A 46,421-nucleotide genomic window follows, 5' to 3' on the forward strand; every position below is an offset into this window, starting at 1 on the left:
GCCGGCCTTGAGTAGAGCCGCGGACTGCTTCTCCCACGAGTGCCCGTCCAGGGGGTAGCCGTGGATGAGTACCACCGGCTGTCCCTGACCGTGGTCCTCGTATTACACGTCGATGTTGGTGCTGTTCTCGATTCCCACAGTGATGTACGGCATAACAGCCTCCCAAGTTAGAGAACGTTCGTTCTCGCTTGTATCGGGTAGTACGTTAGAGAACGAACGTTCCCCTGCGTCAGCTGGGGCAGCATGACCGTCACCACACTTGACCCGGGACAAGAGGAAGCCATGCCCCCCGCCACCCGAAACCGGACCACACCCCAGACCGAGCAAATCCGCGAACACATCCTGATCACCGCCGACCGGCTCTACTACAGCCGCGGCATAAACGCCGTGGGCATGGACGCCCTACGCAACGAGGCCGGCGTCTCTCTGAAACGCCTCTACCAGCTCTTCCCCTCCAAGGAGAACCTTGTCGAAGCCGTCCTGAACCGCCGCCACGGCATCTGGAACAGCCTTGTCGAAACCGCCATCGCCACCGGCAGTGACACACCCCGAGATCAACTAATCGCCATCTACGACATGCTGGCCCACTGGTTTGACGAGGACGACTTCCGCGGCTGCGTCTTCATCAACACCTTCGGCGAGCTCGGCGGCACCGCACCCCACATCGCCACGCTCATCCGCGAACACAAGGCGAGCTTCCAGGCACGCCTGGCCGAACTGGTCACGAAAACCGGCGCCCCCGCCACACTCGCCCACCAACTCGCCATCCTCGCCGAAGGAGCCCAGACCACCGCCGCCATCGCCGGCACCAACGACGCCGCCCACCACGCCCGCGCCGCCGCCACCACACTCATCGACACCGCCCTGGCCACCAACCAGCCACAAGCCACCACAACGGGGTGAAACCTCCCGGGCGCCGCCGGGCTCAGAGGAGGTTCACCCCGAGCAGCAGGGTGCCGGCGCTGAGGCTGGCGCCGCCGGCGACGGTGAGCCAGATGAGTTTGTTGGGCTTCGTGTCCCGGGGCCGGACCACCGAGAGGAAGAAACCGAGCGGCATCAGAATCGGGGCGGCGACGATGAGCAGCCGAATCAGCGTACGGGTGCCGTCCGCCACGTCGGCCTGTTCGATGTAGGGCAGGGCCACGAGGGCGAAGAGGACCAGCACCCCGGCGTGCGCGTGCCCGGCGGTCCAGAGGCCCCGGCGGACCGGGTTGTCCAGGTAGCCGGCTGTGCGCCCGGCGAGGTGCCGGAGCAGGGCCAGTCCACCGAACCCGATCGTCACGACGGTGATCAGCAGGATTCCGGCGGTGTTCAGGGTTGACGGGGACATGCGGACACCTCCAACTAGTCAATGTAAAGATGCACCTCCGCCCGAATCTTGTCAATAGCTAGATTTCCCTGGCTGGCAGTCAGCACAGCGCCGAGGACCTGCTCCAGACCGCGCTGGTCAAGGCGTACGCCCGCTGGCCACGGATCCGGGGAGACGCCGAGCCGTACGTACGCCAGATCCTCTACCGGGACCAGGTGTCCGGCTGGCGGCGCCGTTCCCGCCGGCCGGAGTTCCTGGTCGCCGTGCCGCCCGCTGACCACCACGTGGGATGCACTGGAAGACCAGACCGTTGGCGCGATGGGCGGCGGGACGCCCGTTCGTCTGGCTCGATGACGAGACCACCGAGGCCGACCTGCGGTGAGGTCGCTACCCATCATCCACCAGCCGGCACTACTGCACCGCGTCGATCCGCACCTTGGACTGACCGGCATCGACCTCAAGACAGTGCGTCAACGGCTTGACCAACGAGGCGAAGTCGGTTGATCAACTGCACCCGTCTGCCACTGATCGGACATCAAGGAGAGTCGCAATAGATTGATCAAGTCGACGTCGATCCGTGGCCGCCTCTGTGTCCGCAATGGCGGATGAGGCGCTCACTTCGGATCGAAGACGCCGGCGTGCAGGGCTGCGGTGGTCGCAGCGGCAGCACGTCGGGCGAACTCCTCGTCGATGGGTTCGTTGACGACGAGCAGCCGTAGGAAGAAGGGCGCGCCAATGATCTCGATCGCGGCCCCGGCATCGGTGCCCTGAGGCAGTTCGCCGCGGGCGATGGCGTGGTCGACGACGGCCTCGGCAAGGCGGAACCGTTCGGCGAAGAAGCCGCGGACGATCTGCGCGGCGCGCCGGTTGCGGGGCGCGGACGTGGCCAGGGCTGTGATCAGCTCGCCAGGTTCGCCGGTCATGCCGACCCGGACCAGCAACGCCAGTTCTTCGAGGTCCGTGCCGAGGTCGCCGGTGTCCGGGATCGGGACGACCTCACTGGCGTACTCGCTCAGCAGGTCACCGAGGACGCCTTCCAGGTCGGTCCATCGACGGTAGACCGATGTCTTGTTGACGCCGGCTGCCTGGGCGATCCGTTCGACGGTCAACTCGGCGTACCCGTCGGCGAGGAGGCCGCGGGCGGCCGTGAGGACTGCAGCCCGGACGCGGGTGCTGCGCCCACCCGGTCGCTGGCTGACAGGCATCGGACACCTCCTTTAAAGCAACGGCTGTTGCGTTGCTACTCGCCATCATGGCAGACTTAAAAAGCAACACGAGTTGCGATTGGAGGAAAATCCATGAAGACCACCGTTTGTGTCGTCGGCGGCGGGCCCGCAGGACTCGTCCTGGGGCTGCTCCTCTGCCGGCAGGGAGTGGCGGTCACCGTGCTGGAGAAGCACGCCGACTTCCTCCGGGACTTCCGGGGCGACACCGTGCACCCCTCCACACTCAACATGCTCGACGAGATCGGGCTTGGCGAACGGATGGCGGCGTTGCCCGGACGCAAGGCCGACGCGGTGCGCGCCACCTTCGACGACGGCACCTACACCATCGTGGATTTCACCCGCCTGCCGACGCCCCACAACTACCTGTACTTCGTCCCCCAGTGGGACTTCCTGGAAATGCTCGCGACCGAGGCGGCGAGATTCCCGACCTTCACGCTGCTCCGCTCCACCACCGTGACGGGCCTGCTCCACGACGCGTCCGGCGCCGTCGCCGGCGTCCGGGCCGTGGGTCCGCAGGGCGAACTGGAGATCCAGGCATCGCTCACCGTCGCCTGCGACGGCCGCCATTCAACGGTACGCCGGGAACTCGGCCTGAAGCCCGTCGAGTACGGCGCACCCATGGACGTACTGTGGTTCCGGATCTCGCGCCACGCAGACGACGGCGACGGCCTGGCGATGCGGATCGGCGCCGGAGGGCTGATACTCGCCGTCGACCGCGGCGACTACTACCAGTGCGCTTACGTCATCGCAAAGGGCGGCTACGACAAGATCCGCGCAGCCGGGCTGGAGGCGCTGCGGGAGCAGGTGACCCGGCGATACCCGACCCTCGCCGACCGGGTCGGCGAGCTCGCCAGCTGGGACGACGTCAAACTGCTGACGGTGGAGGTCAACCGGCTGGAGCGGTGGCACGCACCCGGCGCGCTGCTCATCGGCGACGCCGCGCACGCCATGTCCCCGATCGGCGGCGTCGGCATCAACCTGGCGGTACAGGACGCCGCGGCCACCGCCCGGATGCTGGGTCCGAAACTCGCCACCGGGCAGCCAGTGACCGAGGCGGGCCTCGCCGCGGTGCAGAAGCGCCGGCACTTGCCGGCGGTGGTGACGCAAAACATCCAACGTGCCGCGCAGCGGCGCGTCGTCGACCCCCTGCTGCACACCACCGACCGGATCGAGGCCCCGGCGCCGATCCGCCTGCTGCAGCGGATCCCGGCGCTGCAAGCCCTACCCGCCTGGCTCGTCGGCATCGGCATCCGCCCCGAGCACCTACGCCGACCCACCCACCGCAGCCGGATGAAGCCGTGATCCGCTACGACGGGCACGGATTCCGACTCTGTCGGTAGCACCGGCCACCTCACGCCGAGCGCTACCGGCATCGTCCGTTGACGCCCGCCGAGGCGGCGCAGGGCCGCCGATTCCCTACTCGACGATTCCCTGCTCGCGGGACCAGCGCAGCAGCTCGGCCTCGGCCTCGTCCCGCCCCAGCGGGCCCCGCTCCAGCCGTACCTCCTTGAGGTGTTTCCAGGCCTGCCCGACGACCGGACCCGGCGGTACGCCGAGCAGCTCCATGATCGCGTTGCCGTCCAGGTCGGGACGGACCCGGGCCAGATCTTCCTCGGCCGCGAGCCGGGCGATCCGCTCCTCCAGCGCGTCGTAGTCGGCGGCGAGCTGGGCGGCCTTGCGCCGGTTGCGGGTGGTGCAGTCGGAGCGGGTCAGCTTGTGTAGCCGTGCCAGCAGGTCACCGGCGTCGGTGACGTACCGGCGCACCGCCGAGTCGGTCCACTCGCCCCGGCCGTACCCGTAGAAACGCAGGTGCAGCGCGACCAGTGCGGTGACCTTGGTGGTGGTCTCCCGGGGGAAGCGCAACGCCTTCATCCGGGCCTTGGTCATCCGGGCGCCGACGACCTCGTGGTGGTGGAAACTGACCCGACCGTCCGACCCGACCGCCTTCGTCGCCGGCTTGCCGACGTCGTGCATGAGCGCGGCCATCCGGAGGATGAAGTCACAGCCGTCCTCCTCGTACGAGACGGCGTTGCGCACCACGGTCAGCGTGTGCTCGTACACGTCCTTGTGCTGGGCGTGCTCGTCGATCTCCAGCTTGAGCCCGGTCAGCTCGGGCAGGAAGCGCTCGGCCAGCCCGGTGTCGACCAGCAGCCGCAGGCCGGCTACCGGGTCGGCGCCGCAGAGCAGCTTGGTGAACTCGCCCCGGATCCGCTCCGCCGTGATCCGGTCCAGGTCGGCGGCCATCCGTACCATCGCCGCCCGGACGTCCGGGTGTACGGCGAACCGCAGCTGCGCGGCGAACCGGGCCGCCCGCAGCATCCGCAGCGGGTCGTCGCGGAACGACTCCTCCGGCGCCGCCGGGGTACGGACCACTTTGGCCGCGAGATCCGCCAACCCGCCGTGCGGGTCGGTGAAGCGATGCTCGGGAAGGCTGACCGCCATCGCGTTGACGGTGAAGTCCCGCCGCTTCAGGTCCTCGGCGAGGCTCGTGCCGTACTGCACCACCGGGTTGCGGCTGACCTGGTCGTACACCTCCGCCCGGAAGGTCGTGATCTCCAGCCGCAGACCGTCGCGCTGCACTCCGATGGTGCCGAACTCCCGCCCGGTCTCCCAGATCGCCTCGGCCCAACCGCGCACGATCCGCAGCGTCTCGTCCGGCTGCGCGTCGGTGCAGAAGTCCAGGTCGTCGCCGAGGCGGCCGAGCAGTGCGTCGCGGACCGATCCGCCGACCAGGTGTAGTTCGTGACCGGCGCTCGCGAAGCGGCGGCCTAACTCGTCGGCGACCGGGGAGACCCGGAGCAATTCGGCTACGGCGGTGCGCTGCGCGGCGGTGAGTTCGCGGCGGTCGGCGGCGTGCGGTGCGGAGTCGGACATGGGAGGGCCAGCCTATCGGTCCGGCCAAGCCCGGCGTCCGCCGGGCGCGGATGACGCCGAGCCGACGACTAGTCTGTGTCGAGGCCCTCGCCCGCGGACCTATGGTCGGTGCCGGGCACCGACCAGACCCTGGAGGCGACAACGATGAGCGGCCGGCTCTACCGCAGCGCCAACGCGCTGGGCGACGGTGGCCGACCGACGGGTGACGACGCGATCTTCATCTCGGCTGAGCCGCTGAACCAGCCGGCCGCCGAGGCGGTGGCGCCCCCGGATGAGGCGGTGGCCGAGGGGAGCGCCGCGGCGAACAGCCTGGTGATGGCCGCGGGCAGCCTGGTCAGTCGGGGTACGGGTTTCATCCGGAACCTGATGATCGGCGCGGCCCTGGGCAACCTGGTCGGTAACGCGTACACCACGGCGATCTTCCTCCCGAACCAGGTATACGAGTTCCTGCTCGGCGGAGTGCTCACCAGCGTGCTGGTGCCGGTGCTGGTCCGGCGGCGCAAGGCCGACCCGGACCGGGGCGAGGCGTACGCCCAGCGGCTGCTCACCCTGGCGGTGGTGGCGCTCGCCGCCGCCGCCCTGATCGCGGTGGTCCTGGCTCCGGTGCTGACCGGCATCTACGCCGGCGGCAAGGACGAGGACTACCGGGGCCTGGTCACCAACCTGTCGTACCTGATGCTGCCGATGCTGTTCTTCACCGGCATCAGTGCGCTGATCGCCGCCGTGTTGAACACGCGCGGGCACTTCGCCGCCCCGATGTGGGCGCCGATCCTGAACAACCTGGTGGCCATCGGCACCTTCGGCCTCTACATCTGGGTCTACGGCGCGCAGGCGCTCCAGCCGGGCCAGGTCGGGCCGGACCGGATCTTGTTGGTCGGCGGCGGCACCCTGCTCGGGGTGGCGGTGCAGGCCGCGGGTCTGCTGCCCGCCCTGCGCAAGGTCGGCTTCCGGTGGAGGCTGCGCTTCGACTTCCGTGCGTTGGGGCTGCGGGAGTTGGCCCGGCTCGGTGCCTGGATGTTCTGCTACGTCGCGGTCAACCAGCTCGGGCTCTTCGTGGTGGTCAACCTGCTCACCCGGGTCGCCGGCGAGGACGACGCCGGCCTGCTGATCTACAACAACGTCTTCCTGCTGCTGATGATGGCGCACGGCGTCATCGCGGTCTCGATCATCACCGCGCTGATGCCCCGGATGAGCGCCGCCGCGGCGGACGGTCGCTTCACCGACCTCACGGCCGACCTGTCCCGGGGCACCCGGATGGTCACGGCCGTGCTCGCCCCGGTGGCGGTCTGCTACGCCGTGCTGGCCGCACCGATCTCCGTGGTGGTGTTCCGGTACGGCGCGTTCACCGGGGAGAACGCGGTCGCCACCGCCACTGTGCTGCTGGTCGCTGCGATCGGCCTGGTGCCCTTCGCGGTCAGCCAGCTGCTCACGTTCGCGTTCTACGCGCTGCCGGACACCCGCACGCCCGCGCTGGCCAACATCCCGGTGGTGGCACTGCGGGTGCTGCTGCAGGTCGGGCTCTACGTCGTCCTTCCCGCCACCTTCGCCGCGGCCGGCATGATGCTCGGCAACGCGATCTCCTACCTGGCCGCGGTGGTGCTGTCCGCGCTGCTGCTGCGGCCCCGGGTCGGCCGGATCGGGCTCGGCGGGATCATGCGTACCGTGGGCAAGGTGCTGGTCGCCGCGCTCGGAGCCGCGCTGGTCGGCCTCCTGGTGGTCCGCCTGCTGCCGGGCCGGCCGGAGGAGCTCGGGTGGTTCGCGGCGGCTGTCCAGCTGCTGATCGGTGGGGCGGCGATCGGTCTCAGCTACCTCGGGCTCGCGATGCTGCTCCGGATCGCGGAGGTTACCGAGGTGGTGACCATGGTCCGCCGCCGGCTCGGTCACTGAGCGTCCCGTTCTGACTATTTCTCGGGATCAGGACGATCGAAGCTGCCCACCAAGGAGTGCACTCTGCGTGAACGAGGATCACCAGGCTGGGGATGCGGCTGTGGATAACTTTGGCCCGGCCGCTCAGTCGCCGGGTCATCCTGTGGATAACTTGCCGGTCTGGGAGGCATGTCCGGTGCGGACCCGGGAATCTGGCCCGGGTGCCCCGCCACCTGACCCCAGCCCCTGCGGCAACTACTAGCGGTCAACCTCTAGATTGGCTAGTACATGCGCCAGCAACACCGCCGATAACGGCTATAACCGGACAAGCAACCCGAGCCCGGCAGCCGCTACCGGTGCGGCGGGAAGATGACATGCTGGGGAAGGCGGGGAACCCAGGTAAGGTCGCTCTCGACGGGTGTGGCGGGCGTCGGCGCGGGCGCCGACAACGGCCGGCCGGTTCGTGGAAGGCAGAGCGGAAGCCACAATGCCCAGCAACACGGGTCCATCGATCGACACGATCACCGAGGGAGGACTGGTGACCCAGGTCGGCGAGGGTCAGGAGGCGGATGAGAACGCTCCGCCGATCATGACCTTCGGTGCTCCGATCGCCGGTGATGTGCTCGCCGAGCGGTACGAACTCGTTGAGCACATCAACAACGACAGCGCTGGCCGGCTGCTCTGGCGCGGGGTCGATGTCGTGTTGCGCCGCCCCGTCGCAGTGGTGCTGCGCTACCCGGGCGGCGACTCCGCCACCGAGATGCTCCAGGCCGCCGTTGCGGCCAGTCGGGTCATCCACCCCAACCTGGTCGGTGTCTACGACGCGATCGACGAGGGCGAGCGGGCATACGTGGTCCGCGAGTGGGTCGACGGGCAGTCGCTGCGGGAACTCGTGGCCGCGGGGGCGCTGGACCCGGCTCGGTCGACCGCCGTCGGTAACGCCGTCGCGAGCGCCCTGGCCGCCGTGCACGCCACCGGAATGGTGCACGGCAACGTCCACCCCGGCACGATCATGATCAGTGACGACGGCCGGGTGGTGTTGGCGGACGCGCGCACCGACGGGGCCGACAGCCAGGCCAGCGACATCCGGGCGGTCGGCGGTGTCCTCTACTTCGCGCTGACCGGCCACTGGCCCCACGCCGAGGTCCCGTTACACGGCGCCACCGCCGGACACGGGCGGGCGGCGACCCCAGACGCGGTCCGGGGCCCGGAGGGCACGCTCGCCGCGCCGCGCCAGGTGCGGGCCGGGGTTCCGGCATACCTGGACGACCTCACCATGGATCTGCTGGACGGCTCGCTTCCACCCCCACCGTCGGATGTCCTCGCCGCGGAGTTGGCCCGGCTGGACGTCCCGTCCGACGAGCAGTTCCTGGAAAGCAGCGGCCCACTGCGCTTCACCGCCGAGACCGGGGCCGAGCCGTCACCGCTGGCCGCCGCCGGGGGGCGCAAGTTCGCTGTCGGGATCGCCAGCCTCCTGGCCGTCGCGCTCGTCGGCCTTCTGATCGGCATCAGCATGCTCAGCGGAGGCGGGGACGGCGACCGGAACCCGACGACGGCTGCCAGCCCCGCTCCCACCACGGCCGGCGAAGACCCACCCGACTCCGCAGCGACCGAACCGCCGAAGATCACCGCTGCGAAGATCATTGACCCAGAGGGGGATCGCGCCGAGGTCCGCGGCGCCGAGAAGGTCTTCGACGGCAGTCTGGATGAGGGCTGGGAGACCCAGACCTACAAGGGGCACCCGGATTTCGGCCGGATCAAGCAGGGCATGGGCATCTGGCTCGACCTCGGTGAGCCCCGCACCCTCACGTCCCTGCAGGTCCAGCTCTCGGCACGGGGTGCGTCAGCCCGGTTGTACACGGGCACCAACGAGCACCCCTCCTCGAGCGCGGGTGACAATGCGCTCTTCGCGGAGTATGAGCAGAACCCGATCGGGCCGGCCAAGGAAGACGCCGGCACAACGATGACCTTCGACGCGTTCGATGCGGACACGGAATACCAGTACCTGCTCGTCTGGCTGACCGAGCTGCCGCCGAGCGACGGCGGTTACAAGGTCGGCATCCAGGAGATCAAGATCTCGTGATCCGCTCACCGCGTCCCCGGCGCCGTCTCCGCCGGACGTGGTGATGGCGCCGAACGGGTCGACCGAGCGGCCGGTGGGTAGCGACAGCCCACCGGCCTCCGATCTCGACCTGCTACGCGCGCATGTTGCTGGCGAGCGGGACGCCTTCGCCGAGCTGCTTCGCCGGCACCGGGACCGGCTCTGGGCGGTGGCGCTGCGCACTCTCGGCGACCGGGAGGAGGCGGCCGACGCGCTGCAAGACGCGCTGCTCTCCGCTCATCGGGCCGCCGGGCGGTTCCGGGGTGACTCGGCGGTGACCACCTGGCTGCACCGGATCGTGGTCAACGCCTGCCTGGACCGGATCCGACGCCGCCAGGCGCATCCGACGGTGCCACTGCCCGACGGCGTACGCGACGTGACGGGTGCCACCGGTGGCACGGAGCCGGCCGCTCCCGTGCCCGACCACGACACCGCTCTGGTGGTCCGGGAGGCGCTGGCCGCGCTACCGGTCGAGCAGCGTGCCGCGCTGGTCCTGGTTGATGTGCAGGGCTACCCAATAGCCGAGGTTGCCCGCATCCTTGAGGTAGCTGAGGGGACGGTGAAGAGCCGGTGTGCCCGGGGCCGGGCCCGTCTGGCGGCGGCGCTCGGCTATCTCCGGACGGCACCGGAGCAGCCACTCTCGGATGGAGGTATGCCAACCGTCACGGGACGGAACCAGCAGCCGCGCGGTGGCGTCCGATCGGTGTCGGGGCGACCCCGGCGCGAAGCCAACCAGGAGGAGCTGTGACGACCGGGGGGTTCCGGGAGGTTGACCACGAGTTACTCGCCGACTACGTCGGCGGGGCGCTGGCGGGCACTCCCGACGAGGTGACCGTCGCCCGCCTGGTCGAGCGAGAGGAGGCCTGGGCGGACGCGTACGCCCGGCTCGCGCCAGCGGTCGCGGAGGTCCACGCCACCCTGGTCGCCTACGGGACGGCGGAGGAGATGCCCGCGGCCGTGGCGGATCAGATTCGCACCGCGCTGGCCGCGACCGACGATGCACCGACGACCGAGAGAGCACCGGCCGAGGGCGTGCCGGCTGGCAGGGCAGCGCACCCTATGGCCGGTAGGGCAGCGCGCCCTTCGGTCGTGCCGGCTCAGTCGCACGCTGGTTCGCGGCGCCCCGGTGGCGTTCCGCAGGTGGCCACCAGCGGCCCCGGTCGGCGACGGCGGCGGTGGCAGCGGGTCGGTGCTCCCGTCGCGCTCGCCGTGGTAGCGGTAACCGCTGTCGGGCTGCTCGGCCTGGACCAACTCGGCCGGGGGACGGACGGTCCGGGGTCGAACACCGGCGCCCCGGAGCAGGCCGTCGCCGGCCCGGTGGGCACCACCGCGCCGCCGATGCAGACCGGTCGGGACTACCAGCGGGAGGAGTTGGCGGCTCCGGCCTCGTCGCCGCTGCAGTACTCCGGCGAGAGCACCACCGAGTCGAAGCCATCCGTGGCTATCCAGGGCGACCGGACGGCTGGGGCGATCGGGCTCGATCGGCTGGCGGATTCGGCCGCGCTCGAAACCTGCCTGGCCGAGATCGGCGTCGAGCACGACGCTGGCCGGTTGGCGGTCGAGCTGGTGGACTACGCCCGCTTCGAGGGCCAGCCGGCGCTGGTCGTCCGGTTCACCGATGCGACTGGTGCCCGCTGGGCCTGGGTCAGCGGTCCCGAGTGCGGGGTATCCGGGTCGGGCGCGGACACCCGGTACCGTACGCGGGTAGGGTAGAACCCCACGACGGTCGCGGGGTGTTGTGCCGTGACGTGAGCTGACCCACCGGATGACCGGCTCGGGAATTCCCGGTTCGTACGATGGCGTTCTCTACATCAGCTGCCGATGCCTGCTTCAGGGGTGTCGGCACCGACTCGCCGTCGGTGTGCGCCGTCGGCGAACATACAGACGAATCGGGAGACGGCAGTGGACGACGTCCGCAACCTGATCATCATCGGCTCCGGGCCAGCCGGATACACGGCGGCGGTCTACGCCGCGCGCGCGAACCTCGCACCGCTGGTCATCGAGGGGGCGCAGTCCGGTGGCGCGTTGATGACGACGACCGAGGTGGAGAACTTCCCGGGGTTCGCCGACGGCATTCTCGGTCCCGAGCTGATGGACAGCATGCGCAAGCAGGCCGAGCGCTTCGGCGCCGAGTTCCTGACCGACGACGTCACCCGGGTTGAGCTCAAGAACACCGGCGAGGTCGGCTCAGACGCGGTCAGCACCGTCTGGGTGGGGGAGACCAGCTATCGGGCGAAGGCCGTCATCCTCGCCACCGGCTCCGCCTGGCGCCCGCTGGGTGTGCCGGGTGAGCAGGAGTACCTCGGCCACGGCGTGTCGTCCTGCGCCACCTGCGACGGCTTCTTCTTCCGCAACCAGCACATCATCGTGGTCGGTGGTGGTGACTCGGCGATGGAGGAGGCCAACTTCCTGACCCGCTTCGCCGAGTCGGTCACGATCGTCCACCGTCGGGACTCGTTCCGGGCCAGCAAGATCATGGCTGAGCGCGCGCTGGGTAACGACAAGATCAAGGTCGAGTGGAACGCCGTGGTGGAGGAGATCCTCGGCGCCGACGGCAAGGTTTCCGGCGTCCGACTCCGCCACGTGCACACCGGCGACTCCCGGGTGCTCGACGTGACCGGCGTCTTCGTGGCGATCGGCCACGATCCCCGCAGCGAGCTCTTCCGTGGCCAGGTGGACCTGGACGACGAGGGGTATGTGAAGGTGGACGCGCCCAGCACCAAGACCAGCATCCCGGGGGTGTTCGCCGCCGGTGACCTGGTGGACCACACCTACCGGCAGGCCATCACCGCCGCCGGTACGGGCTGCGCCGCCGCCCTGGACGCCGAGCGCTTCATCGCCACGATCCAGAGCTGAAATTCCGAACACATCCCCCGAGGAGGGAACGTAGTGGGAGCAACCAAGTCGGTCACCGACGCCAGCTTCACCACCGAGGTACTGCAGTCCGACAAGCCGGTTCTGGTGGACTTCTGGGCGGAGTGGTGCGGTCCGTGCCGGAAGGTGTCGCCACTGCTCGAAGAGATCGCCGGTGAGATGGGCGATCAGGTCAGCATCGTCAAGCTCAACATCGACGACAACCCGGAGACCGCCCGTAACTACCGGGTCATGTCCGTGCCGACGCTCACCGTGTTCAAGAACGGCAAGCCAGTGCAGTCGATCGCCGGCGCCAAGCCCAAGGGGGAGCTGGTCAAGCTCATCCAGTCCGCGCTCTGACCAGCACCCGACCAGACCTGCCCCCCGCATCCGCTCCACCGGGTGCGGGGGGCAGGTCTTTTTCCGGCCGCCACACCTCGGGCCCGGCGAGCGCCTAACCTCAATCCCAGAAGACAACACCGCCCGTCGTCGGCGGGGCTACCGGAACACGGCCAACGGCGTCCTCGCCGGGCCGCCCGGCCGGCCAGCTTCCGTGCAAAAGGGGGTCGAGCGTGCGTCCGATCCGACCCGGCGACCGTGGACCGGCGGTCACCGAGATCCGTAAGGTGCTGGCCGGCCTCGACCTACTCGTACCGGCAGCACCAGACAGCGACGAGTTCGACCCCCGCACCGAACGTGCCGTCCGAGCCTTCCAGCAGTCCCGCGGGCTCAGCGTGGACGGCCGAGTCGGCACCGAGACGTGGCAGGCACTAGACGCGGCCCGCTGGCGGCTGGGTGCCCGTACCCTCTACCACTCCGTACCGGAGCCACTTATCGGTGAGGACATCCGGTCGCTCCAGGAACGGCTCCTCGAGATGGGCTACGACGTCGGCCGAGCGGATGCCATCTACGGGGTCCGAACAGCCCGGGCGCTCGCCCAGTTCCAACGCGAGGTGGGGCTCGTCCCGGACGGCACCTGCGGCCCCCACACCGTGAACTCGCTCCGACGCCTCGGCCGCAAGGTGGTCGGCGGGCGCCCACAGTGGCTCCGTGAGTCCGACGCCATCCGACAGTCCGGTCCCACCCTGGTCGGGCGGACGGTGGTCATCGACCCGGGGCACGGCGGCAGCGACCCGGGGGTGACCGTACCCGAGGGGCAGCTGTACTGGACCGAGGCCGACCTGGTGCACGACCTCGCCAGTCGGCTCGAGGGGCGACTCGCCGCGGCCGGGGTACGGGTGCAGCTGACTCGCGGTCCGGCGCAGCGGGACCACCTGCCCGACGTCGACCGGGCCGCCCTGGCCAACTCGCTCGGCGCGGACGTGTTCATCTCCCTGCACCTCGACCGGCACGTCAACCCGGCCGCCGACGGCGTGGCCACCTACCACTACGGCACGGACAACGGCGTCACCTCCACCACCGGCGAGCGCCTCGCCGGCCTCGTACAGCGGGAGATCGTGGCGCGAACCGGGCTGCGCGACTGTCGGTCCCACGCAAAGGCGTGGGACCTCCTCCGGCTGACCCGAATGCCGGCCGTCCGGGTCGAGGTTGGCTACCTGACCTCGCCAGCAGACCGATCGCGGCTGGTCGACCCGCGGTTCCGGGACCGAGTGGTGGAGGCGATCGTCGCCGCAATCCAGCGGATGTACTACCCGATCGAACAGGACGTACCCACCGGGTCGATCGACGTGAGCAAGCTGCGGGCGATGGTGGCGGCCGAGAGCGTGGCCGCCGGGACCGTGGTCGACTGAGCGAAGCGGTGATCAGCCCGCGCCGGACCGGGGTCGCCGGGGTCAGCCGGCGCCGGACCGACCGGCGAGAGGCCGCTGCGTTCGAGCTGGTTGCCGGGGTCAGCCGGCGCTGGACCGGGTCGCCGGAGTGGGACGGACCGGCCGGAGCAGGCTCTCCGGGCTCATCGAGCCGAGCAGCTTCTCCAACGCGTACTCGACGTCGGACTTCCAGCTCAGTGCGGTGCGCAACTCCAGGCGCAGGCGCGGGAAGCGCGGATGCGGGCGGACCGTCTTGAAGCCCACCGAGAGGAAATATTCCGCCGGGGCCACGCAGGCGCGCGCCGAGTCGTCGGCGTCGCCGAACTTCGCGTCACCGAACACCTCGATCGCCTTGATTCCGCGCTTCGTCAGGTCCCGGGCGACCCCCTGCACGAGCATCCGGCCAAGCCCGCCACCGGCGAAGGCCGGCACCACCTTCGCCGTCATCAACAGCGCCGCGTCGGGGGAGACCGGTGAGGTCGGAAAGGCCATTGACCGCGGCACGTACGCCGGCGGGGCATACAGCACAAACCCGGCGGGCATGTCGTCAACGTAGATCAGCTTGCCGCAGGCGCCCCACTCCAGCAGGGTCTGCGAGACCCATGCCTCCTTCTCCAGACCGGGATCCCCGGCGTCGCGGGCCCGATCAGCGGAGACCGGGTCCAGCTCCCAGTAGACGCACTGCCGGCACGAACGGGGCAGATCCTCCAGGGTGTCCAAGGTCAGGCTGACCAGACGTCGCGACATCGGCGCATCCCCACAGTAGGCTCGGAGGTAGACCGCCCTTCGGTGTCCCCGGCCAACGATCGTACGCCGGATCCGGACACCACGGGAAGGGATACGCGAAACGACCACCGGGCAGGTGACAGCGGAACATGACCGGCACGACGCTCGACGACTACACCGACCGCTACGCCCGACGGGTCCGAGGCATGACCGCCTCGGAGATCCGGGCGCTCTTCGCGGTGGCCAACCGGCCGGAGGTGGTCTCGCTCGCCGGAGGTGCGCCGTACATCGCTGCTCTCCCCCTGGACGCGGTCGGCGAGATGCTCGGCCGGCTCGGTGCCGACCACGGCAGCACCACCCTCCAGTACGGCATCGGCCAGGGCACCCCGGAGCTACGGGAGCGGATCTGTGAGGTGATGTCGCTCTCCGGCATCGACGCCGCCTGCGGTGCCTCCCCCGACGACGTCGTCGTCACCGTCGGTGGCCAGCAGGCGCTGGACCTGGTCGCGCGCCTCTTCCTCGACCCCGGTGATGTGGTGCTCGCCGAAGGCCCGACCTACGTCGGGGCGCTCGGGGTCTTCCAAGCCGCCCAGGCGCAGGTCGTGCACGTGCCGATGGACAACGACGGGCTGATCCCCGAGGCCCTGGAGACAGCCATCGCCGATCAGGCGCGCGCCGGGCGTCGAATCAAGTTCCTCTACACCATCCCCACGTACCAGAATCCGACCGGCGTGACGCTGACCGAGCAGCGGCGCGAACGGATCCTCGACATCTGCGAACGCGCCGGCCTGCTGGTGGTGGAGGACGACCCGTACGGGCAGCTCGGTTTCGAGGGCGACGCCCCGGCGCCGCTGCGCGCTCGCCGCCGCGATGGCGTCTTCTACCTCAGCACGTTCTCGAAGACCTTCGCGCCGGGGTTGCGGGTCGGCTGGATCCTCGCCCCGCACGCGGTGCGGGACAAACTGGTCATCGCCAGTGAGGCACAGATCCTCTGCCCCAGCGGCTTCGCTCAGGCGGCCGTGGCCACCTACCTCGGCACCATGCCGTGGCGGGAGCAGCTCAAGGTCTACCGGGAGGTCTACCGGGAACGGCGGGACGCGCTCCTCGCGGCCATGGCGGACCTGATGCCGGCCGGTACGGCGTGGACCCGGCCCGGAGGCGGCCTCTTCGTCTGGGCCACGCTGCCAGACGGGCTGGACTCGAAGGCGATGATGCCCCGCGCCATCGCCGCCCGGGTGGCGTACGTGCCCGGCACCGGCTTCTACGCCGACGGCACCGGCACCGACGCGATGCGCCTCAACTTCTCCTTCCCGCCGCCCGAGCGGATCCGGGAGGGCGTACGGCGACTCTCCGGAGTGATGGAGCAGGACATCGCCATGCGCCGGGTCTTCGGCGCCGTCGGCCCTCCCGGCTCTCGTCGAGGGCGGGCCGGTTCGGACACACCCGGACCAGACTTGGCATGATTCGGGCATGGGTAAGACCGCTGCCGATCCCGCTGTCCTGACCGACCTGCGCGTGCTGGTGCTCGCCGGTGGGCTCTCCTATGAACGGGACGTCTCGCTACGATCCGGCCGCCGGGTCCTCGACGCGCTACGCGCGGTGGGCGTGGAGGCGGAGCTGCGCGACGCGGATGTCGCCCTCCTGCCGACGCTCGTCGCCGACCCGCCGGACGCGGTGGTCATCGCGCTACACGGCGCCACCGGCGAGGACGGTTCGCTCCGGGGTGTGCTGGACCTCTGCGACGTCCCGTACGTCGGCTGCGACGCGCGTGCGTCCCGCCGCGCCTGGGACAAACCCTCGGCCAAGACCGTGCTACGAGAGGCGCACATCCCTACCCCGGACTGGGTGGCCCTACCCCATGACCGCTTCTCCGAACTTGGTGCGGTGGCGGTGCTGGACCGTATCGCCGACCGACTGGGCCTCCCACTGATGGTGAAGCCCGCGCAGGGTGGCTCGGGTCTGGGCGCCGCCGTGGTCCGGGACAGCGCCGCCCTGCCGGCCGCGATGGTCGGTTGTTTCGCGTACGACTCCACCGCCCTCGTCGAGCGCTACCTGCCCGGGACAGACGTGGCAGTGTCCGTGGTTGACCTCGGGGAAGGACCGCAGGCCCTGCCGGCGGTGGAGATCGTGCCCCGGAACGGCGTGTACGACTACGCCGCCCGATACACGGCCGGCCGCACCATGTGGCACACACCGGCCCGGCTGACCACCGAGGTGGCCAAGGCGGTTGCCGAACTCGCCGTCGCCGCTCACACCGCGCTCGGACTGCGCGACCTCAGCCGGGTCGATCTGATCGTTGATGCCGACGGTCAGCCGCACGTGCTCGGGGTGAACGTCGCACCCGGCATGACCGAGACCTCGCTGCTGCCGCTCGCGGCTCAGGCCGCCGGTCTCGACTTCGGTCGGATGATCGGGACCCTGGTTTCCCAGGCTGCCTCCCGGGCAGCCTGAGCCGGCAAAGCACGGTCGTGGTCGGCCGCCAGGGTCAGGACGGAGCCGCGTTCGACGCTGATGGCCACGGCGGGGGAGTGTCAGCGGCCCTCTCCAGCGCACCGGAGTCGGTGCGGCCCGCGGAGTTTAGGGGCTACATCACCGGGGTGTGGCTCCGCTATCGGCGCTGTCCAGGCCTCCCTCACCGCCCACCTGAGGTCCCGGGTCCACGGCGAGCCGAGCTGAGGCAGCCCCGCCCTCCGCGGCGCCAGCACCGGCGTCGCCCGCCGGAACGTCAGTGCCAGCCGGCACCACGTCAGCGTCAGCGCTGATCGCCACGCTCCCGGTCTCCCCGCCTGGCGCCGCGTCAGGCTCCTCAGCGCCGCCGCTCTCCACCGCGCCGCCGCTGCCCGCTGTGCCGCCGCCCTGCGCCGTGCCACCGCTACCGGTCGCACTCCGCTGTCTGGCCACGAAAGTTGAGCTTCCCTCACCCAAGGCCGTCTCAGCGGCCTCCGTCCCCCTCGCTGTCTCCGCCTCCGCCTCCGCCGCCGCGGTCTCCGAGTGCCCCACGGCCTCTACCGCACCGAAACTGGCCGGTGCCTGCCACTGGATTCGAGTCGGTTCGGCGAGTTGGCGTCCGCCAAAATCCGCCAACCACGCGGCGACGAGGGCCAGATTCTCCCGCCAGGTCGACTCGGGGATCGGCGGCAGGATCGAGTCCCATAGGGGGAGGAAGGTGCCCCGAAGCTGGAGCTGACCGTGTGGCCGGGCGAGGAACCAGAGGTGCAGGTGCGCGGATCCGTCACCCCAGCGATTCACATGCACCCGGGACACGCCGTCGAGGGACCGGATGGCGCGCTCCAGCCGGACCGTCAGCACGCCGAGCTCGGCGGCGAGCAGATTCGGCAGGTCGCCCAGATCCAGGTGCGAGCGGGACTCGAGGATCAACACCATCGGAAGCCCGGTAGGTCTATCCATCGCACGTACCCGCCACCGTTCGTCGGCCCAGATGTACGCCTCATCGGGGGCGCCGCAGGCAGTACATTCCCGGTCGCCTTCGCCGCGACGGTGCGGCTCGGTCGCGACCGGATCATCGAGTTGTTTGACGCGGAGATCGCCCTCGAAGGGGAAGGAGGGCCATTGGGTGAAGTTCGGCACTGAGGGAGGGGTGTCGGGCACGAGGTGACCCTAACTGTTTCCGGGACTGCTGTCCCCACCTCCTTCGGCCGCCGATCGACCGGGCCGGCCCACCGCCGTTCATCCACCTCCCAGCGAAGTTATCCACAGGAGGCCTAAGTTATCCACAGCCACCTTCCACAGGTCAACATGGCGGTTGAAGCGCTGTTTCACGTGAAACAGCGCCACCTGTGGACAACTGCTGTGGATAACGTTGGGGAAGAGACTTCTGCTACACCCGCACCGACGCCGTCGCTCAAAGTGCGCGAGGTTGCCGGCGGGCAGATGCATCCGATCGCGGGCCGACACCGGGTGCGGGAGGCACCCGCTCGCCGAGTCGATCCGAGTTTCACCATCGCAGCGAAGGGGCCGGTTCGCGGAGCCGGCAGGTCGAAGCGAGCGGGCGAGCGGGCAAGTGACGGTCGGTCGGGCCAGTTTGCCGGCCAGAGCGAGCGGTCCGGGCGAGCGGGTCGGTCGGGCGAGCGGGCTTAGGTGAGTCGGGGCGAGCGGGCAGATGGGAGTGGTCGAGATATCAGATCAGGCATAGCGCGCCAAAGCTGAACTGTCCCCTCCCTCCCTGATCCACTGCCTGGGGCCAGCCCCAAGCCCCAACGACAACCGCCCCCGTTTCACGTGAAACAGGGGCGGCGCTCTGGGGGCGGGAGCCGGGCTTTCGGTCAGTCCTCGGACTGCTCCCGGTCGACCCCGATGATGTCGACGATCCGCTCCAGGTCGTCCACACTGCCGAACTCGATCGTGATCTTTCCCTTGCTTCGGCCGATGTCGACCTTGACTCTGGTGTCGAAGCGGTCGGAGAGTCGATCGGCGAGATCAGTCAGTGCGGGCGCATGCGGCTTCGGCCGACGCTTCGGCGCCTCTTTCTCGCTGGTGTCATCGCTGAGTGAGAGCGCCACCACCTCCTCGGTTGCCCGTACGGACAGTCCCTCGGCGACGATTCGGTGGGCAAGCCGTTCCTGTGCCTCAGGGTCGTCCAGGCTTAACAGCGCCCGGGCATGGCCAGCAGAGAGCACTCCGGCGGCGACCCGGCGCTGTACCTGCGCGGGGAGGTTGAGTAGCCGGATCGTGTTGGAGATCTGCGGCCGGCTCCGACCGATCCGACGGGCCAACTCCTCGTGGGTGGCGCCGAACTCGTCCAGAAGTTGCTGGTACGCCGCCGCCTCTTCCAACGGGTTCAGGTTGGCGCGGTGGATGTTCTCCAGCAACGCGTCCCGGAGCATCGAATCGTCCCGGGTGTCCCGCACGATCGCCGGAATGGAGCTCCGGCCAACCGCCTGTGCGGCTCGCCAGCGGCGCTCACCCATGACGAGTTCGAACTTCTCATCGTCGAGCTGGCGGACGACGATCGGCTGGAGGAATCCGACCTCCTGGATGGAGACCTTCAGCTCCTCCAAGGCGTCCTCGTCGAAGACCTGCCGGGGCTGCTTAGGGTTGGGGACGATCGCGTCGACCGATATCTCGGCGAAGCGAGCACCTGGGACCGGGCTGAGTGACTCGGACTCGGACGCGGGCGGCGGCGTACTCACCGCCGCCAGGCCAGCGGTCGGTGTCACCGCTGGGCTACTGACGAATGGGGCGGGCCCGCTGTCCGCCGCCGCCTCGGTAGGAATGAGGGCGCCCAGCCCTCGGCCGAGTCCACCCTTAGGACGATTCTTCATGCCTGGCCTCCCCGCGGCCTGTCCGCGCTACGCATTGCGGCTCGCCTCGGCCTTGATACCCCGCTCGGCGATCTCCTGAGCGGCCTCGAAGTAGCTCGTCGCCCCCCGTGACCCGGGATCGTAGGTCATCACAGATTGGCCGTAGCTGGGCGCCTCGGACACCCGGACGTTACGCGGGATGACCGCCTGGAGCACCTTGTGCCCGAAGTGGTTGCGAACATCCTGCTCCACCGCGTCCGCCAGCCGCGTACGTCGGTCGTACATCGTGAGCAGGATGGTGGAGACCTCCAGCCGGGGGTTGAGGTGCTGCCGGACGAGGTTGATGTTGTTGATGAGTTGGTTCAACCCCTCCAGCGCGTAGTACTCACACTGGATCGGGATGAGTACCTCCTCCGCGGCAACCAACGCGTTCACCGTGAGCAGGCCAAGCGAAGGCGGGCAGTCGATGAGGACGTAGTCGAAGTGGCCCGGGTAGCCGGTGATGGCGCGGGCCAACCGCGACTCCCGGGCAACCACAGAGACCAGTTCGATCTCGGCTCCGGCCAGGTCGATCGTGGCGGGCACACACCACAGACTCGGGATTCCCTCGACCGGCTGGGCGACGTCCTCCAAGGGCAGGCCGTTGATCAGACAGTCGTACACGTCCGGCACCCCGGTGTGGTGCGGGACGTTGAGCCCGGTAGACGCGTTGCCCTGCGGATCGAGGTCAACCACCAGCACCCGGTTCCCGTGCAGCGCCAGCGCCACTGCCAGGTTCACCGTCGTGGTGGTCTTTCCAACGCCGCCCTTCTGGTTCGCGACGCACATGACCCGGGTCCGTTCTGGACGAGGCATCGTCACCTCTCCGCTCGGGTTCAGGATCTGCACGGCGCGCATAGCTTCCATCGCCAACGGTGGGTCATCCTCTTCGCGCGTCGGTGTTTCACGTGAAACGTACGTGTCGTCAACCCCGTCCTGCCCGGTGGGCAGATTCGGAGCCTTGGTCGGTTCGGCCGGCCGCCCCGGCATTGCCTGCTGCGGCACAGCCACCTCGATGCGTGTCGACGTGGCTGTCTTCCCCCGTACCGACGCGGCCTGCTCGGCCGCCGGTATTTCGCCGACCCGGGAACTCTCCCCGGCGCTGCGGCTTAACGGTACTTCCGGCGACGATGGGCGGGTACGTCCCGGAGTTGGCGCCGCTCGCCGGAAGATCTCGTCCTGCGGCACTCGGGAGGGCGGGCTGGCAGAGAGGCTGGGGGTGGCCCAACCAGGATCGTCGGTTTCACGTGAAACCAGGTCGCCCGTTGACCCGGTCGCGCGCGGATCGTCGTACCTGCCGTCGTCATGCACCTGTCATCCCTGCCCGCTTCGGATGGTCGGTCCGCATCCTGTCAACGGGTCGCTCGGGTGGTCACCCCGGAGCGTGCGGCCCGTTGGAAGCGGTCGGAATCCGTGAGTAACCGGCGCCGCCCGCCCCACACTATCGACGCGCGGCCAGCCTACGGGGATTGGGCGCGGTCGGTCCACGTCGGGCTTCGCATCCCGCCTACCACCCGTACCTGTTCAACGAGGCAGCTACCGCTCCGGCAAGCCGGATCCGCCGAATTCCGGCAGACCGCTGAGCGCTCCGCCAGTCGACGCGACCACGTGGTCCCGCTGACTCCGAGGCACGTGCATCGGAGCAGGAGGCCGGCGATGCGGTGCCCCGACGACTCAGCGCCGCCGACCACCACGGGAACGTTTCGCGGACTTGGGTCGCGGCGGTGCCATCACCCGCTCCCGAACAATCTCGATCACCGTCGTCGGTGGCTCAACAACGCCCACACCGCAGTGGTGTACCTCCGGCACGCCACCGCCAAGCCGGTCCACGACGACTGCATGCTCGGCGGCCTCCTCCGCCGCCGAGGCGCCCTTGAGGGCGACCAGCCGTCCGCCCGGCGCCGCAAGCGGAAGGCACCACCGGGCGAGCCGGTCCAGCGGAGCCACCGCCCGAGCGGTCACCACATCGCCGGTGAGCGGCTCGACTTCACCACCACCGGAGGCGATCTCCTCGGCCCGGCCCCGGACAACCTGGACCGAGGCGGCCAGGTCGAGCTGCGCCACCGCCTCGACGAGGAAGGCGGTGCGACGGGCAAGCGGCTCGACCAGAGTGACCGAGAGATCCGGCCGAGCGACAGCGAGCACGAGGCCGGGCAGCCCAGCACCGCTACCCACGTCGAGCACCGTCGCGCCCGGCGGAATCCGCTCCGCCACCGCCGCGCAGTTGAGCAGATGCCGGCCCCAGATCCGCGGCGCCTCCCGTGGGCCGATGAGTCCCCGGACCACCCCGTCGGTTACCAACAGGCCCGCGTACGCAACAGCCAGGCCCAGCCGGTCACCGAAGAGCGTCCGGGCCGCAGCGGCCACCTCCGGCGGCGGTGCGGCGTCCACCGCACCCGGCACGGGGCGATCGCCGACAGGCAACGGCCCGGGCGGCGTACCACCCGGGCCGGACGCGAAACGCGCCGCTGTGTCGTCGTGAGTCACCCGCTCAGTCCGCCGGCCGAACGATGATGCGCCTACTCGGCTCGACGCCCTCGGACTCGCTCGCCACGCCGTCGATGGCGTTGACCACGTCGTGCACACACTTACGTTCGAAGGCGGACATCGGCTCCAGCCGCACCGACTCGCCGTGCTCCTTGACCTTCTCGACGGCGTTCTTCGCCACCGCGGCGAGCTCCTTACGGCGGCCTGCCCGGTAGCCGCCCACGTCGAGCAGCAGTCGGCTGGGGGTGCCGGTCTGCCGGAAGACCGCGAGCCGGGTAAGTTCCTGAAGCGCCTCCAGCGTGGCGCCGCGCTGACCAACCAGGCTCTGCAGTCGGCCGCCAACCACCTCCACGACCGGACGCCCGCCGGAGACCAGCTCGTCGATGTCCCCGTCGTAGTCGAGGATGTCGAGCAGGCCCTCCACGTAGTCGGCGGCGATCTCACTCTGCCGGAACAGATCGCTCTCACCGGTGGACCGCTGCTCCGTGCCGCCGCCGGCCTCGGCCGCCTCGGTCTGGCCCTTCGCCGTCGTATCTGTCCCCTCTGCGTCCTGGGACTCGTCAGCTCGGGGCGTGCTGATCTCGGTCACGGTCTCCTCCGTACTCACTCGGCCGGACCGTCGGGTCCGCTGGTCTTCCGGGGCCGACGGGAACGCCGGCACCACGGGTAGGTCTATCTGGGCAGTCTCGCCCGTGGCCGCGGGGCGCGGCGGCGTTTTGCCCTCCGGCGGCGGTACCAAGGTAGATACCGTCAGGCACCGGTCGGATCAGCCCTGCCGTTTGGCGGGTCGGCCCTTCTGGTTGGTGGGCTGCCCCTTCTTCTGGCCGGCGGCCTGGCCCTTCTGGTTCGCGGGCTGGCCCTTCTTCTGTCCGGCGGGCTGGCCCTTCTGGTTCGCGGGCTGGCCCTTCTTCTGGCTGGTGGGCTTGGCACCCGGCTTCGGGGCGGCGACCTTGGTCGCGGCTGGCTGGGTGGCGGCCGAAGGGGCGGACTTGCTGCGGCCGAAGAGGCCACCGCTCTTCGCCGGCTGTACCGGACCACGCGTACCAGTGGTGCTCGACTTGGCGCTCGGCGGCGGCGGGAACTTACGCAACACCCACTGCTGCTGGGCCAGCGTGAACATGTTGTTGGTGACCCAGTAGATGATCACACCGATCGGGAAGATCGCGCCGGAGATCAACAGCGACGCCGGGATGCCGTAGAGCATCAACCGCTGGATCATCCGCTGCTGCGGGTCCTCGGCCCAGCCGGTCTTGAGGATCATCTGCCGGCTGGTCAGGTAGGTGGTGCCCATCATCACCAGCACCAGAATGCCGGCCATGACCTTGACGGTGGTGCCGTCGGCACCCAGCGCGGCCAGTTCCTCGGCGGAGGAGCCGAACTTACCGGCGATCGGCGCGGTGAACAGCTTCGCGACCGACGCGCTGTCGAACTGGTCGACCGTCCAGCCGTAGAGCGTCTTCTTGTCCAGTGGCTTGTCTGGGTTGAGCCGGCGGAGCACGTGGAACAGGCCGAGGAAGACCGGAATCTGGAGGAACATCGGAAGGCAGCCCATGAGCGGGTTAGCCTTTTCCTTCCGATATAGCTCCATCATCTCCTTCTGGAGCGTCTCCCGGTCACCCTTGTGCTTCTCCTGCAGCGCCTTCACCTGCGGTTGCAGCGCCTGCATCGCCCGCTGTGACTTGATCTGCTTGACGAAGACCGGGAAGAGGATCACTCGGACGGTGACCACCAGGAAGATGATGGCCAGAATCCAGGACCAGTTGGTGCCGAGCACCACGCCTTCCGGCACCCCGATGACGTCCCACGCCTGATGCCAGCGCAGCAGGATCCACGAGATCGCGTAGTAGATCCAGTCGAGACTCAATTCTCAGACTCCAGTCACATCGGCACGGCGGCGACCGCCCGGCTCTGGCACCGGGTCGAATCCACCTGGGTGGAAGGGGTGGCAGCGCATCAGCCGCCGGGCCGTCAGGCCGGCCCCCCGAACCGGGCCGTGGCGGGTCACCGCCTCCAGGGCGTATGCGCTGCACGACGGGTAGAACCGACAGCGGGCCGGCAGCGCCGGACTTATCCACCGACGGTACGCGATGATGGGCCCGGCGAGCACCCGGGCACCGAGTGAGGTCGGCTGTGGCGGGTCTGGTGTCGAACTCACCGGGACCGCCGCCCGCGGGGGGCGCGTGCGGCCGCGATCGCGGCGTCGAGATCAATACCGAGTCGTTGGTACGACCGGTGCGCCGCGGCGGGCAGGGCACGGACGATGAGGGTGCTGCCGGCCGGCAGTCCGGGGAGGCGCTCCCGGACCAGGTGCCGCAGCCGGCGGCGGACGGTATTACGGACGACGGCGTTGCCAACCGCCTTGGAGACGACGAAGCCGGCGCGGGCTGGTGCGGATGTCTGCTCCGCACCAGTGTCCCGCGCCGGCTTCGTCGAAGAGATCTCCGGTGGGGCGCCGGGCGAGGTCAAATGGACGACGACCACGCCGCGCCCGACGCGTCGGCCACCACGGACCGCCGCGGCGAAGTCAGTGCTGCGCCGCAGACGCTGCGCGGCGGTCAGCACGACTCTCCACGCCCTGCCGATCGGACCTGGCGGCCTCAGGCCGCCAGGCGAGCGCGGCCCTTGCTGCGACGGGTCGAGATGATGGCGCGGCCGGCACGGGTGCGCATGCGCAGCCGGAAGCCGTGGGTCTTCGCGCGCCGGCGGTTGTTCGGCTGGAAGGTGCGCTTGCTCACGTCAGGCTCTCCGTTGTCCTACCCCTGGGCGAGGGATCGCCGGGGTCGCGTCTGGTCCGAGGTCGTCCCTGTTTCGGTTCGTGTCACGATCCGGGTCGTGTCATGATCCGAGACAGGTCATGATCCGGAACACCTTCGCGGCGCCCCCGATCAACGCTGCCCGACGCTGCGGACAGCAAGCATCCATCACCCTAGCAGAGGGTGAGAGAGCAGCCGATCCAGCGTACGCAGGGGCACAACGAGCGTCAACGCTCCCACCGGCCGACCCGGCGCCGGCAGTTCCGACGTTTTCGCTGCTGCCACCGACGGTGGGCGTACGGCCGCTGTTGATGGCGTCCGGACATCGCTGTTACCGTGCCCGATTGCGGTGCAGGGCTGTTGGCCCCGAATCGCGGTGAGTGGCTGTCGGAAGCCCGGGGTCGGTCCGGCTGTGGTCGCCGCCGGCAGGCAAGACCGAATCGGGCGGTGGATCGTTCGGCAAGATGACCCGCTTCAGCGCCCGCTTGTACCGGGAGAGGTCTGACCCACATCGGTGGGCAGCCACATTCGGTACCCACACAGGCTGTGGATAACTTGTGGACAAGGACCGGTCGGTCAGCCGGGGTGGGGAAGCATCGCGTGAACGCGGTGGGCCCGGGACGGCCGACGGGGAGGACGGCGGCGTCCGGGAACAGAGGCGAGGGGGTGGCACGACGGTGACGGGTATAACCGAACTCGCCGCGGTGTGGACGGCAACGACCGACGAACTCGCCGACGAGATCGTCTCCGCGCAGCAGCGGGCTTACCTGCGGCTGACCCGGCTCCGCGCCATCGTCGAGGACACCGCGCTCGTCTCCGTCCCAGACGCCTTCACCCGAGATGTCATCGAGTCCCGGCTCCGCCCGGCGATCACCGAGGCGCTCACCCGCCGACTGGGACGGCCCATCCAGGTAGCTGTCACGGTACGAACGCCGGAGGACGGCTCCGGCCGTCCGGCCGGCACCATCTACCACAGTGCCCCGAGCCCAGAAGTCGGCGGGCTACCCGGCGACACCACCGGTGATGCCGCGGGAGGCGGCCTGGACGACGGCGTGGACCAACGATTCCCGCTGATTCCCGGGCAGCCCCAGCCGGAGCGCCGCGCCGCGGTGCCCGCCGGTTCGTACGGCGAGCAGCCGACGCCGGTGTCCCGGGACGGCCAGGAGCCGTTGTTCAGCTCCGCCTTCACCGGACCGCCCCGAGGCGAGCGACGCGACGAGCAGGCCCGGCTCGGCCCGCCGGTGACCGAGCACCCGTTCGACGGCCGCTACCGAGCAGAGACGGCGGAGCAGCACGGGGGGACGCCACTGCCCCGGGAACTCGGCACCGACAGTGGGCCGGGGCGGGTGGACCACCACCGGCCCGGTGGCCGCGAGGATCGTCGGCTGCCAGCACCCGCCGACGGCGGTGGCAACCGGCTCAACCCGAAGTACATGTTCGAGACGTTCGTCATCGGTTCGTCCAACCGGTTCGCCCACGCGGCTTCGGTGGCGGTCGCCGAGTCGCCGGCGAAGGCGTACAACCCGCTGTTCATCTACGGCAGCTCGGGGCTGGGCAAGACGCACCTGCTGCACGCGATCGGCCACTACGCCACGACACTCGGCAACGCTAACTCGGTCCGGTACGTCTCGACCGAGGAGTTCACCAACGACTTCATCAACTCGCTGCGCGACGACAAGACCAGCGCCTTCCAGCGCCGGTACCGGGATGTCGACATCCTTCTGATCGACGACATCCAGTTCCTGGAGAACCGGGAGCGGACGCAGGAGGAGTTCTTCCACACCTTCAACACGCTGCACAACGCCAACAAGCAGATCGTGATCACCTCCGACCGGTCGCCGAAGCAGCTGGCGACCCTGGAGGACCGGTTGCGGACCCGGTTCGAGTGGGGTCTACTCGCCGACATCCAGCCGCCAGACCTGGAGACCCGGATCGCGATCCTGCAGAAGAAGGCCGCCCAGGAGCGGCTGTTCGCCCCGCCGGACGTACTCGAGTTCATCGCGTCCCGGGTATCGAACTCGATCCGAGAGCTCGAGGGTGCGCTGATCCGGGTCACCGCGTTCGCCAGCCTCACCCGGTCGTCGGTGGAGCTGTCGCTGGCCGAGGAGGTGCTGCGGGACTTCATTCCAGACGGCACCGGACCAGAGATCACCGCCGACCAGATCATGGTGGCGACCGCCGACTACTTCGGGGTGAGTCTGGAGGACCTGCGCGGGCACTCCCGCTCGCGGGTGCTCGTCAACGCCCGCCAGGTCGCCATGTACCTGTGCCGGGAGCTGACCGACCTGTCGCTGCCCCGAATCGGGCAGGCCTTCGGGGGGCGCGACCACACCACGGTCATGCACGCCGATCGCAAGATCCGCCAGCAGATGGCCGAACGGCGGTCGCTCTACAACCAGATCGCCGAGCTGACCAACCGGATCAAGCAGAACACCTGAAGCACCGGCCGAGCCGCTGAGCCACCCGCCGAACCGGCGCCAGCGGCGCTCCACCACCCCGCACGGACCGGACGATGGCCCCCGGACCCGGGCGAGGGGTCGAATCCGGGTGTCCCGTCGGCACCAAGTAACCCCGCTCGTTGTCCACAGCTTCCGCTCCCCTCGGTGGAGAACGTGGGCCGCCAACCCCTCGTTACCCACAGGCTGTGGAAAACCCTGGGGGTAGTGCTGTGGACGCTTGGGGATAACGATGTCGTTGTCCACCGGTGGCGGGCCGGGTGTGGACGGGCTGTTGAAGGTTCTGGGGATAACCCGGGTCGAGCTGCGAGCGGCAATCCACAGGCCTGGGGAAGAAGTCCGTGGATAACCGGTGGATAACCGGTGGACAACGGTGGACGGGCTGGGGGTAACTCTGGCCTGTGGATGACGTCCCAGGTTTTCCCCCGGCTTCTCCACAGGAAACCCACCGGTGCATTCCCCGGTTGACCTGCGTCAACGTGGGTTCTCCACAGTTTGCACAGGTGCGACGAAGACGATGAGTTAGATCTCTAAAGACAACAAAAACCAATCATCACCGTTGGACTTCCTGTGGATCGGGCCGCAGACCGCCGCTGCCGGTCAGCGGCACCTGGACACGCATGGGGTCGGACGTACCGCCGTTGCCCACGCGCCCTAAGGTGCCAGGAGAACCGGCACGCCCCGGCGGGTCGGCAGGCAGCGGTCGGCATGAGAGAGTTGGCGCTGACGTTGACGCGGAGGCATTGATGAAGTTCCGAGTAGAGCGCGACGCGCTCGCCGAGGCCGTGGCCTGGACCGCGAAGAGCCTGCCGAACCGGCCGTCGGTGCCGGTGCTCGCCGGAGTGCTGCTGCGGGTCACCGACGGCAACCTGCAGGTCTCTGGCTTCGACTACGAGGTCTCCAGCCAGGTGACCGTCGAGGTGCAGGGGGACGCCGACGGCGCGGCCCTGGTCTCCGGCCGGCTCCTCGCCGAAATCACCAAGGCGCTGCCGGCGAAGCCGGTCGACATCGCGGCGGTCGGTGCTCATCTCGAACTCGTCTGCGGCAGCGCCCGGTTCACCCTGCCCACCATGCCGGTCGAGGACTATCCCACGCTCCCGGAGATGCCGGTCAGCGCTGGCACCATCGACGCCGCCGCGTTCGCCGCCGCCGTCTCCCAGGTAGCCGTGGCAGCCGGCCGGGACGAGACCCTGCCGATGATGACCGGCGTCCGACTAGAGCTCTCCGGCGGCACGTTGGCCATGCTCGCCACCGACCGCTACCGCCTCGCCCTACGCGAGATCGAGTGGAACCCGGAAGACCCGGAGATCAGCCTCAACGCCCTGGTACCGGCCCGCACGCTGCACGACACCGCCAAGGCCCTCGGATCACTTGGCGGCCAGGTAACCATGGCGCTCTCCCAGGGAGCAGCGGGCGAGGGCATGATCGGGTTCGTCGGTGGCCCCCGCCGCACCACCAGTCGACTCCTCGACGGCGCCAACTACCCACCGGTGCGTTCCCTCTTCCCCGCCACCCACAACGCACAGGCCCAGGTGCCGGTCAGTGCGCTCATTGAGGTCGTCAAGCGAGTCGCGCTTGTCGCCGAACGCACCACTCCGGTGCTGTTGAGCTTCAGCGGCGACGGCCTGGTGGTCGAGGCCGGTGGCACCGAGGAGGCCCGGGCCAGCGAGGCGATGGAGGCCAGCTTCAGCGGTGATCCGCTGACCGTTGGCTTCAACCCGCAGTATTTGATCGACGGTCTCTCGAACATGGGGACCCAGTTCGCCGTTCTGTCGTTCGTTGACGCCTTCAAGCCGGCGGTGATTTCCCCCGTCGACGAGGATGGCGAGGTCGTGCCCGGGTACCGCTACCTCATCATGCCGATCCGCGTCTCCCGCTGATCGCACCGAGACGAACCACAACGCACGGAGGTACGGACAATGCAGCTCGGCCTGGTAGGGCTCGGCCGGATGGGCGGCAACATGCGTGAGCGGCTGCGTGCCGCCGGGCATGAGGTGATCGGCTACGACAACCAGGCCGAGCTGAGCGACGTCGCGAGCCTGGCGGAGATGGCGCAGAAGCTGGACGCGCCCCGCGCGGTGTGGGTCATGGTCCCCGCCGGCGTCACCGACGAGACCATCAACAAGGTGGCGGAGGCGCTCGACGCCGGCGACATCATCGTTGACGGTGGCAACTCGCGGTTCAGCGACGATGCCCCGCGCGCCGAGCGGCTGAACGAGCGCGGCATCGGGTATGTCGACGCCGGGGTTTCCGGTGGCGTCTGGGGCCGGCAGAACGGGTACGCCCTCATGGTCGGTGGTGCCCAGGAACACGTTGACCGGTTGATGCCGATCTTCGATGCGCTGAAGCCGGCCGGAGAGTTCGGCTTCGTGCACGCTGGTCCGGTCGGTGCCGGACACTACGCCAAGATGGTGCACAACGGCGTCGAGTACGGTCTCATGCACGCCTACGCTGAGGGCTACGAACTGCTGGCCAAGTCCGAGCTGGTCACCGATGTCCCCGGCGTCTTCAAATCCTGGCGGGAAGGCACGGTCGTCCGCTCCTGGCTGCTCGACCTTCTGGACCGTGCGCTCGATGAGGACCCGGAGCTGGCCGAGTTGAGCCCCTACACGGAGGACACCGGCGAGGGGCGGTGGACCGTGGACGAGGCGGTCCGACTCGCCGTTCCGATGAACGTCATCTCCGCCGCGCTCTTCGCCCGCTTCGCCTCCCGCCAGGACGACTCACCCGCGATGAAGGCCGTCGCCGCGCTGCGCCAGCAGTTCGGTGGGCACGCCGTTCGCAAGCGCTGACGGCCCCACCACCCGTGTACGTCCGCCGGCTGGAACTCGTTGACTTCCGCTCGTACGAGCGGATCGGCGTGGACCTCGAACCGGGGACGAACGTCCTGGTCGGTCCGAATGGGGTCGGCAAGACCAACCTGATCGAGGCGCTCGGCTACGTGGCGACCCTGGACTCACACCGGGTCGCCACGGACGCCCCGCTGGTTCGGATGGGTGCCGACGCGGGGATCATCCGCTGCACCGTGGTGCACGAGGGGCGGGAGCTGCTGGTCGAGTTGGAGATCGTTCCGGGGCGGGCCAACCGGGCCCGGCTCGGCCGATCCCCGGCCCGGCGGGCCCGGGACGTGCTTGGTGCCCTGCGGCTGGTGCTCTTCGCCCCGGAGGACCTGGAGTTGGTCCGGGGCGACCCGGCGCAGCGGCGCCGCTACCTCGACGATCTGCTGGTGCTCCGGCAGCCCCGGTTCGCCGGGGTGCGGGCCGACTACGAACGGGTGGTCCGGCAGCGGAACGCCCTGCTGCGCACCGCGTACCTGGCGCGCAAGACCGGCGGGACCCGCGGCGGCGACCTCTCCACACTCGCGGTCTGGGACGACCACCTCGCGCGGCACGGTGCCGAGTTGCTCGCCGGTCGGCTCGACCTCGTCGCCGCGCTCGCCCCCCACGTCACCCGGGCGTACGACGCGGTGGCCGCCGGTACGGGCGCGGCCGGCATCACGTACCGATCGTCGGTCGAATCGGTCAGCCCAACCGCTGACCGGGCGGAGCTGACCGCGGCGCTGAGCGACGCACTCGCCACCGGCCGGGCAGCCGAGATCGAGCGGGGGACCACCCTGGTCGGTCCGCACCGGGATGACCTCAACCTCACGCTGGGGCCGCTGCCCGCGAAGGGGTACGCCAGCCACGGCGAGTCTTGGTCGTTGGCGCTGGCGCTCCGGCTGGCCGGGTACGACCTGCTGCGCGCGGACGGGATCGAGCCGGTGCTGGTGCTAGACGATGTCTTCGCCGAGCTGGACACCGGCCGGCGGGACCGCCTCGCCGAGCTGGTCGGCGAGGCGAGCCAACTCCTGGTGACCTGCGCGGTGGCAGAAGATCTCCCCGCGCGTCTGCACGGGGCGCGATTCGATGTCCGCGAGGGGGAGGTAGAGCGTGTCGGATAAGGCGGAACCCGCAGCCGGACCCGGTGCGGCGGCGGCGACCGGCGCGGATGGGGCCGCCCCGCCAGCGGACACCGGGGCGGAGGCACCGGGCGGGGCGTCCGGGCCGCAACTCGCGCGGGCGGTGCTGGATGCGGCGAAGGCTCGCCGCCAGACAGCGCAGCCGCAGCGGCGCAGCCGCAGCGGTGGGGCGAGCGGTGGGGGGCGACGGCCGCGGGGCTACTCCGGCCCGGGACCGGACCCGCGCGACCCACAGCCGCTCGGCGCGGTGCTGGATCGGCTGGTGAAGGCCCGGGGCTGGCAGCAACCGGCGGCCGAGGCGACGGTCTTCGGCGCCTGGGAGCGGGTGGTCGGCCCGGACGTGGCCCAGAACAGTCGGCCGGTGAAGCTGGAAGGGGGTGAGCTGACCGTGGAGGCGCGCTCGACCGCCTGGGCCACCCAACTTCGGCTGCTCGCCGGCTCACTGCTGCAGCAGATCGCCCGCGAGGTGGGCCACAACGTCGTACGCCGGCTGCACATCCACGGTCCGGCCGCGCCGTCCTGGTCGCGTGGCCCTCGTCGGGTGCGGGGCCGCGGCCCCCGGGATACCTACGGCTGACCGGCCCGGCGGGGTGCCACCGACTCGGCGTAGACCGCGAAGCCCCGTTCGGCGCAGCGGCGGTAGAACGCGGCGAGGACGCTCAGCTCCGCGCAGGTGAAGGTCCACTGCGGCGCAGCTCCGCTGTCGTCGCGGAGCCGGTCCAGCCGGCCGTCCAGCCAACGCAGCTGCTGTTCGGCCAGGCGTCCGTCACCGAGCAGCGCGCGGAGCACCTCGCTGACGGTCTCGAAGGTGACTGCCTCCCCGATTGCTCGGTGCCGCGCCACGAACCGCTCGACTCCGTCGGCGATCCACCCGCAGCCGTCCGGGTCGATCACCGGATCCTCGTCCTCTTCCGAGTTTTCTGTGGCGTACAGCACATTCTCCAGGCCGAGGATCAGATCGACCAGCTCGGTGTAGGCGGTCGCCCGGACCGTGCCGGTCTTGGCGATCAGCTCGGCGAGCGCGGCGGTCGGTGCGGAGATCTGCGGCATGTCGACGATCTCGCCGAAGTCCACGAACTCCGCCGGCGCGACCGGGTCGTAGAAGCGGCCGGTCCGCGGCCAGTTCACCACGACGTTGTCCAGCCCCATCTGGTGTCACCTCTCAAGCCCATGTCCGTACGAACGGGTCGATCGTCCGGTTCCAGCCGGCAAAGATCAAGCCGGAGTTGATCGCGAGATGGACACATATTGGGCGGGGAGCATCACCGGCCGGTACGAGCCTACGGTCGGCTCGGTGCGCGTAGGGGGATTCGTGGACTGAGCGGTCGGCCGGCTATGAAGGTCTCAGCCGCCGCGCAAGGGGTGCCGAGTGGTGGATCTGTCGCCAACGCCCAGTAGGATTGGGCCTGAGACGAAGACCCGGTGCGGAGCGATGAAACCCGGGGCCAGGCCGGGCCCGAGATCATCGTTCCACATCAGGTCGAGCCGATCGCGATCCGCGGGCAACCGCGGCGGCCGGCGCGTTCGACCCCCAGCCCGGATCACTCTCCGGTGCCGGTCCGCGCGCCCGACGTCGCGTTCTGTCCGCCGAACCCCGTGACCGGTCGCGCCAGTGGCGTGGCCGACGCGAGAAAGTGGCCGAGGGTGGCAGCGCAGGACAAGCAGGAGTACGGCGCAGAGTCGATCACCGTTCTCGAAGGGTTGGAGGCGGTCCGTAAGCGCCCCGGTATGTACATCGGGTCCACCGGCGAACGCGGTCTGCACCACCTGGTGTGGGAGGTCGTGGACAACGCGGTGGACGAGGCGCTGGCCGGGCACTGCGACACCATCGACGTGGTGCTGCTCGCCGACGGTGGGGTTCGCGTCACCGACAACGGGCGTGGTTTCCCGGTCGACCCGCATCCGAAGCTCAAGAAGCCCGGCGTGGAGGTGGCGCTGACCGTGCTGCACGCTGGCGGCAAGTTTGACGGCAAGGCGTACGCCGTCTCCGGTGGCCTGCACGGCGTCGGTGTGTCGGTCGTGAACGCCCTCTCCACCCGGATGGCTGTCGAGATCCAGAAGGACGGCTACTTCTGGCGGCAGTCGTACACGGACTCGAAGCCGACGCCGCTGGAAAAGGGCGAGCCGACCGACGCCACCGGTTCGGCGGTCTCCTTCTGGCCCGATCCGACGGTCTTCGATACCGTTAGTTTCGACTTCCAGACCATCTACCGCCGGCTCCAGGAGATGGCCTTCCTCAGCCGGGGGCTGACCATCCACTTCCTCGACGAGCGAGTTGAGGAGGGCGATGACAGCAAGATGCGGGAGGTCACCTTCTGCTACCAGGGTGGCATCGCCGACTTCGTCCGGCACCTCAACGCCTCGAAGACCTCGATCCACAAGTCGGTGGTCGAGTTCGGCACCGACGAGGACGGCATGTCGGTCGAGATCGCCATGCAGTGGAACGAGTCGTATGGCGAGTCGGTCTACACCTTCGCCAACAACATCAACACGCACGAGGGCGGCACCCACGAGGAAGGCTTCCGGTCGGCGCTGACCAGCGTCATCAACCGGTACGGTACGGAGAAGCGGCTACTCAAGAGTGACGAGAAGCTCTCCGGGGAGGACATCCGGGAGGGGCTGGCGGCGATCATCTCGGTGAAGCTGACCAACCCGCAGTTCGAGGGGCAGACCAAGACCAAGCTGGGCAACACCCCGGTCAAGAGCTTCGTGCAGCGGGTCTGCAACGAGTGGCTGGTGGACTGGCTGGACCGTAACCCGGCCGAGGCGAAGGTCATCATCACCAAGGCCTCCCAGGCCGCGCGCGCCCGGGTCGCCGCCCAGCAGGCTCGCAAGCTGGCCCGCCGTAAGTCGTTGCTGGAGTCCGGCTCGATGCCGGGCAAGCTGGCCGACTGCCAGTCGACTGATCCCCGTGAGTGCGAGGTCTTCATCGTTGAGGGCGACTCGGCGGGCGGCTCCGCCAAGCAGGGACGCGACCCCCGGACGCAGGCGATCCTGCCGATCCGCGGCAAGATCCTCAATGTGGAGAAGGCGCGGATCGACCGAGTCCTGAAGAACAACGAGGTCCAGGCGCTGATCACCGCGCTCGGTACGGGTATCCACGACGACTTCGACATCGAGAAGCTGCGGTACCACAAGATTGTGTTGATGGCTGACGCGGACGTCGATGGTCAGCACATCCAGACGCTGCTGCTGACCCTGCTCTTCCGCTTCATGCGACCGCTGGTCGAGTTGGGGCACGTCTACCTGGCCGCGCCGCCGCTCTACAAGATCAAGTGGAACCGGAAGGGGGACGACGCGCAGTACGCGTACTCCGACCGAGAGCGGGACGGGCTGATCGCCCTGCGGCAGCAGAAGAAGCCCAACGCCAAGCCGGACGACATCCAGCGGTTCAAGGGGCTCGGCGAAATGAACTATCCCGAGCTCTGGGAGACCACGATGAATCCGGCTACCCGCACCCTGCGCCAGGTCACGCTCGACGACGCGGCGACCGCGGACGAGCTGTTCAGTGTGCTGATGGGGGAGGATGTCGAGGCTCGTCGCTCGTTTATCCAGCGTAACGCCAAGGACGTGCGGTTCCTGGACATCTGAGTCCACTCGGATCCGACCGGCCCGTCGTCTGCGGCGACCACGGCTATTCCACAGAGTTATCCACAGCCAGGCCGGTTTCCACAGCGGTTATCCACAGCACAAAAGCGACTCTGAGTCTGATAAGGGTTAACAAGTGACCGATACCCCCGAGTCCACACCCAACGAGCCCGACGCCCCCGAGACCGCCGGCGCCGTCGTGGCGCACGACCGGATCGAACCGGTCGGGCTCGAGGTGGAGATGCAGCGCTCCTACCTCGACTACGCCATGAGCGTGATCGTCGGGCGGGCGCTGCCGGACGTCCGGGACGGGCTGAAGCCGGTCCACCGCAAGATCCTCTACGCGATGTTCGACTCGGGGTACCGGCCCGACCGGGGGTACGTGAAGTGCTCCCGGGTGGTCGGCGACGTGATGGGCCAGTTCCACCCGCACGGCGACTCGGCGATCTACGACGCGCTGGTCCGGATGGCTCAGCCCTGGGCGCTGCGCTACCCGCTGGTGGACGGCAACGGCAACTTTGGCTCCCCGGGTAACGACCCGGCGGCGGCGATGCGGTACACCGAGTGCAAGCTCCAACCGCTGGCGATGGAGATGCTGCGGGACATCGACGAGGACACCGTCGACCTGCAGGACAACTACGACGGCCGGGCCAAGGAGCCCACGATCCTGCCGTCCCGAATCCCCAACCTGCTGGTCAACGGCTCCGAAGGCATCGCGGTCGGGATGGCCACCAAGATCCCCCCGCACAACCTGCGGGAGATCGGTGCGGCGGTGCAGTGGTGCCTGGAGCACCCGGAGGCCGACGAGGCGAGCACCCTGGAAGCCCTGTTGGGGATCGTTAAAGGGCCGGACTTCCCGACCCACGGCCTGATCGTCGGCCAGGCGGGGATTCAGGACGCGTACCGCACCGGTCGTGGCTCGATCCGGATGCGCGCCGTGGTCGAGGTCGAGGAGGACAAGCGGGGCCGGCCGGCGCTGGTGGTCAGTGAGCTGCCGTACCAGGTGAACCCCGACAACCTGGCCGAGCGGATCGCCGAGCTGATCAAGGAGGGGAAGCTCGGCGGAATCGCCGACATCCGGGACGAGTCCTCCGGCCGGACCGGCATGCGGCTGGTGCTGGTGCTCAAGCGCGACGCGGTCGCCAAGGTGGTACTGAACAACCTCTACAAGCACACCCAGCTGCAGGAGACCTTCGGCGCGAACATGCTGGCGCTGGTGGACGGTGTGCCGCGTACGCTCAACCTGGCCCAGTTTATCCGCTACTACGTCGATCACCAGATCGAGGTGATCCGCCGGCGGACCGCGTACCGGCTGCGTAAGGCCGAGGAGCGGGCGCACATCCTGCGGGGTCTGGCCAAGGCGCTGGACGCCCTCGACGAGGTGATCGCGCTGATCCGGCGCTCGCCGACGGTGGATGACGCGCGGCAGGGCCTGATCCGGTTGCTGGACATCGACGAGATCCAGGCAACCGCGATCCTGGACATGCAGCTGCGCCGGCTGGCCGCGCTGGAGCGGCAGCGGATCCTCGACGACCTGGCGAAGCTGGAGCTGGAGATCGCCGACTTCAAGGACATCCTGGCGAAGCCGGAGCGGCAGCGGCGAATCGTCTCGGAGGAGCTGGGCGAGATCGTCGCGAAGTGGGGCGACGACCGGCGCACCCAGATCATCCCGTTCGACGGCGAGGTCTCGATGGAGGACCTGATCGCCCGCGAGGATGTCGTGGTCACCATCACCCGAACCGGGTACGCGAAGCGCACCAAGGTGGACGCGTACCGCTCGCAGCGGCGGGGCGGTAAGGGGGTCAGCGGCGCCACGTTGCGGCAGGACGACATCGTCAGCCACTTCTTCGTGTGCTCGACGCACGACTGGATTTTGTTCTTCACCAACAAGGGCCGGGTGTACCGGGCCAAGGCGTACGAGCTCCCGGAAGCCAGTAGGGTGGCCAAGGGCCAGCACGTGGCCAATCTGCTCGCCTTCCAACCAGACGAGCAGATCGCACAGATCATCGAGATTTCCGACTACCAGGTCGCCCCCTACCTGGTTCTGGCCACAAAGAACGGAGTGGTAAAGAAGACGAGGCTCGAGGAGTTCGACTCCAACCGGTCCGGCGGCATCATCGCGATCAACCTGCGCGAGGACGACGAACTGGTCGGTGCCGCCCTGGTGGCGCCGGAGCAGGACCTCCTGCTGGTGTCGAAGAACGCCCTGGCGATCCGGTTCAACGCCTCCGACGAGGCGCTGCGGCCGATGGGGCGGGCTACCTCGGGCGTGATCGGGATGCGGTTCAGCGAGGACGACGAGTTGCTCGCGATGGAGGTCGTCCGGCACGGCTTGGACGTTCTGGTGGCCACCAACGGCGGTTACGCGAAACGTACTCCGATTGAGGAATACCCGGTCCAGGGCCGGGGAGGTAAGGGCGTGCTGACTGCGAAGATCACCGAGCGGCGCGGTGGTCTGGTCGGTGCTGTGGTGATCGACCCGGACGACGAGCTCTTCGCTATCACCAGTAACGGTGGTGTCATTCGGACTCCGGTGAAGCCTGTACGCCGTACGCGCGACCGGAACACAATGGGGGTCAAGCTGATGGACCTTCCGGATGGCGTAACCATCGTGGCGATTGCTCGCAATGCCGACGAGCCTGACGAACAGGACTAGTTGCATGACGGAGACACAGGCGAAGTCGGGGAACGCGGGGAACTCGGCTAACCCGGTCGACGAGGAGGGTGCCACGAGCGGTGCCCCAGCCGCCGGCCGTGCGGCAGTGGGTCGGGCCACCGTCCCCGCCGACGTGCCGGCCCCGAAATTCACCAGGGCTCCCGGGATGGCCCCGCCGCCGGACAAGCCGGCCAAGGAGCCGGAATCCAGCGAGGAGCCGGCTGAGGCCACGAAGGTCGAGACACCGCGCACCGAAGGTGCCGCCGCTGAGAAGGCCACCGGGGCCACCCCGCCGTCGGCCGCTGGCGGCGCTGGGCAGACCAGCACGGTCGCTGGGAGCGCGGCCGGTCTCGGGAGCGCGGCTGCCCTGGGTGGCGCGAACGGCATGCCCCGACTCGGTGAGACCGGAAGTCAACCGCGGATCACCGGGACCGCCCGTCCCCAGGCGAACTCCGCTGGCCGGCCCCAGGGCGGTGCCCTCCCGCCGGGAATCAGCGGGGTGGCGGCCATCGGGGCGGCACGCGTCGGTGAGGCGGTACGCGCCGCGCGTACCGCGGTCAGCTCTGCCGCGTCTCGCGGGCCGCGCCGGGCTCGGCTGAACCTGCGGCGGATCGACCCGTGGTCGGTGATGAAGTTCGCCTTCGCGGTGTCGGTGGTGATCTTCATCGTCGTCGTGGTCGCGACCTCGGTGCTGTACCTGGCGCTGGACGCGATGGGCGTGTTCGCCAGCGTCAACGACAGCCTGAGTGATCTGGTCAACGCGGGCGGTGGCCAGAGCGCCAACGGCTTCCAGATCACCGCCCGCGGCGTGATCCTGAGTTCTGCGTTGATCGGCCTGGTCAACGTCGTGTTGTTCACGGCCCTGGCAACGCTGGGCGCATTCGTCTACAACGTCTGCGCCGACCTGGTGGGCGGCATCGAGCTGACGCTCGCCGAGCGCGACTGAATACGGCAGCGTTACCCGGGTCGCCGCTGGTGACCCGGGTACCCGCACCCGCCGGTGCCGGGGAGCGGCCGGAGTCACCCCCGATTTTGGGGCGGCCAGGCCGATGGGTTAACCTTGCTCGTCGCAACACGGGGCTATAGCTCAGTCGGTTAGAGCGCAGAGCTGATAACTCTGAGGTCGCTGGTTCGATTCCAGCTAGCCCCACCTATACCGCTTCACCTGCATAAACGCCGGTACTCCACTCACGCGGAGGACCGAACGATGCTCAGAGACGACAGAGGTACGCGGCTTCCGGCCGATTCGCCTGCCCGCAACTGCGGGCAAGGTGGGGGTATGCCACGCCACCCACGTCCACGTGTGCCCGAGTGGGCACTTCCGTGGATCGAAAGCTTCACACTTCACCTGGAATCCGCAGGCAGGTCCCCCCTGACCGTTGAGCGATACACCGATTCGATCGGCTGGCTCGCCGGCTGGCTCGCGACCGACTCGCCGACGCTGCACGACTGGCACGAGACCGACCACAAGCACATCCGACGCTTTCTCCTGCACCTGCAAGACGCTGGATACTCCCGCAAGTACGTGCACAACATCGGCGGCGCGCTCCAGCAGTACTGGCGCTGGTTCGCAGCAGAGGAGGACGCCCCCAACCCGATGTCCAAGGTGGCAGTGCCCGCAGCGCCGAAGCTCGGCGAGACGCCTCCGCCGGTCATCGCTCAGGAGCAGCTATCACTGCTACTCAAGGACGCCGAGTCGGGCCGAGATTTTGAGTCTCGCCGTGATGCGGCGTTGATCCGGCTCTTCGCCGGTACCGGTGGCCGACTCGCCGAGATCGCAAGTTTGACGCTCGATGACCTCGCAGTCTCTAAGCGTGAGGCAACCGTTACTGGCAAGGGCGGCAAGACTCGTACTGTGCGCTACGACCATCGCTGTGCTGTAGCTATCGATAGATACCTCCGCGTCCGTGCCCGCCACAAGGCGGTCGTCGAGTGCGGAGCGACAGCCCTTTGGGTGGGCGTCCGGCGTCGAGGTGCCATGACCCCATCCGGCATCCGACAGGCGATAGAGCGGCGCGGCGCGCGGCTCGGCATCAGGCTCTGGCCCCATCTGTTTCGCCACACATTCGCCCATCGCTGGCTGGACGCTGGTGGTGCGGAGGGTGATCTGGAGGAGCTAGCGGGCTGGGAGTCGCCGCAGATGCTGCGTCACTACGGCCGGTCTGCCCGGTCCGCCAGAGCACGGCGAGCGTATGACCGGGTCGACGTAATGGGCGGAGTCTAGGAACGCGGTGGGGCCACCCAGGGTGGCCCCACGCAGCGGATCACCGAACGACCTTGAGTCGTCGTCGACGCCCGCGGCCCTCGTATACCGGCGCTGTCAGGCCATCGGCGTACCCGTTTACATACCCGGCGTCGTAGACCTGTCGGCGAATGTACCGAGCAGCTAGCAAGCTGGTAAAGCTGACCGTCGTTAGGGCAACCGCAGTGATGACCTGTCGGAACTGGGGTGTCGTGGCCTGGCGCATGGTGTGGTAGATGACCTCCGCTGAGTGTCGGACAGGGAACGTGAGTCGAACATATGTGCTACCCGGATGGCCAGGGCTCTCGTGGCGTGTCGTGGATGGGTCTGGGGCGGGGGTGCTGGCGCGCGACGGGCCCCGCCAGATCTTTACGGTCAGTCACTACTTGATCACCGATCCGGACCTAGTTTAATACCAGTTCCACAATCGACAAGCAATATTTGCGAGCGGGATTCGCATCTTTCGCGGCTTGTTGAATATCCGACACGCATAGACTGAGACGAAATCGGCCGGCTCCAGGAGTGCGGATGTACGGGAATTCGTACGGAGCGACGCGCCCGAGGTGACCACACGGCCGGGTGACGGCGTGACGTGGTGGGCGGGGAGTACCGTCGATGCTGGCGGCCCGCCGGGGTTGAGGCCGGCGGCCCGCCGCCCAGTCCTCAACCTGGGAGGCCAACATGGAGCCAAAGCACGACCTAATGCCGCCCGGTGGGCGGATCAAGCTCTATCGCAAACGGCGCGGGCTTACCCAGGAGGTGTGCGCCCAGCTCAAGGGCGTCAGCGTGGGCGCTTGGCGAAAGTGGGAATCCGGAGAGCGCTCAGTTAACAGCCTGGGCGACTGGATCGAGATTGCTCGGATCCTCAATGTTCGTGACCTCTACAAACTGACCGGTCATCCGCTCGGGGTGATGCCCGATGACCGGGCTGAACACGAATCGGTGCCGCCGCTGCGGGCGGCGATGACCGCCTACGCACCCGATGCCGACCAGCTATCGAACCTCGCTGAGCTGCGGTCAGCAGTCCGGCTGGCGTGGACGACGTGGTACCAGTCGCGGCAACGCTACACCTACACCAGCCCGGTCCTGCCGGGCCTGGTACACGCATCCCGGGCCGCGGTCGCCAGCCTTGACGGCAAGGAGCGACGGCAAGCACAGCGGGTCGCGGCCGACCTGTACCTACTCGTCCGCGCGTTTGCGAAGAGGGTCGGCGCTCAAGATCTTGCGGTGATCGCTGCTGATCGGGCCCTGACAGCCGCGTACGAAGCCGATGATCCTGCCTATCGGGCATCCGCAGCGTGGAACATGGGCCAGGTGCTCTCCAACCGAGGGCATACCGAAGATTCGGTAGACATGTGCCAGCAGGCCATCGCCGACCTGCAACGCAGCACCGATGACGATCCGGTTCGCCTCGCGGCCCTCGGTGGACTGCACCTGCTGCTGTCCATCCAGTACGCCCGCCTGCGAGACGAGCGACGGACACTCGACGTGCTCGACCGGGCCGACGCGCTCGCGGCCCGAACCGGGGAGACAGAGCACCACTTCATCTTTTTCGGTCCGACCAACGCGGCCATCCACCGCGCTGCCGCAACGCTGGAACTATCCCGACCAGGGGAGGCCGCGCGGATCGCGGAACGGATCGATATTGGCCGGTCGCCGTCAATTGAGCGTAGGCACTCCCACTTCACGCACCTCGCACGGGCGTACGCCAGCAAGCGCGATGACTACGCTGCGATCCACATGCTGCAACGCGCGCACCGGGAGTCCCCCGAGGAGTCCTCGCTGAATCTGCTGATGCGGGCGACGGTCCGGGAGCTGCTGACCAGGGAAACTGCTACTAATCGGGATGAACTGCGCAGCCTCGCAGAGCTGGTGGGTGTGGTCTGAAGTACCCCGCTACGGGGTAGTCCCCCACACCGTGAGAGCCGCAGCGTAATAGCACGCCTACCTTCTGTTGCGGCACGGCTGGTTCGGCCCCCCGTCCGAATCAGCCGTGCACGACAGATCGGGTAGGGGCGGTTGCAGCCGAAAGGGCGGACGCCTCACCCACCGTCGAGGGTGAGGGAGCACGCGCATGATTCGGCTATTCCGTCGACTCCGCCGCCGGCCCGCACGGCTGGACGCCACCGGTCCCGCCACGGTGTATTCGGCGCGGGCCGGTGCCTACCGCCCGCTGTGGGACCAGCCGACGGTGATCCTCGATCATCGGCCGTTGATGACCCGGTTGGCCCGACAGCGGGCCTGCCGCCGGTGATGGCCACCCACGCCCGGCCCAGCCCGGGCAGCCTGTCGACGGTGCAGCTTCGCAACCGGATGATCCTGTCCGCCCGTCGGATCATCACCGAGCACTGGCCGCGGGTGGACCGGTGCCCGATCTGCCGGTCCGCATGGCCGTGTCCGCCCACCGAGACCGCCTACGACTACCTCGCCACGGTCGGGCAGGACAACTGGGCGCCCCCGCTGGATGCGCAGGGCCGGCGATCGTGTGCCGATGCCAGCGCCTGAACCCCCCGAACCGCCGACGGCTAGGGAGAAGCTGATTACCGCGCTGGTGTTGGTGATCGTGGTTACCGCCGTGGTGATCGGGCAGTTCAGGTGATCGCCCAGTCCGCAAGCACCGGGCTGAGTGCGGGGGCCACTCTGACCCTGGACCGACACGCCTCTCCGCAGTTCGTTCACCCGGTCACGGTCCGGGTGATCCGGGTCCTCGATCGGCCGACCTACCCCGGGTGGGCGTGGGTGGAGGGCTACGAGTTGGACAGACCGGACGGCCAGGCGGTCTGGAAACGGCAACTTTTCATCAAACTTGGAGGACGCGATGGGCGATAGTCAGAACCTGATCGATCACTACGTGCATAGCTACGACGAAGGCGGTCGTCTGGAGGCGACCATTCGGGGTCGGCTGGAGGCGGCCCGGTTGCACGAGCTGCTGGACCGCTACCTGCCGTCGGCACCCTGTCGAGTCGCCGACATCGGGGGTGGACCGGGCGCGCACGCAGTGTGGATGCAGGGTCAGGGCCACGCGGTCGAACTGCTTGACCCAGTGGCCCATCATGTCGAGCAAGCTCGCAATGCGGGGGTGTCGGCGGTTGTCGGCGATGCTCGAAGCCTGCCCTGGGATGGAACTTCGTTCGACGCCGCACTTCTGGCGGGGCCGTTGTACCACCTGACGGACTTGCGGGAGCGGCGGGTGGCGTTGGCCGAGGCGGTGCGGGTGACCCGACCCGGCGGCCTGGTGGCGGTGGTGGCTCTGGGGCGACACGCGAACCTTTTCGGCGCGGCCATTGCCGGGCAACTCATTCAGCGTCGGCCTATCGTTGAGGACATCCAGCGAGAGGGATGGAGCCGCCGCAACGACCGGTGGCCGGCAGCAACCTATTACCACACCGTTGACGGTCTACGCGATGAGCTGACTGGGGCGGGGTTACAGATAGTCAATGTGCACGGGGTCGGTGGGCCGGGCGGGTGGCTTGCGGTTGCAGTTGACCGGTACGAATTGGACGACACGGGAGTGGCCGACATGGTGCTAGCCGCCCAGATGGCGGACGACCAGTGTCCCGAGCTGATCCACGCCAGCGCTAACCTGCTCGCGGTCGGCAGGGTCCCGCAAGTAGGTGCACTGTGACCGCCAGGTCGGCTCGTGCGGTAGCCGAGTACGCCGCCCACGGCTGGCCGGCACAACCACGCCGCTGGGGGACTGCGTTGCAGGCATCGCGGTTCGACGTACTGGAGATCTCCTCACCGATTGGGGCGATAATCCACCACCGGCTGCTCACCCGGGTACCTACTGCCACCATCCGTCCGCCGTGGTGGTCGATGCTGCTGGGCCCGGCCAGCGTGGCGGATCGGATGCGTTGGATGTTCGTGTTCGCTGCCGACTTTCTGGACCCTGACCAGGTCGCCCGGGATGGTGGGCGGCTGCACCATGGGGCGGATGCCTGGGTGCCAGCACCGCCGGGGCTTACCCCTGATGGGTTGACGGTCGGCTGGGTAGTGCCGCCTGCTCAGGCGCACTGGCGTCCGTACCGGCCGGACGGGGTTTTTGACAGTCTCGGTTGGCTGCTGCGCTCCCGTGTCACGCAATGACGCCTGTTGTCCCGAGCCCTGAGGCCAGTGCCGCCGCCCGTTGGTGGGCCAACGAGCTCGCCACCGGCACAGCGATGCTACGGCGGCGCTTCACTGCCGCCCAGGCCGACCGGTTCGCCGCCGCTCTGGCCGAGCTGATCGATCAGCGCCTCGGCAGGCAGGCGCCTCAGCAGGGCTCCGCGGTGACGATCGATTGCGACTACCGGCTGCACCCGTTGCTGGCCGACGCGGCGTGGCGGTCCGGTCTGTTGGTGAGCATGTATGACCTGCCGATGCGGACATACATGTGGATCACCCCTGGTCGAGTGGCGGTATCCGAGGGCAGGGCCCCCGAGGAGATTGTCTGGGCGGCGTGACCAGCTTGACCCCTCCGGCGGGCACTGCGGTTGCCGGGAGCCGGGCTGCGGCCCTGGCCAGCGCGTGTCACGGCGGCCCGGTTTGACGGCCGGTCGTACGGTGCGGTAGTGACCCGCACACCGATCGTGATCACTGCTGTGGCGGCAGCCCACCGACGAGGGGAGCGATGGTGCGCCGGGACGTAGCTGCATCCTTGATTGGCGTCCTCGTCGGCCTGGCGCTCAGTTGGCTAGTCCTAGCCACCTCCCAGGCATCCCAGGGCAGCAACAGCACGGATCCCGTGACTTGGGGTCCTCAGGAGCCGACCCCGGCAGCGCAGACCACAGTGTTTGGTGTGGTAGCGCTCATGTGGTCCGCCGGATGCAACGGCGGAGAGCAGATCGCACTCGATCCGGGACGGTACGAGATGGGCACCTGCACCCTGGACACCGGGGATGAGGTGACGGTTGCCGTGTTCGCTCCGGGGGCCCAGTCCGGGTGGGTGGAGTCAATGCGGCAGTTCGGGGCGGTTGTGGTGGAGGGCGATCGGTGGGCGGTCGCCAGCCTGACCGCCACCGCCCCAGCGGAGTTTGCCGCCGCAGTCCCAAACTGACCACGCCAGCACGAAGCGCCCCGCCTGGCCTCACGGCCGGGCGGGGCGCTTGTTTTTGCTGCATCACCCACCTCCTAAACTCTTGCCTACGGCAAGGGTTTTTGTTAGGATTTCCTTGACAGGAACAAGGGGAGGGGGTGAGACTAGATGAGTAACCGGATGGACCAGATCGTCGCAGCGGCGGCACGGCAGGGCTTCAGCGTCCGCCAAACCCGCACCGGGACGTGGATCTTCAGCAAGGGGATCACGACCCTGACGTTCGAGCACACGCCACACACTTCCAAGCAGTGGATGGACCTGCTCAACGCGCTACGCGGCGCTGGACTGCGGTTCCCCGCCCACCGGCGGTAACCGCGAAGGGGGGCCGCGTAGCGGCGCGGCCCCCCACCCCATCCGGATCCGACAGGAACAAGGGGATGGAGGAATCCAGTATGACACCCCAGCAGTGGCACGCCGCCGTAACCATTCGCCGCTGGAGCACGCAGCCCACCGACGATCAGCTCGCCGAGATCACCCGCGTCCTGCCCGGCTACGGCATCATCGTTGACACCGGCGTTGACCGGGTGCGCCTGGAGATGACCATCGAGGCGACCACCGTCCGCCAAGCCGCCGACGCGGCCGTCCGCGCGGCCCGCACCGCGCACAGCCAGGCAATCGGCAGCGCACCCGAGGTCACCGCCCTACGCGTCATCACCGCCGAGGACCACGAACGGGAGATCTCCCGACCACACCCGATGAGCCTCGTTGGCAACGCCGAGATCGCCCGCATCCTCAACGTGTCACGGCAGCGGGTCGAACAGCTCGCCCGGGAGAACGAGGCGTTCCCGGCCCCGGTCGCCCGGCTGGCCGCTGGTCCCGTATACACCCGGGGCAGCATCGACGCGTTCAACACCGGCTGGCAACGCAAGCCAGGCCGACCGAAGACAACCTAGACACCACAACGCCCCGCCCGGCCGTAAGGCCAGGCGGGGCGCTTTCGATGTCAGTCGACACCCGTCCAGGTCGCGAGGTGAATCCATGCCAGGGCGCGTTTTTGTCGTGCACTATTAGAGTTTGTGTCGTACACTAATTGCATGACGCAGACGACCGCGGACACCGTCACCTACTGGCACATCGCCGACGCCAGCTACGATGGCGGCCCGCTGATCTGCCGTGACTTCCTGGAACGCGCCGGCAACGCGCCGGCATGGAAGTGGGGCGACGACGCCCCCGACGGGTTCGA

Annotated in this window: 42 protein-coding genes, 1 tRNA gene and 3 pseudogenes; 31 read left to right on the top strand and 15 right to left on the bottom strand. The window is 68.8% G+C overall.

Annotated elements, in window-relative coordinates:
- A pseudogene (locus K228_RS27375) lies at positions 1-153 on the bottom strand (alpha/beta fold hydrolase); the annotation flags it as partial.
- 129 nt (positions 154-282) lie between these two features.
- Here K228_RS27375 and K228_RS0117060 point away from each other — a divergent pair.
- Positions 283-903, top strand: coding sequence for a TetR/AcrR family transcriptional regulator (locus K228_RS0117060; RefSeq protein WP_025619526.1), 621 nt, complete (start codon positions 283-285; stop codon positions 901-903).
- A gap of 22 nt (positions 904-925) precedes the next feature.
- Here K228_RS0117060 and K228_RS0117065 read toward each other — a convergent pair whose 3' ends face one another.
- Positions 926-1,330: a hypothetical protein gene (locus tag K228_RS0117065; protein ID WP_018722575.1), complete on the bottom strand. Its 405-nt coding sequence runs from the start codon at positions 1,328-1,330 to the stop codon at positions 926-928.
- A 65-nt stretch (positions 1,331-1,395) separates the two neighbouring features.
- Here K228_RS0117065 and K228_RS27380 point away from each other — a divergent pair.
- Positions 1,396-1,581 (top strand): annotated as a pseudogene (locus K228_RS27380) (sigma factor); the annotation flags it as partial.
- A gap of 342 nt (positions 1,582-1,923) precedes the next feature.
- Here K228_RS27380 and K228_RS0117075 read toward each other — a convergent pair.
- Complete coding sequence (locus K228_RS0117075) at positions 1,924-2,514, bottom strand: TetR/AcrR family transcriptional regulator (protein ID WP_025619527.1); 591 nt, start codon at positions 2,512-2,514, stop codon at positions 1,924-1,926.
- A gap of 93 nt (positions 2,515-2,607) precedes the next feature.
- On the opposite strand from K228_RS0117075, the gene K228_RS0117080 reads away from it, so the two are divergent.
- Entirely contained in the window at positions 2,608-3,837 is a 1,230-nt protein-coding gene (locus K228_RS0117080) for an FAD-dependent oxidoreductase (protein WP_025619528.1), read from the top strand.
- A 114-nt stretch (positions 3,838-3,951) separates the two neighbouring features.
- Here the strand turns inward: K228_RS0117080 and K228_RS0117085 are convergent, their stop codons facing one another.
- Positions 3,952-5,409: a CCA tRNA nucleotidyltransferase gene (locus K228_RS0117085; RefSeq protein ID WP_025619529.1), complete on the bottom strand. Its 1,458-nt coding sequence runs from the start codon at positions 5,407-5,409 to the stop codon at positions 3,952-3,954.
- A 144-nt stretch (positions 5,410-5,553) separates the two neighbouring features.
- Here K228_RS0117085 and murJ point away from each other — a divergent pair, with 144 nt between their 5' ends.
- The 7 genes from murJ (at position 5,554) to K228_RS0117120 (ending at position 13,980) form a co-directional block, all read left to right on the top strand.
- The gene (gene murJ, locus K228_RS0117090) at positions 5,554-7,296 is read left to right on the top strand and encodes a murein biosynthesis integral membrane protein MurJ (RefSeq protein ID WP_025619530.1); all 1,743 of its coding nucleotides are present in this window, start codon (positions 5,554-5,556) and stop codon (positions 7,294-7,296) included.
- Positions 7,297-7,762: 466 nt separating this feature from the next.
- Positions 7,763-9,358, top strand: a complete 1,596-nt coding sequence (locus K228_RS0117095) for a protein kinase family protein (protein WP_025619531.1) — start codon at positions 7,763-7,765, stop codon at positions 9,356-9,358.
- Between the two features lie 43 nt (positions 9,359-9,401).
- The gene (gene sigM, locus K228_RS0117100; protein ID WP_025619532.1) at positions 9,402-10,124 is read left to right on the top strand and encodes an RNA polymerase sigma factor SigM; all 723 of its coding nucleotides are present in this window, start codon (positions 9,402-9,404) and stop codon (positions 10,122-10,124) included.
- The gene (locus K228_RS0117105) at positions 10,121-11,089 is read left to right on the top strand and encodes a hypothetical protein (RefSeq protein ID WP_025619533.1); all 969 of its coding nucleotides are present in this window, start codon (positions 10,121-10,123) and stop codon (positions 11,087-11,089) included. Before sigM ends, K228_RS0117105 begins: the two co-directional genes overlap by 4 nt.
- A 189-nt stretch (positions 11,090-11,278) precedes the next feature.
- Positions 11,279-12,232, top strand: a complete 954-nt coding sequence (gene trxB, locus K228_RS0117110) for a thioredoxin-disulfide reductase (RefSeq protein WP_025619534.1) — start codon at positions 11,279-11,281, stop codon at positions 12,230-12,232.
- 33 nt (positions 12,233-12,265) lie between these two features.
- On the top strand, positions 12,266-12,589 hold the full coding sequence (trxA, locus tag K228_RS0117115; protein WP_018738665.1) for a thioredoxin: 324 nt from the start codon (positions 12,266-12,268) through the stop codon (positions 12,587-12,589).
- 212 nt (positions 12,590-12,801) lie between these two features.
- Positions 12,802-13,980 (top strand): N-acetylmuramoyl-L-alanine amidase, encoded by a 1,179-nt coding sequence (locus tag K228_RS0117120; protein ID WP_025619535.1) that lies wholly within the window; start codon positions 12,802-12,804, stop codon positions 13,978-13,980.
- Between the two features lie 99 nt (positions 13,981-14,079).
- On the opposite strand, the gene K228_RS0117125 is transcribed toward K228_RS0117120, so the two are convergent.
- Positions 14,080-14,745, bottom strand: coding sequence for a GCN5 family acetyltransferase (locus K228_RS0117125; protein WP_025619536.1), 666 nt, complete (start codon positions 14,743-14,745; stop codon positions 14,080-14,082).
- Positions 14,746-14,873: 128 nt separating this feature from the next.
- Here K228_RS0117125 and K228_RS0117130 point away from each other — a divergent pair, with 128 nt between their 5' ends.
- Together K228_RS0117130 and K228_RS0117135 are read left to right on the top strand one after the other, a co-directional pair.
- The gene (locus K228_RS0117130) at positions 14,874-16,187 is read left to right on the top strand and encodes an aminotransferase-like domain-containing protein (RefSeq protein ID WP_025619537.1); all 1,314 of its coding nucleotides are present in this window, start codon (positions 14,874-14,876) and stop codon (positions 16,185-16,187) included.
- A gap of 7 nt (positions 16,188-16,194) precedes the next feature.
- Complete coding sequence (locus tag K228_RS0117135; protein ID WP_025619538.1) at positions 16,195-17,175, top strand: D-alanine--D-alanine ligase family protein; 981 nt, start codon at positions 16,195-16,197, stop codon at positions 17,173-17,175.
- A gap of 138 nt (positions 17,176-17,313) precedes the next feature.
- Here the strand turns inward: K228_RS0117135 and K228_RS30200 are convergent, their stop codons facing one another.
- The 9 genes from K228_RS30200 to rpmH form a co-directional block, all read right to left on the bottom strand.
- The gene (locus K228_RS30200; protein WP_342667124.1) at positions 17,314-18,312 is read right to left on the bottom strand and encodes a hypothetical protein; all 999 of its coding nucleotides are present in this window, start codon (positions 18,310-18,312) and stop codon (positions 17,314-17,316) included.
- 695 nt (positions 18,313-19,007) lie between these two features.
- Entirely contained in the window at positions 19,008-20,006 is a 999-nt protein-coding gene (locus K228_RS0117145; protein ID WP_025619539.1) for a ParB/RepB/Spo0J family partition protein, read from the bottom strand.
- Between the two features lie 27 nt (positions 20,007-20,033).
- Complete coding sequence (locus K228_RS30055) at positions 20,034-21,335, bottom strand: ParA family protein (RefSeq protein WP_080671624.1); 1,302 nt, start codon at positions 21,333-21,335, stop codon at positions 20,034-20,036.
- Positions 21,336-21,698: 363 nt separating this feature from the next.
- Positions 21,699-22,427 (bottom strand): 16S rRNA (guanine(527)-N(7))-methyltransferase RsmG, encoded by a 729-nt coding sequence (rsmG, locus tag K228_RS0117155; RefSeq protein ID WP_025619541.1) that lies wholly within the window; start codon positions 22,425-22,427, stop codon positions 21,699-21,701.
- Positions 22,428-22,515: 88 nt separating this feature from the next.
- On the bottom strand, positions 22,516-23,118 hold the full coding sequence (locus tag K228_RS0117160; protein WP_025619542.1) for a Jag family protein: 603 nt from the start codon (positions 23,116-23,118) through the stop codon (positions 22,516-22,518).
- Positions 23,119-23,277: 159 nt separating this feature from the next.
- On the bottom strand, positions 23,278-24,375 hold the full coding sequence (yidC, locus tag K228_RS0117165; protein ID WP_025619543.1) for a membrane protein insertase YidC: 1,098 nt from the start codon (positions 24,373-24,375) through the stop codon (positions 23,278-23,280).
- Positions 24,376-24,378: 3 nt separating this feature from the next.
- Positions 24,379-24,618: a membrane protein insertion efficiency factor YidD gene (yidD, locus tag K228_RS27390; RefSeq protein WP_018728028.1), complete on the bottom strand. Its 240-nt coding sequence runs from the start codon at positions 24,616-24,618 to the stop codon at positions 24,379-24,381.
- A gap of 44 nt (positions 24,619-24,662) precedes the next feature.
- A complete protein-coding gene (gene rnpA / locus K228_RS0117175; protein WP_025619545.1) occupies positions 24,663-25,073 on the bottom strand; it encodes a ribonuclease P protein component in 411 nt (136 codons plus the stop codon).
- Positions 25,074-25,108: 35 nt separating this feature from the next.
- Entirely contained in the window at positions 25,109-25,246 is a 138-nt protein-coding gene (rpmH, locus tag K228_RS0117180; RefSeq protein ID WP_018221882.1) for a 50S ribosomal protein L34, read from the bottom strand.
- 695 nt (positions 25,247-25,941) lie between these two features.
- Between rpmH and dnaA the strand changes: the two genes are divergently transcribed.
- From dnaA to K228_RS0117205, 5 genes and pseudogenes are all read left to right on the top strand, one after another.
- Complete coding sequence (gene dnaA, locus K228_RS0117185; RefSeq protein WP_025619546.1) at positions 25,942-27,702, top strand: chromosomal replication initiator protein DnaA; 1,761 nt, start codon at positions 25,942-25,944, stop codon at positions 27,700-27,702.
- A gap of 764 nt (positions 27,703-28,466) precedes the next feature.
- Positions 28,467-29,600 carry a DNA polymerase III subunit beta gene (gene dnaN / locus K228_RS0117190; protein WP_025619547.1) on the top strand — a complete coding sequence of 378 codons (1,134 nt, stop codon included), beginning with the start codon at positions 28,467-28,469 and terminating at the stop codon, positions 29,598-29,600.
- A gap of 21 nt (positions 29,601-29,621) precedes the next feature.
- A pseudogene (gene gnd, locus K228_RS0117195) lies at positions 29,622-30,512 on the top strand (phosphogluconate dehydrogenase (NAD(+)-dependent, decarboxylating)); the annotation flags it as partial.
- A 14-nt stretch (positions 30,513-30,526) separates the two neighbouring features.
- On the top strand, positions 30,527-31,660 hold the full coding sequence (gene recF, locus K228_RS0117200; RefSeq protein ID WP_025619549.1) for a DNA replication/repair protein RecF: 1,134 nt from the start codon (positions 30,527-30,529) through the stop codon (positions 31,658-31,660).
- Positions 31,650-32,255 (top strand): DciA family protein, encoded by a 606-nt coding sequence (locus K228_RS0117205; RefSeq protein WP_025619550.1) that lies wholly within the window; start codon positions 31,650-31,652, stop codon positions 32,253-32,255. Before recF ends, K228_RS0117205 begins: the two co-directional genes overlap by 11 nt.
- Here the strand turns inward: K228_RS0117205 and K228_RS0117210 are convergent.
- Positions 32,246-32,827, bottom strand: coding sequence for a hypothetical protein (locus K228_RS0117210; protein ID WP_025619551.1), 582 nt, complete (start codon positions 32,825-32,827; stop codon positions 32,246-32,248). The two genes, K228_RS0117205 and K228_RS0117210, sit on opposite strands and share 10 nt — an antisense overlap.
- A 495-nt stretch (positions 32,828-33,322) precedes the next feature.
- On the opposite strand from K228_RS0117210, the gene gyrB reads away from it, so the two are divergent.
- The 14 genes from gyrB to K228_RS0117290 all read left to right on the top strand — a co-directional run bounded on the left by gyrB (position 33,323) and on the right by K228_RS0117290 (position 46,131).
- A complete protein-coding gene (gene gyrB, locus K228_RS0117215; RefSeq protein WP_025619552.1) occupies positions 33,323-35,269 on the top strand; it encodes a DNA topoisomerase (ATP-hydrolyzing) subunit B in 1,947 nt (648 codons plus the stop codon).
- Between the two features lie 133 nt (positions 35,270-35,402).
- Positions 35,403-37,922, top strand: coding sequence for a DNA gyrase subunit A (gene gyrA, locus K228_RS0117220; RefSeq protein WP_025619553.1), 2,520 nt, complete (start codon positions 35,403-35,405; stop codon positions 37,920-37,922).
- 4 nt (positions 37,923-37,926) lie between these two features.
- A complete protein-coding gene (locus K228_RS0117225) occupies positions 37,927-38,868 on the top strand; it encodes a DUF3566 domain-containing protein (RefSeq protein ID WP_025619554.1) in 942 nt (313 codons plus the stop codon).
- 130 nt (positions 38,869-38,998) lie between these two features.
- A tRNA-Ile gene (locus tag K228_RS0117230) sits at positions 38,999-39,072 on the top strand.
- Between the two features lie 129 nt (positions 39,073-39,201).
- Positions 39,202-40,146, top strand: a complete 945-nt coding sequence (locus tag K228_RS0117235; protein WP_025619555.1) for a tyrosine-type recombinase/integrase — start codon at positions 39,202-39,204, stop codon at positions 40,144-40,146.
- A 699-nt stretch (positions 40,147-40,845) separates the two neighbouring features.
- Positions 40,846-42,051 (top strand): helix-turn-helix domain-containing protein, encoded by a 1,206-nt coding sequence (locus K228_RS0117240; RefSeq protein ID WP_080671626.1) that lies wholly within the window; start codon positions 40,846-40,848, stop codon positions 42,049-42,051.
- A 187-nt stretch (positions 42,052-42,238) separates the two neighbouring features.
- Entirely contained in the window at positions 42,239-42,418 is a 180-nt protein-coding gene (locus tag K228_RS0117245; protein WP_025619557.1) for a hypothetical protein, read from the top strand.
- Positions 42,418-42,669 carry a hypothetical protein gene (locus tag K228_RS0117250; protein ID WP_025619558.1) on the top strand — a complete coding sequence of 84 codons (252 nt, stop codon included), beginning with the start codon at positions 42,418-42,420 and terminating at the stop codon, positions 42,667-42,669. Before K228_RS0117245 ends, K228_RS0117250 begins: the two co-directional genes overlap by 1 nt.
- A gap of 313 nt (positions 42,670-42,982) precedes the next feature.
- Positions 42,983-43,789 (top strand): class I SAM-dependent methyltransferase, encoded by an 807-nt coding sequence (locus tag K228_RS0117265; protein WP_025619560.1) that lies wholly within the window; start codon positions 42,983-42,985, stop codon positions 43,787-43,789.
- Entirely contained in the window at positions 43,786-44,250 is a 465-nt protein-coding gene (locus K228_RS0117270; protein WP_025619561.1) for a hypothetical protein, read from the top strand. The genes K228_RS0117265 and K228_RS0117270 overlap by 4 nt, the downstream gene beginning before the upstream one ends.
- Positions 44,247-44,606, top strand: coding sequence for a hypothetical protein (locus K228_RS0117275; protein WP_245603500.1), 360 nt, complete (start codon positions 44,247-44,249; stop codon positions 44,604-44,606). Before K228_RS0117270 ends, K228_RS0117275 begins: the two co-directional genes overlap by 4 nt.
- Before the next feature lie 167 nt (positions 44,607-44,773).
- Positions 44,774-45,199, top strand: coding sequence for a hypothetical protein (locus tag K228_RS28400; protein ID WP_155244782.1), 426 nt, complete (start codon positions 44,774-44,776; stop codon positions 45,197-45,199).
- 147 nt (positions 45,200-45,346) lie between these two features.
- Entirely contained in the window at positions 45,347-45,550 is a 204-nt protein-coding gene (locus tag K228_RS0117285; RefSeq protein ID WP_025619563.1) for a hypothetical protein, read from the top strand.
- 80 nt (positions 45,551-45,630) lie between these two features.
- Positions 45,631-46,131, top strand: a complete 501-nt coding sequence (locus tag K228_RS0117290) for a hypothetical protein (RefSeq protein WP_025619564.1) — start codon at positions 45,631-45,633, stop codon at positions 46,129-46,131.
- Positions 46,132-46,421 lie beyond the last annotated feature (290 nt).

It is taken from the genome of Salinispora cortesiana, from assembly GCF_000484695.1.
GTDB classification, from domain to species: Bacteria; Actinomycetota; Actinomycetes; order Mycobacteriales; family Micromonosporaceae; genus Micromonospora; species Micromonospora cortesiana.

What these genes read in the sequence shown, in the direction of transcription:
- K228_RS0117060 (WP_025619526.1), top strand. Translation starts at nt 283, where the DNA reads ATGCCCCCCGCCACCCGAAACCGGACCACACCCCAGACCGAGCAAATC.
- K228_RS0117065 (WP_018722575.1), bottom strand. Translation starts at nt 1,330, where the DNA reads ATGTCCCCGTCAACCCTGAACACCGCCGGAATCCTGCTGATCACCGTC.
- K228_RS0117075 (WP_025619527.1), bottom strand. Translation starts at nt 2,514, where the DNA reads ATGCCTGTCAGCCAGCGACCGGGTGGGCGCAGCACCCGCGTCCGGGCT.
- K228_RS0117080 (WP_025619528.1), top strand. Translation starts at nt 2,608, where the DNA reads ATGAAGACCACCGTTTGTGTCGTCGGCGGCGGGCCCGCAGGACTCGTC.
- K228_RS0117085 (WP_025619529.1), bottom strand. Translation starts at nt 5,409, where the DNA reads ATGTCCGACTCCGCACCGCACGCCGCCGACCGCCGCGAACTCACCGCC.
- murJ (WP_025619530.1), top strand. Translation starts at nt 5,554, where the DNA reads ATGAGCGGCCGGCTCTACCGCAGCGCCAACGCGCTGGGCGACGGTGGC.
- K228_RS0117095 (WP_025619531.1), top strand. Translation starts at nt 7,763, where the DNA reads ATGCCCAGCAACACGGGTCCATCGATCGACACGATCACCGAGGGAGGA.
- sigM (WP_025619532.1), top strand. Translation starts at nt 9,402, where the DNA reads ATGGCGCCGAACGGGTCGACCGAGCGGCCGGTGGGTAGCGACAGCCCA.
- K228_RS0117125 (WP_025619536.1), bottom strand. Translation starts at nt 14,745, where the DNA reads ATGTCGCGACGTCTGGTCAGCCTGACCTTGGACACCCTGGAGGATCTG.
- K228_RS0117130 (WP_025619537.1), top strand. Translation starts at nt 14,874, where the DNA reads ATGACCGGCACGACGCTCGACGACTACACCGACCGCTACGCCCGACGG.
- K228_RS0117135 (WP_025619538.1), top strand. Translation starts at nt 16,195, where the DNA reads ATGGGTAAGACCGCTGCCGATCCCGCTGTCCTGACCGACCTGCGCGTG.
- K228_RS0117145 (WP_025619539.1), bottom strand. Translation starts at nt 20,006, where the DNA reads ATGAAGAATCGTCCTAAGGGTGGACTCGGCCGAGGGCTGGGCGCCCTC.
- dnaN (WP_025619547.1), top strand. Translation starts at nt 28,467, where the DNA reads ATGAAGTTCCGAGTAGAGCGCGACGCGCTCGCCGAGGCCGTGGCCTGG.
- K228_RS0117210 (WP_025619551.1), bottom strand. Translation starts at nt 32,827, where the DNA reads ATGGGGCTGGACAACGTCGTGGTGAACTGGCCGCGGACCGGCCGCTTC.
- K228_RS0117225 (WP_025619554.1), top strand. Translation starts at nt 37,927, where the DNA reads ATGACGGAGACACAGGCGAAGTCGGGGAACGCGGGGAACTCGGCTAAC.
- K228_RS0117235 (WP_025619555.1), top strand. Translation starts at nt 39,202, where the DNA reads ATGCCACGCCACCCACGTCCACGTGTGCCCGAGTGGGCACTTCCGTGG.
- K228_RS0117240 (WP_080671626.1), top strand. Translation starts at nt 40,846, where the DNA reads ATGGAGCCAAAGCACGACCTAATGCCGCCCGGTGGGCGGATCAAGCTC.
- K228_RS0117245 (WP_025619557.1), top strand. Translation starts at nt 42,239, where the DNA reads ATGATTCGGCTATTCCGTCGACTCCGCCGCCGGCCCGCACGGCTGGAC.
- K228_RS0117250 (WP_025619558.1), top strand. Translation starts at nt 42,418, where the DNA reads ATGGCCACCCACGCCCGGCCCAGCCCGGGCAGCCTGTCGACGGTGCAG.
- K228_RS0117265 (WP_025619560.1), top strand. Translation starts at nt 42,983, where the DNA reads ATGGGCGATAGTCAGAACCTGATCGATCACTACGTGCATAGCTACGAC.
- K228_RS0117275 (WP_245603500.1), top strand. Translation starts at nt 44,247, where the DNA reads ATGACGCCTGTTGTCCCGAGCCCTGAGGCCAGTGCCGCCGCCCGTTGG.
- K228_RS28400 (WP_155244782.1), top strand. Translation starts at nt 44,774, where the DNA reads ATGGTGCGCCGGGACGTAGCTGCATCCTTGATTGGCGTCCTCGTCGGC.
- K228_RS0117285 (WP_025619563.1), top strand. Translation starts at nt 45,347, where the DNA reads ATGAGTAACCGGATGGACCAGATCGTCGCAGCGGCGGCACGGCAGGGC.
- K228_RS0117290 (WP_025619564.1), top strand. Translation starts at nt 45,631, where the DNA reads ATGACACCCCAGCAGTGGCACGCCGCCGTAACCATTCGCCGCTGGAGC.